Origin of the sequence: Polaromonas sp. UBA4122 (genome assembly GCA_002381615.1) — a bacterium.
Lineage (GTDB): Bacteria > Pseudomonadota > Gammaproteobacteria > Burkholderiales > Burkholderiaceae_C > Polaromonas.
Window position 1 is genome coordinate 1 of the sequence record DFWY01000160.1, and the last position, 57272, is coordinate 57272.

Annotated in this window: 55 protein-coding genes and 4 pseudogenes; 45 read left to right on the plus strand and 14 right to left on the minus strand. The window is 57.7% G+C overall.

Annotation, left to right across the window (positions count from 1 at the left end):
- Positions 1-55: 55 nt before the first annotated feature.
- From B3F77_RS18915 to B3F77_RS18940, 6 genes and pseudogenes are all read left to right on the plus strand, one after another.
- Positions 56-331, plus strand: a complete 276-nt coding sequence (locus tag B3F77_RS18915) for a hypothetical protein (protein ID WP_293606452.1) — start codon at positions 56-58, stop codon at positions 329-331.
- 258 nt (positions 332-589) lie between these two features.
- Positions 590-775, plus strand: a pseudogene (locus B3F77_RS18920) (amidohydrolase); the annotation flags it as partial.
- A gap of 169 nt (positions 776-944) precedes the next feature.
- Positions 945-1799, plus strand: a complete 855-nt coding sequence (locus tag B3F77_RS18925; RefSeq protein ID WP_293606453.1) for an NAD(P)-dependent oxidoreductase — start codon at positions 945-947, stop codon at positions 1797-1799.
- Between the two features lie 261 nt (positions 1800-2060).
- Positions 2061-2837 carry a hypothetical protein gene (locus tag B3F77_RS18930; protein ID WP_293606454.1) on the plus strand — a complete coding sequence of 259 codons (777 nt, stop codon included), beginning with the start codon at positions 2061-2063 and terminating at the stop codon, positions 2835-2837.
- 99 nt (positions 2838-2936) lie between these two features.
- Positions 2937-3440: a glutaredoxin family protein gene (locus tag B3F77_RS18935; RefSeq protein ID WP_293606455.1), complete on the plus strand. Its 504-nt coding sequence runs from the start codon at positions 2937-2939 to the stop codon at positions 3438-3440.
- A gap of 358 nt (positions 3441-3798) precedes the next feature.
- A pseudogene (locus tag B3F77_RS18940) lies at positions 3799-4776 on the plus strand (IS4 family transposase); the annotation flags it as partial.
- A gap of 200 nt (positions 4777-4976) precedes the next feature.
- Here the strand turns inward: B3F77_RS18940 and B3F77_RS18945 are convergent.
- The 8 genes from B3F77_RS18945 to B3F77_RS18980 form a co-directional block, all read right to left on the minus strand.
- Positions 4977-6077 (minus strand): M20 family metallopeptidase, encoded by a 1101-nt coding sequence (locus B3F77_RS18945; protein WP_293606456.1) that lies wholly within the window; start codon positions 6075-6077, stop codon positions 4977-4979.
- Between the two features lie 241 nt (positions 6078-6318).
- Positions 6319-6822, minus strand: coding sequence for an ureidoglycolate lyase (locus B3F77_RS18950; RefSeq protein ID WP_293606457.1), 504 nt, complete (start codon positions 6820-6822; stop codon positions 6319-6321).
- A complete protein-coding gene (locus B3F77_RS18955; protein ID WP_293606458.1) occupies positions 6822-7556 on the minus strand; it encodes an ABC transporter ATP-binding protein in 735 nt (244 codons plus the stop codon). The genes B3F77_RS18950 and B3F77_RS18955 overlap by 1 nt, the downstream gene beginning before the upstream one ends.
- Entirely contained in the window at positions 7549-8271 is a 723-nt protein-coding gene (locus tag B3F77_RS18960) for an ABC transporter ATP-binding protein (RefSeq protein ID WP_293606459.1), read from the minus strand. The genes B3F77_RS18955 and B3F77_RS18960 overlap by 8 nt, the downstream gene beginning before the upstream one ends.
- Complete coding sequence (locus tag B3F77_RS18965) at positions 8268-9242, minus strand: branched-chain amino acid ABC transporter permease (protein ID WP_293606460.1); 975 nt, start codon at positions 9240-9242, stop codon at positions 8268-8270. Before B3F77_RS18965 ends, B3F77_RS18960 begins: the two co-directional genes overlap by 4 nt.
- Positions 9239-10129, minus strand: coding sequence for a branched-chain amino acid ABC transporter permease (locus B3F77_RS18970; RefSeq protein WP_293606461.1), 891 nt, complete (start codon positions 10127-10129; stop codon positions 9239-9241). Before B3F77_RS18970 ends, B3F77_RS18965 begins: the two co-directional genes overlap by 4 nt.
- Positions 10116-11630: an amidase gene (locus B3F77_RS18975; protein WP_293606462.1), complete on the minus strand. Its 1515-nt coding sequence runs from the start codon at positions 11628-11630 to the stop codon at positions 10116-10118. Before B3F77_RS18975 ends, B3F77_RS18970 begins: the two co-directional genes overlap by 14 nt.
- 57 nt (positions 11631-11687) lie before the next feature.
- Positions 11688-12893 (minus strand): ABC transporter substrate-binding protein, encoded by a 1206-nt coding sequence (locus tag B3F77_RS18980; protein WP_293606463.1) that lies wholly within the window; start codon positions 12891-12893, stop codon positions 11688-11690.
- A 140-nt stretch (positions 12894-13033) separates the two neighbouring features.
- On the opposite strand from B3F77_RS18980, the gene B3F77_RS18985 reads away from it, so the two are divergent.
- Entirely contained in the window at positions 13034-13708 is a 675-nt protein-coding gene (locus B3F77_RS18985; protein ID WP_293606464.1) for a FadR/GntR family transcriptional regulator, read from the plus strand.
- Positions 13709-13787: 79 nt separating this feature from the next.
- Positions 13788-13892, plus strand: a pseudogene (locus tag B3F77_RS18990) (IS6 family transposase); the annotation flags it as partial.
- Positions 13893-14044: 152 nt separating this feature from the next.
- Here the strand turns inward: B3F77_RS18990 and B3F77_RS18995 are convergent.
- Positions 14045-14368, minus strand: a complete 324-nt coding sequence (locus tag B3F77_RS18995) for a MarR family transcriptional regulator (RefSeq protein WP_293606465.1) — start codon at positions 14366-14368, stop codon at positions 14045-14047.
- A 338-nt stretch (positions 14369-14706) separates the two neighbouring features.
- On the opposite strand from B3F77_RS18995, the gene B3F77_RS19000 reads away from it, so the two are divergent.
- The 15 genes from B3F77_RS19000 to B3F77_RS19070 all read left to right on the plus strand — a co-directional run bounded on the left by B3F77_RS19000 (position 14707) and on the right by B3F77_RS19070 (position 31909).
- Positions 14707-16290, plus strand: a complete 1584-nt coding sequence (locus B3F77_RS19000) for an ABC transporter substrate-binding protein (protein WP_349678428.1) — start codon at positions 14707-14709, stop codon at positions 16288-16290.
- A gap of 15 nt (positions 16291-16305) precedes the next feature.
- Positions 16306-17283 (plus strand): ABC transporter permease, encoded by a 978-nt coding sequence (locus B3F77_RS19005; protein WP_293606466.1) that lies wholly within the window; start codon positions 16306-16308, stop codon positions 17281-17283.
- 53 nt (positions 17284-17336) lie between these two features.
- Positions 17337-18203: an ABC transporter permease gene (locus B3F77_RS19010; RefSeq protein ID WP_293606467.1), complete on the plus strand. Its 867-nt coding sequence runs from the start codon at positions 17337-17339 to the stop codon at positions 18201-18203.
- Positions 18204-18219: 16 nt separating this feature from the next.
- Positions 18220-19212 carry an ABC transporter ATP-binding protein gene (locus B3F77_RS19015; RefSeq protein ID WP_293606507.1) on the plus strand — a complete coding sequence of 331 codons (993 nt, stop codon included), beginning with the start codon at positions 18220-18222 and terminating at the stop codon, positions 19210-19212.
- Positions 19209-20249 (plus strand): ABC transporter ATP-binding protein, encoded by a 1041-nt coding sequence (locus B3F77_RS19020; protein ID WP_293606468.1) that lies wholly within the window; start codon positions 19209-19211, stop codon positions 20247-20249. Before B3F77_RS19015 ends, B3F77_RS19020 begins: the two co-directional genes overlap by 4 nt.
- 76 nt (positions 20250-20325) lie before the next feature.
- A complete protein-coding gene (locus tag B3F77_RS19025; protein ID WP_293606469.1) occupies positions 20326-21189 on the plus strand; it encodes an N-formylglutamate amidohydrolase in 864 nt (287 codons plus the stop codon).
- 175 nt (positions 21190-21364) lie between these two features.
- Positions 21365-22561 carry a M20 aminoacylase family protein gene (locus tag B3F77_RS19030; protein ID WP_293606470.1) on the plus strand — a complete coding sequence of 399 codons (1197 nt, stop codon included), beginning with the start codon at positions 21365-21367 and terminating at the stop codon, positions 22559-22561.
- A gap of 219 nt (positions 22562-22780) precedes the next feature.
- The gene (locus B3F77_RS19035) at positions 22781-24193 is read left to right on the plus strand and encodes an amidase (RefSeq protein WP_293606471.1); all 1413 of its coding nucleotides are present in this window, start codon (positions 22781-22783) and stop codon (positions 24191-24193) included.
- Between the two features lie 177 nt (positions 24194-24370).
- Positions 24371-25612 carry an ABC transporter substrate-binding protein gene (locus B3F77_RS19040; RefSeq protein ID WP_293606472.1) on the plus strand — a complete coding sequence of 414 codons (1242 nt, stop codon included), beginning with the start codon at positions 24371-24373 and terminating at the stop codon, positions 25610-25612.
- Between the two features lie 81 nt (positions 25613-25693).
- On the plus strand, positions 25694-26563 hold the full coding sequence (locus tag B3F77_RS19045) for a branched-chain amino acid ABC transporter permease (protein WP_293606473.1): 870 nt from the start codon (positions 25694-25696) through the stop codon (positions 26561-26563).
- Positions 26560-27552: a branched-chain amino acid ABC transporter permease gene (locus tag B3F77_RS19050; RefSeq protein WP_293606474.1), complete on the plus strand. Its 993-nt coding sequence runs from the start codon at positions 26560-26562 to the stop codon at positions 27550-27552. Before B3F77_RS19045 ends, B3F77_RS19050 begins: the two co-directional genes overlap by 4 nt.
- Complete coding sequence (locus B3F77_RS19055; RefSeq protein WP_293606475.1) at positions 27552-28319, plus strand: ABC transporter ATP-binding protein; 768 nt, start codon at positions 27552-27554, stop codon at positions 28317-28319. Before B3F77_RS19050 ends, B3F77_RS19055 begins: the two co-directional genes overlap by 1 nt.
- Positions 28316-29020, plus strand: a complete 705-nt coding sequence (locus B3F77_RS19060) for an ABC transporter ATP-binding protein (protein ID WP_293606476.1) — start codon at positions 28316-28318, stop codon at positions 29018-29020. The genes B3F77_RS19055 and B3F77_RS19060 overlap by 4 nt, the downstream gene beginning before the upstream one ends.
- Positions 29021-29045: 25 nt before the next feature.
- The gene (locus B3F77_RS19065) at positions 29046-30317 is read left to right on the plus strand and encodes a Zn-dependent hydrolase (protein ID WP_293606477.1); all 1272 of its coding nucleotides are present in this window, start codon (positions 29046-29048) and stop codon (positions 30315-30317) included.
- 65 nt (positions 30318-30382) lie between these two features.
- Positions 30383-31909: a M81 family metallopeptidase gene (locus B3F77_RS19070; protein ID WP_293606478.1), complete on the plus strand. Its 1527-nt coding sequence runs from the start codon at positions 30383-30385 to the stop codon at positions 31907-31909.
- 150 nt (positions 31910-32059) lie between these two features.
- Here the strand turns inward: B3F77_RS19070 and B3F77_RS19075 are convergent, their stop codons facing one another.
- The 3 genes from B3F77_RS19075 to B3F77_RS19085 are packed head-to-tail and all read right to left on the minus strand — an operon-like array spanning position 32060 to position 34517.
- Positions 32060-32779 (minus strand): DUF1028 domain-containing protein, encoded by a 720-nt coding sequence (locus B3F77_RS19075; RefSeq protein ID WP_293606479.1) that lies wholly within the window; start codon positions 32777-32779, stop codon positions 32060-32062.
- A 2-nt stretch (positions 32780-32781) separates the two neighbouring features.
- Complete coding sequence (locus B3F77_RS19080; protein WP_293606480.1) at positions 32782-33489, minus strand: ABC transporter ATP-binding protein; 708 nt, start codon at positions 33487-33489, stop codon at positions 32782-32784.
- The gene (locus B3F77_RS19085) at positions 33486-34517 is read right to left on the minus strand and encodes an ATP-binding cassette domain-containing protein (RefSeq protein ID WP_293606481.1); all 1032 of its coding nucleotides are present in this window, start codon (positions 34515-34517) and stop codon (positions 33486-33488) included. Before B3F77_RS19085 ends, B3F77_RS19080 begins: the two co-directional genes overlap by 4 nt.
- 3 nt (positions 34518-34520) lie before the next feature.
- Here B3F77_RS19085 and B3F77_RS19090 point away from each other — a divergent pair, with 3 nt between their 5' ends.
- A complete protein-coding gene (locus tag B3F77_RS19090) occupies positions 34521-34799 on the plus strand; it encodes a hypothetical protein (protein ID WP_293606482.1) in 279 nt (92 codons plus the stop codon).
- A gap of 199 nt (positions 34800-34998) precedes the next feature.
- Here B3F77_RS19090 and B3F77_RS19095 read toward each other — a convergent pair whose 3' ends face one another.
- The gene (locus B3F77_RS19095; protein WP_293606483.1) at positions 34999-35364 is read right to left on the minus strand and encodes a histone protein; all 366 of its coding nucleotides are present in this window, start codon (positions 35362-35364) and stop codon (positions 34999-35001) included.
- Between the two features lie 523 nt (positions 35365-35887).
- Here B3F77_RS19095 and B3F77_RS19100 point away from each other — a divergent pair.
- A complete protein-coding gene (locus B3F77_RS19100) occupies positions 35888-36400 on the plus strand; it encodes a hypothetical protein (protein ID WP_293606509.1) in 513 nt (170 codons plus the stop codon).
- 107 nt (positions 36401-36507) lie between these two features.
- Here the strand turns inward: B3F77_RS19100 and B3F77_RS19105 are convergent.
- Positions 36508-36855: pseudogene (locus tag B3F77_RS19105) on the minus strand (IS21 family transposase); the annotation flags it as partial.
- A gap of 237 nt (positions 36856-37092) precedes the next feature.
- Here B3F77_RS19105 and B3F77_RS19110 point away from each other — a divergent pair.
- The 20 genes from B3F77_RS19110 (at position 37093) to B3F77_RS19205 (ending at position 56645) form a co-directional block, all read left to right on the plus strand.
- A complete protein-coding gene (locus tag B3F77_RS19110; RefSeq protein ID WP_293606484.1) occupies positions 37093-38274 on the plus strand; it encodes an ABC transporter substrate-binding protein in 1182 nt (393 codons plus the stop codon).
- Between the two features lie 27 nt (positions 38275-38301).
- Positions 38302-39162, plus strand: coding sequence for a branched-chain amino acid ABC transporter permease (locus B3F77_RS19115; protein ID WP_293606485.1), 861 nt, complete (start codon positions 38302-38304; stop codon positions 39160-39162).
- Positions 39159-40172 (plus strand): branched-chain amino acid ABC transporter permease, encoded by a 1014-nt coding sequence (locus B3F77_RS19120; RefSeq protein WP_293606486.1) that lies wholly within the window; start codon positions 39159-39161, stop codon positions 40170-40172. The genes B3F77_RS19115 and B3F77_RS19120 overlap by 4 nt, the downstream gene beginning before the upstream one ends.
- Positions 40169-41005 carry an ABC transporter ATP-binding protein gene (locus B3F77_RS19125; protein ID WP_293606487.1) on the plus strand — a complete coding sequence of 279 codons (837 nt, stop codon included), beginning with the start codon at positions 40169-40171 and terminating at the stop codon, positions 41003-41005. The genes B3F77_RS19120 and B3F77_RS19125 overlap by 4 nt, the downstream gene beginning before the upstream one ends.
- 9 nt (positions 41006-41014) lie before the next feature.
- Entirely contained in the window at positions 41015-41794 is a 780-nt protein-coding gene (locus B3F77_RS19130) for an ABC transporter ATP-binding protein (protein WP_293606488.1), read from the plus strand.
- Positions 41794-42849, plus strand: a complete 1056-nt coding sequence (locus tag B3F77_RS19135; protein ID WP_293606489.1) for a cyclase family protein — start codon at positions 41794-41796, stop codon at positions 42847-42849. Before B3F77_RS19130 ends, B3F77_RS19135 begins: the two co-directional genes overlap by 1 nt.
- An 8-nt stretch (positions 42850-42857) precedes the next feature.
- Positions 42858-43628, plus strand: a complete 771-nt coding sequence (locus B3F77_RS19140) for an IclR family transcriptional regulator (RefSeq protein WP_293606490.1) — start codon at positions 42858-42860, stop codon at positions 43626-43628.
- On the plus strand, positions 43625-44758 hold the full coding sequence (locus B3F77_RS19145; protein ID WP_293606491.1) for a thiolase family protein: 1134 nt from the start codon (positions 43625-43627) through the stop codon (positions 44756-44758). Before B3F77_RS19140 ends, B3F77_RS19145 begins: the two co-directional genes overlap by 4 nt.
- The gene (locus B3F77_RS19150; protein WP_293606492.1) at positions 44755-45141 is read left to right on the plus strand and encodes a Zn-ribbon domain-containing OB-fold protein; all 387 of its coding nucleotides are present in this window, start codon (positions 44755-44757) and stop codon (positions 45139-45141) included. Before B3F77_RS19145 ends, B3F77_RS19150 begins: the two co-directional genes overlap by 4 nt.
- Positions 45138-47267 (plus strand): acetate--CoA ligase family protein, encoded by a 2130-nt coding sequence (locus tag B3F77_RS19155; protein ID WP_293606493.1) that lies wholly within the window; start codon positions 45138-45140, stop codon positions 47265-47267. Before B3F77_RS19150 ends, B3F77_RS19155 begins: the two co-directional genes overlap by 4 nt.
- Complete coding sequence (locus B3F77_RS19160; protein ID WP_293606494.1) at positions 47264-48619, plus strand: acyclic terpene utilization AtuA family protein; 1356 nt, start codon at positions 47264-47266, stop codon at positions 48617-48619. The genes B3F77_RS19155 and B3F77_RS19160 overlap by 4 nt, the downstream gene beginning before the upstream one ends.
- Positions 48620-48621: 2 nt before the next feature.
- Entirely contained in the window at positions 48622-48984 is a 363-nt protein-coding gene (locus B3F77_RS19165; RefSeq protein WP_293606495.1) for an AtuA-related protein, read from the plus strand.
- A gap of 23 nt (positions 48985-49007) precedes the next feature.
- On the plus strand, positions 49008-50096 hold the full coding sequence (locus B3F77_RS19170; protein ID WP_293606496.1) for an SDR family oxidoreductase: 1089 nt from the start codon (positions 49008-49010) through the stop codon (positions 50094-50096).
- A gap of 34 nt (positions 50097-50130) precedes the next feature.
- Complete coding sequence (locus B3F77_RS19175; RefSeq protein WP_293606497.1) at positions 50131-51123, plus strand: Bug family tripartite tricarboxylate transporter substrate binding protein; 993 nt, start codon at positions 50131-50133, stop codon at positions 51121-51123.
- A 43-nt stretch (positions 51124-51166) separates the two neighbouring features.
- Positions 51167-52156 carry a tripartite tricarboxylate transporter substrate binding protein gene (locus B3F77_RS19180; protein ID WP_414703050.1) on the plus strand — a complete coding sequence of 330 codons (990 nt, stop codon included), beginning with the start codon at positions 51167-51169 and terminating at the stop codon, positions 52154-52156.
- Positions 52157-52304: 148 nt separating this feature from the next.
- Complete coding sequence (locus B3F77_RS19185; RefSeq protein ID WP_293606498.1) at positions 52305-53477, plus strand: acyl-CoA dehydrogenase family protein; 1173 nt, start codon at positions 52305-52307, stop codon at positions 53475-53477.
- The gene (locus tag B3F77_RS19190) at positions 53474-54250 is read left to right on the plus strand and encodes an SDR family NAD(P)-dependent oxidoreductase (RefSeq protein ID WP_293606499.1); all 777 of its coding nucleotides are present in this window, start codon (positions 53474-53476) and stop codon (positions 54248-54250) included. Before B3F77_RS19185 ends, B3F77_RS19190 begins: the two co-directional genes overlap by 4 nt.
- Complete coding sequence (locus B3F77_RS19195) at positions 54247-55275, plus strand: phosphotransferase (protein WP_293606500.1); 1029 nt, start codon at positions 54247-54249, stop codon at positions 55273-55275. The genes B3F77_RS19190 and B3F77_RS19195 overlap by 4 nt, the downstream gene beginning before the upstream one ends.
- Positions 55276-55296: 21 nt before the next feature.
- Complete coding sequence (locus B3F77_RS19200; protein WP_293606501.1) at positions 55297-56004, plus strand: CoA transferase subunit A; 708 nt, start codon at positions 55297-55299, stop codon at positions 56002-56004.
- A gap of 2 nt (positions 56005-56006) precedes the next feature.
- A complete protein-coding gene (locus B3F77_RS19205) occupies positions 56007-56645 on the plus strand; it encodes a 3-oxoacid CoA-transferase subunit B (protein ID WP_293606502.1) in 639 nt (212 codons plus the stop codon).
- Positions 56646-57272 lie beyond the last annotated feature (627 nt).

The window sequence follows — 57272 nt, forward strand, 5'->3', positions numbered from 1 at the left end:
TGTTGGGTGGCGATCAGATCGCCGGGGTGTAAAGCTGATCGGCTGGAGTTAAGGCTTGGCCAACACGTCTGTCATCACCGTGCTAGGCCGGATTGAAGACTGGAAACTGGAATGGGCGGGCCGAATCCGCTGCACCTTGTGCCTTTCAATTGGTGATTTGCATTTGACTGCAAACCGCGAGACCTTGCCGCTGGAGATTGAAAATGGCCATTGGGTGAGGGCGAGGGTGTTGCTGCGTCGCGGCACGCCAGAATCCACGCGTTTGCTCAGCGTCACCGTCGTGCAGGCCGAGGAGGTTCCGCCCACGTCGTGGACCCCTTGCCCGCCATAGGCAGTGGTTAGCGGCAACGCAAGCACTGCTTTCTGGCAGACCGACAATCCCAAGGCGCCGGGGCGGGAGTACGAGCGAGACCTTGCGGGAAAAGTGAATAGGTTTCTTTAGTCAACTGCCTATATCGACCAGGTGCACATTGCTGAGTGACCGTTATCGCTGGCTTTATCTGGGCTGTGGGGCAGGCAATGCCACCACCACAAACGAAAGCTTAAGGAGAACGGACATGACGATGCAGTGTGTCGGCAGCAGAATGGGGCCAAGCCTGGCGTCTACTGCTTTATCTCCAATGGCGACGGAGTACACCGCGAAACAGGCCATGGCGATGGTCCCTGCACGTTGCACAACCCCAGCTACGACTTTAACGACGATCTGATCCCACTGGGCGGTACCTATTGGGTGCAACTGGCCAGGCGCTGGCTGAACACGCCAGCCACGGCTTGAGCCCTGACTGTTGGCGCCGATTTGGCTGTGATCAGTGTTTTCTAAATCGTATCCCTGGTCAATTCCTGACTGGCCGCAACAGATAAGATCCTGAGTTGTAAGGTTGAATTTCCTATCCCTCGTTCGCATCCGTCTTTCCAAATAGCACAAACTCTCAAGGATCATACTTATGGCAAACATCGCTTTTCTCGGTACCGGCTTGCTCGGCGGCGCTTTCGCTGAAGCGGCGGCCAAACGCGGCGACACGGTCACCGCGTGGAACCGTTCGCCCGACAAAGTTCATGCGCTGGAGCAGTTTGGAGTGACCGCAGCAGCGAGCCCGGCCGAGGCGGTGCGCAACGCGGTGCGCGTTCACATCGTGCTCAAGGACGACGCCGTGGTCGAAGAGGTGCTGGCGGCAGCGCGCGCCGGGCTTTCACCCGATACGATCATCCTTGATCACACCACCACATTGCCGACAAGCACCGCAGCGCGTGCCGCACGTCTCAATGCCGAAGGGGTGAAGTACCTGCACTGCCCCGTCTTCATGGGCCCCCCAGCGGCGCGCAATGCGCAGGGTACGATGATGGTCGCCGGGCCCAAGGTGCTCTTCGAAACCGTCAAGGCTGAGCTGTCGAAAATGACGGGCCGGCTGGAGTACATGGGCGAACGCGCCGATCTGGCCGCCGTGAACAAACTGTTCGGCAACGCCATGATCATCGGCGTCGCGGCGGTGATGGCTGACGTATTCACCATGGCACAGGCGAGCAACGTCAGTGCAGAAGACGCCATTAAGCTGCTTGGTTTTATCGACTTAAATGCGATCGTGGCCGGGCGTGGCATGAATATGGCGAAAGGAATCTTCACACCGAGTTTTGAGTTGGCAATGGCACGCAAAGATGTGCGGCTGATGCTCGAGACCACGGGCGATCGGCCGATGGCGGCGCTGCCGTCGGTGGCGGCCCGCATGGATCAGCTCATCGAGGCCGGGCACGGCGCCGAAGACTGCAGCGTGCTCGGCATAGACACGGTACAGCGACGGTAGGCGTCAACACCCAACGCAGATGCTGGTCGAGCACGTCTGTTCCGATTGGCCTTACCCATACCACGTCGATATCCTCTGAGTAGCGAACTGCGGGCGCAAGGTGTGCAATCTGAGCTTGGTCTTGTCAAACCAGCCGACGGTAAAATGCGTGTCCTGAGATGGATGCCTTGCCTATTCGTTTCCGACCCAAACCGCGGTCGCGCACCAAGGTAAGCCGCACAATTCTCGTTTCCCAATTAGTTGTCAAAAAGGATCCGACCCATGCCACTCTCTAGCTCGACATTGTCAGCCATTCAAAAAGCCGGCGCCGCGGCATACACCGCAGATGCTAAGCTCAAAAACGCAGTTAAGGAATACGCCGATCGTGTCAATGCAGCTATTGGATCCAACCCGTATGGTTTGGGTAATGACGCTTTATTTGAGAACTGGAAGACGTTAGCGCGCCTCTCGCAGACGATTGCGGGGATCGAAGAAGAGATCAAAAAAGTGTTTCAAGTAGCCTCCGAAATGACAGCTGATGACCAGCCCAGCGTGGTGCAAGTTCCTGTTCTTGCCGCGCCGACACGTTCCGTTGGAAAGAGTGTGGTCAGTCAAGATGACCTGACACCTACGGCCGTGATGGTCAAAAAGAAGAAAAAGACATCGAAGCCTAATGCCCGTGTAGCTACTGCGCCGAAGGGTTCCGTTGAGCAGAGCGTGGAGAGTCGAAATGACCTGACGCCCACCGACGTGTTGGCTAAAGCCAAGAAAAAGACATCAATACCAGAAGCTAAAGTACGCTCGACCAAACTCGCTGGTGCTTCAGGAAAAACGCTTGAACTCAGCGGTAACCCAGCCAAGCTTCTGCAGTATTTGGAGCGCGTGCTTAATTCGAACGAATTCACTGAGGTTAGCCAAACGGTCATTGGGCAAGAGACCGGAATTCCCCTGGGCTCGATGACTGCAGCCATCAAGAAATTGATGGAGAGTGGTCGAATCATTGCTGGGCCGAATGGCAGTTTAAAACTAGCAAATTCTCAGCAGCAATTGGACGCTTAAAAAGGCGCAGACCCGAACTCAGTGCCAGTTCGGGGTCTGCGACGATGGTAAAGCTGCCGTTTTTGAGCTGATGAGCTCTGGAGCGAAGCGAGTTATGTAGTGTCTTCATCTCAACAGCGCCCGCTTTCCCGGAAACTGCTGGAGGAAGACCTTCATGAAATCCCTTGCGGACGCCGCGCGGCCTCCCTCTATCCATTCCCGGTATCCAGCATGAAATTTTTGGTCAGAATATTCTTCAAAATCCTGCGGTTCGTCCTCGGTCCCGTGATGCTGCTCTGGGAAGTTGCCAATCGACCGGCTGGACAGATACGTCAGCCTGCGGTGCAGGCGGGTGTTGATCAGCAGTGTCAGAACCTCGTTCTCTATCAATACAAGACCTGTCCCTTCTGCATCAAGGTAAGGCAGGAAATGCATCGCTTGTCACTCAAGATTGAACGCCGTGACGCGCAAAAAGACGCAAAGAACCGTGAGGATTTGGTGCGCGGATGCGGTCAGGCCAAGGTGCCCTGCTTGAAAATTACCGACCAGGCGGGTAACAGCCAGTGGATGACTGATTCCGGCGCGATTATCACGTATCTGCGTGGGCGTTTTGCCAATGGCTGAGGGTTGCCCGAATGCTTCCCCTGAGCGAATTACAGCGCACCTGCGAGGCCACGGGACAAGGGCGTGTTCCGACGTCGACTCAGGGGCACCTAGTCTATTGGAGGTGGATGACTTTGTGCGTGGCGCGCAGCGACCAGAACAGCTTTACCGAGCGCGTGAGGGATTCACTTTCATGGAGTGAGGTGAATGTCACGCGCAAGCAGTTCAAAGAGTTTTGGACTTTCAAGCTGTAACCCCAATCCACTGGCAGCAACAATAACTGGCTATAAAGGTTATAGGTTTCGAACCTATAAGATCGCAGGTGTACGCGAAAGATCTTTTCGACTTTTCATGTCTCTTGCGCCGAATTTCCCGCAGCCCCGATACCCCAGAAAACTAGGAGCGTTATCCCCAACCCAGCACCCAGCACCCAGCACCCAGCACCCAGCACCCAGGCGTGGGCTTTCCATTGGCCCGACTGGACATGGTGATTTGCTTGGCCACCGGCGCGGCGCTGGATGTGGCGATAGGGCCACACAGCGGCAAGGGCACGGGCGAACTCGGCCTGGTGCGCGGCCTGCTCGAAGGTTTCTGCCCAGGTGATGTGATGCTCGCCGATGCCCTGTACTGCAACTATTTCCTGATCGCCACCCTCATGGCCGCAGGCGTAGGCGTAGACGTAGACGTAGACGTATTGTTCGAGCAAAACGGATCGCGCATCACCGATTTTCGCCGTGGTAGGTCGGTTGGCACGCGTGATCACATCGTGCACTGGCCCAAGCCTGCGGCGCGTCCACAGTGGATGACGCCTGAGCAGTACGAGGCATTTCCCGATGAACTGACGGTGCGCGAAGCCAAGGTCGCACATCAGGTGTTGGTCACCACCTTTATGGATCACCGGCACGTCAGCGAGGACGATCTCTCCGCGCTTTATGCGCGTCGCTGGAACGTCGAACTCGATTTGCGCAACCTCAAGAGCACCATGGGTATGGACGTTCTGAACTGCCAGACGCCGCAGATGAACGAGAAACAACTGTGGATCCATCTACTGGCCTACAACGTGATCCGACTGCTCATGGCGCAGGCCGCCTGCAATGCCGGCGTAGACCCACGCGAGCTGAGCTTCAAGCACACCGTCCAATTGTGGACCGAGTGGGTCTCGCGAGGTCTGTCGGCCACGAAGGATTGCGGGCGGATGTTCACGTTGATCGCCCAATGTCGGGTTGGCAATCGACCCTCACGCATTGAGCCACGAATGCGAAAGCGACGACCCAAACCCTATCTATGGTTGAAGGTTCCGCGCGCTCAGGCTCGTCGAAAGATCAAGATCCATGGTCATGATTGGGAGCCAAAGTAAGTGCCATTCCGCTTAGGCCTTGATTGCCGTTCTCATGCTTGTCGTCCGGTACGGTTCACTTGCTACCTGATCGTTGACCACCGGTCAACATGGGTTGGTCGAATGCATACCCACCGCCGCATCGGTGGCGACATGGGTTCAGGTCTACTCCAACTGCCTTGCGACGGCGCTGGCATCCCGTTCCTTGAGCACGATCGAGTTCATCCAGTGCACCAGTCGAGGATGATGTGGCGGAATAGTTTTTCTGCTTCGGCTATCCGCGCGACGTAGCAGAATTCATCAGTCTGGTGCGCCATGTGGGGTTCTCCCGGTCCCAGAATCACGGTTGGCGGCTGCCCGAGCGGTCCGCGCAGGGCTGCCGCATCGGTGAAATAGGAAACGGTCTTGGGCTGCAAGGGCGTATCGAAATGGGTCTGGCAGCGCGCGATCACGCTGTGCATCCACGGATCTTCCGGCGCGGTGTAGACGCTGCTGACATCGAGCAGGGTTTGCAGGCCGATTCCCGTCCCCATGCGACTGCACAGGCAACCCCATATCTGCTTGTGGTCCTGACCGGCGACGGTGCGGATATCGATCGTCATCTCGGCTGCATCCGGCACCGAGTTGATGTTGAGGCCGCCGCGCACGGTCCCGATGTTGAGCGTTCCCTGCCCCATCAGTGCATGCGGTGCGGTACCGAAATCGAAGTTTTCCAACGCCAGTGCGGCGCGCGCGATCTTGTAAATGGCGTTGTCACCGCTCTCGGGCATCGAGCCGTGGGCGGTGACGCCGGTCGCGCTGGCTTTCAGCCAGAACGCGCCCTTGTGGCCCACCATCGGTTCGTTGCCGGTCGGCTCAGCCACCACCAGCGCCCCGGCCTTGCCAAGAATGTCGGCCACATCTTCCATGCCAACCAGATGGAACGCTCCTTCGCAGCCGATCTCCTCGCCGGCGGTAATGACCAAGGTCAAGCCAGCGCTATCCTTGATCTCGCTGGCCACCGCGATCGCGGCGATAGTGAAGGCGGCGACGCCGCTTTTCATGTCGCTGGAACCGCGACCATACAGCTTGTCGCCCACGATCTCTGCGCCGAACGGGTCATGTGACCATTTCGCTGAACCGAGCGGCACCACGTCGACATGGCCGGTGAAGCAGATCGGCGGCTTGTCAGGCCTGCCGCCGATGCGTGCGACGAGGGTGCTGCGGTGCGGTGCGAATTCAACCAGTCGGCAATCGTAGCCCGCCGCCGACAGCAGCTCTGCCAGATACCCGGTGCACTGGTCTTCATTGCCGGGCGGATTGATGGTGTTCAGCCGCAGCAAGGTCTGTGTCAGCGCTACCGCATCGTTGACCGCGTTACTTACTGAATTGTCAGACATTGAGGTCTCCATATTGTTGTTAGCCGAAATAGCGGCACGAATCGACCAGCCATGTACCGTATTCTGGGCGCTGAATTGCGCTAACCGGTGCTCTTAGGACAGGACGTAACCATCAAGGTCAAACGCCCGCGCCTGGCGGACATTCTCTTTCACCAGCAGTACAGTGATGCCGAACGAGTGTTCACTATGACGAAACGGGGCCATCAAGCCATAGTCCTACCTGCCCAATGTGTTCTTCTGTGTCCCCCCGGTAGTTTCTGCCCTCGATAACGGCGAACCGGTCCGCATCATTCAGGGCGACCAGACCATGATGCCAGGTTCCCCGATGCAAACTGATGCCCTGGCCAGGCGACGTCAGGAATGCCGTGACCTGTTCCCAATCGGGAGTTTCCCGGCCCGGCGCCACAACCACGACAAAGCGATGCATGCCCAGCGGAATAAAGACCTGACTGGCCTGCCGATGGCGTTCGAGCTTTGTAATTCTCAGTGGAAAGGTACGTGCATTTGCAAGGTAAATTCCTATCACCGGGCTGGCGGCCTGGACACCCGGATCGAACGAGGCCAGATCCGGGAATCGTTCTGTGGTGCCCTCGTTGATGAATTCTGGCGTAGCGCCCCTGGCGTCGATCACCAGTCCGAAGCGGAAAAAGTTTTCCGCCGTGACACTTTGGCATGCGATACGCCGCATCAAAAGTTCAGCCCCAACCACTGCTTCACCTGTTCATGCAGATCGCCTTGGAAGGCTTCCTTCTTGCCCGCCGCTGTAATACGGCCAAGGCTCAGCACATGGACGTGATCAGACATGCGCACGACGCGCCTGACGTTATGGTCGATCAATAAAATTCCCATGCCGGACTGGGTAAATTTTTCGATCCAGGAGAATACTTCTTCGGCCATGATCGGCGACAGCCCGATGCTCGGTTCGTCGATCAGGCACATTCGCGGCTGCTGCAGCCAGGCTTTCGCAAACTCTACCTGTTTCTGCTGGCCGCCAGACAAGTCGCCGGCTTGCGCCCGGCGCTTCTCGCGAACCGCAGGGAAGGCTACTAGCACTTCCTCAAAGCGCTGCGCAATGACACCGCCAAATTTTTTCCTGCGCCCCTGCAATGGCAGCAGGAGGTTTTCCTCAACCGTCAGATAAGGAAACAGGCTGGACTCTTGCGGGATGCAGCAGATGCCGAGATCAATCAGCTGGTGCGGAGCGACTCCCGAAATAGGTTTTCCCATAAAGCTGACTTGTCCGGCTTTCGGGCTTAAAAAGCCGCAGATTGTTTTGACGACCGTGGATTTTCCTGCGCCGTTCAAGCCTATCAATCCGCTGACTTTCCCAGCATGGACCTGAAGCGAAACATCGCGCAACACATCGATGTCCTGCGCATAGCCTGCCGTCACATTCTCGACGTTTAACAGCAATTCAGACATGGCTGGAACTTCCAAGGTAAGCCTCGATCACCGGCGTGCTTTCCAGTACGCTTCGGGTCGATCCCACCGCAATGACCTTGCCAGCATTCATGCACACCGAGCGCTGGCATAACTCGACGACGATAGGCATGTCGTGGCTGACCAGAACAAAGGTCTGGCCCATCGCATGTCGGCGCCGGATGAAGTTGGCCATGGTTTCCCGCATCACTGGATGGACGGCCGCGAAGGGTTCATCGAGCAGCGCCATTCTTGGCGGCTTGATGAAGCACATGCCAAACTCAAGAAGCTTGCGCTGGCCTCCCGATAACTGACCCGCATCGAGATACTGGACATGCGTCATGGCTAGTTCTTCGAGCAACACCTGGGCGCGCTGGTTGGTCTCTTTTTCGGTCAACCCCATCGCCATTCCCGCCACCAGCATATTGTCGAGTGTCGTAATGCGTCCGAAAACCCGCGTCATCTGGAACATACGCAGCAATCCGCGCCGAGCCAGCTCAACCGTCGTTAGGCGGGTCACATTCTCTCCTGCAAAAATGACTTCGCCGGCATCGGGCTGGAGAAATCCAGAAAGCATGTTGAGCACCGTTGTCTTGCCCGATCCGTTGGGTCCGATCAAACCGAGGATTTCGCCTTCCTCGACGGCAAAGCTGACATCGTCCACCGCCGCGACGCCACCGAAATGTATGGAAAGGCCCCTTGTCATGAGCAGGCTCATGTCGGCTCCTTCGCTGCATCGGGCGCGCTCTTCAGGCGCGGGCGCCAGCTAGTAACCAGGCCCCAGAGTCCGGTGCGGAAAAAACGCGCGAAGATAATCACCAGCGCAGAAAAAACAATCAGCTGTATGCCACCAATTTCCCGCAGCCATTCCGACGAAAGATAGACCAGCAGCGCACCGAGGATCGGGCCTGTCAGGGTGCCGATACCGCCTATGACTACCATCGAAATAACCAGCCCGGTTTGCAGCAACAGGCCGAGTTCAGGACTGACGAGCTGGCTGAATGTGCCGTAGAGCGCACCGGCAAAGCCGCAGATCGCGCACGACAGTCCAAAGGCCAGGGTTTTATAGCGCACCACATCAATGCCGCGGGTCTCGGCACCGATGGAATCGTCCCGAATCGCAAGCCAGAAACGCCCTACCTTTGAGCGCATGAGCAGATAAAGTCCGACCAACGTCAATGCCAGAACCGCGAGAAAAAGATAGTAGTAGCCGACCCTGCTCTGCATTAAGGTTGGCACGTTCAGGCCCTGGTCACCACGCGTAAATTCATGAGAATTGCTGATGACGACCCGTGCGATCTCGGCAAACGACAACGTCGTCAGGGATAAATAGGGGCCACGCAAGCGAAGGATAAGCCGTCCCAGTGCCCATCCCACCAGCGCCGTGCCGAGCACTGCGGCCGGAAGGCCAAGCGCAAGCGGTGCCTGCCAATGATAATTAAGCAGCCCCGTGGTATAGGCCCCGAGCATGGCGAAAGCTGCTGGCGCAAGCGAGAACTGACCGGTGAACCCGGCCAGTAGGTTCCATCCCATCGCCAGCATCGCGAAATACATGCTGACGATGACGATGCCGAGCGAATACGGCGAGGTCACGAAGAAAGGAATACATGCCAGCACTGCCAGCAAGCCTAGCGCCGCTCGAAAATCCGTGCGTAGCCGGTTGGCCCAGAGATTGCGCGGGGTGCTCATACCTCACGTCCTTTCTCTCCGAACAAACCTTGCGGTCGGAATATCAGGACCAGGATCAGCAGCAGCAGGCCGAATGCGTCGCGATAGGCATAGGACACATAGACAGCGAAGAAGGCCTCGAACACCCCCAGGAACAGGGCGGCGATCATCGCACCCCAAATCGAACCCATCCCGCCAAGCACGACGATGACATAGGATTTGATGGCAGGGAAGGCCCCCACGTCCGGGGAAGGATTAATGACTGGCGCGAGCAGGGCGCCTGACAATGCTGCGAGCAAACCGGCGATGGCAAAGATCATGCTGGTGGTGCGCGTGGCGTCAATGCCGGCCAGCGAAGCACCCAGCCGGTTTTGTGCAACCGCCTGTATTTGCCGGCCCCACAGTGACTTCTTGATGAACAAGGCAAGGCCGAGCAGTATCGCCAGCGAGATGCCTGCCGCAATCAGCTTTTGACCGTTGAGCATGATGGGTCCGATCGCGAAACGGGTGGTTTCGATCAGCTCCGGACCGCGAATCGGATAAGGGCCGACGATCTTGTCCACCAGGTTGATGAGCAGCAGCGAAAGACCAAACGTGACGACGACTGCGTATTCATCCTTCATGATGCTCCAGCTTGCGTAACCGCTGTACAGAGGCCGCATCAACGTGCGTTCGACCAGCCATCCGAGCGCTGCGCCTGCGGCCGCCGCGACTGGCAACGCGATCCACGGCGACACGCCCAGTTTCAGCGAAATGAGCACATACGCATAAGAACCCACCATGTAGAACTCACCATGGGCAAAGTTCACCACTTTCAATACGCCAAAAATCATGGCCAGTCCAACCGCCATAAGCGCGTAGAACAAGCCGAAGATCAAGCCGTTAACGAGCAGGTCAATTGCCAGCATGGCGATTCTTTTTACTGTTAGCGGCCGTTTGCCGTTTGCTCCATGGAGACAGGTGTTCAAGCCGCTCGGCTATGGCCAGCACCTGCCAGTCCGCGCTACGTCTGCCGATGATCTGCAGGGCGAGCGGCACGCCGTCCTGCGTATGGCTCCATGGAATGGAAATGGCCGGGTGTCCGGTCAAGTTGAACGGCATCGTCAGTTGCGTCACTGCGGTATGCAGTGCATAAGAACGTCCCTCGATCTCGACTCGGACTGCACCGATGGGTGGCGCCGGCGCGCGCATCGTCGGGCAAATCAGGAAGTCGGCCTGGTCGAACGCGGCGTCCATGTGATCAGCCAGCTGGCGCCGCATCTTCTGGGCTTTGACATACCAGTGTCCGGGCAGGAAATTTCCGATCTCGAGCCGCACCCGAACATCTTCGCCGAGCGCTTCACCGCGCTGCTGCAGGCGCTCGTTGTGGGTAGCGCTGGCTTCGGCGCAAATCGTGTTTAACTGGATAGCAGCCGCAGCTTCCATGCCATCGATCTGGGTAACCGAGCAGGCTGCGCCATCCTCCGCGAGCGCCCGCATGGCTTCGGCCAGGGCGTCTCGTAAGCACGGGTCGAGCGGCTGATCGAAGTAGCCAGCCAGCCGGGCAATCCTGCGCCCCGCCAGGCCGGTATAGCGCCAGGCCGGCATTGACGGCAAGTCCAGCATGGCGGCAAACAGTGCCGCGGTATCGGCCACGGTTCGTCCCAATGGACCGACATGATCCAGCGAGGGCGCGAGATCCATTACGCCATCCCTGGGCAAAACATCGTAGCTCGGCTTGAAACCGACGATGCCGCAACAGGCGGCCGGCACCCGGATCGAACCCGCAGTGTCGGTTCCGAGTCCAGCATGGACGATGCCGGCGGCAATGGCGGCGGAGGTGCCGCCGCTCGATCCGCCGGGAATCCGGTCCGGCACGGCAGGATTGATCACCCGTCCGAAACGCGGGTTGTCGCTGGTGATGCCGTACGCCAGTTCATGCAGATTGGTAGCGCCAATAAACACAGCACCTGCTCGCCGCAGCCTTGCAATCACTTCGGCATCGCGCAGCGCCGTCGTGTCTGCCACTGCGGCACTGCCACCGCTCAGAGGAGTGCCTGCGATGGCCATCAAATCTTTTACGGCCACAGGCATCCCCCCCAAAAAACCGGGCTCATGCCGCGGCGTTTGGTCGGACAACCAAGTGAACATATTCCAGCCTGCCAAATCCCTGGCACGCGCGATGGCATCAAGGACTTCGGCATGCGGCGTCACTGCAATATGCTGCGCTAGATTTGGCGCTCCGTCGGGAACCGGCATCGGCGCTGGCAATGCGACATAAGCCGGACAGGAGGGAAGCGGCTGCGCGCGGAAATAATCCAATTCCGGTCGATTGATTTCCAGCCGCTGAACCCAGGCCTCAGCCCTTTCACCGTGCCCGTAGCCAAGCCAAGCGGCATAGCCGACCAGCGATTCACGCAAGTTATTCACTGGAAACCCAATCAGATTAGACGGCCCAGCCCGAGGGGGCTGAGCCGGGATGAATTTCTATTTGACGGGCTTTTGCAGCTTGCCGACATTGAGCGGCTGACCCGGTCCCTGGATCAGGTTAGTTTTCGAAACCGGTTGGTTGACTTCGGTGAGCTGGTAATTCACATACGGAATATCGACCCACTGCTGATAAGTGAACCCCGGCTGCTGGGAAAATTGGAAGGACCCGCGAACACCTTCAAACTTCATCGTCTGGAGTGTCTTGATGATCTTGTCGGGATCGGTACTCTTGCCTTGCCTGATCGCATCCACAATCAGGAGCAGCGAATCGGCTGCCTGGAAAATCAAGCGGTTGGGTTCGCCCTTGGTGCGCTTGGTATATTCCGCAGAAACCTCCTGCCCTACTTTCGGCATCGGCATTTGCGGATGATAGAGACCGAACGACAGCATGTATTTGCCGGCATTTTTCACGTTTTGCCAGAAATCGGGGTAGTCGGCCAGACCGGCGCCGTCATACATCCAGGTCTTGGGACTCGGTGCGACGCCCTGTTCGTAGAGCTGGTTCATCAGGATATAAGCGGCCGGCGGCAACATGACATTGACCACCATGTCGGGCGGATTCGCTCGCAGGGCGAGGATAGCGGGCGTGAAATCCTTGCCAGCCCGGTCCAGCGTCTCGTATTTGTACTCGACCTGGGGTGCCTTGGCCTTGATCAGCTCCCCCATCAATTTGGCTTGGCCGATGCCGTAATCGGTATTCTCGGCAAAGGCGACCACGCGCTTGACGCCCATGGCGCCAATCGTTTCGGCCATTGCGGTGGATACGCGGGTGTTGTAATTTCCCGGATTGAAGACTTGGGAATAGCCCTTTTTTCGGACATCGTCAGACCAGCAATTAGTGTTGACGTAAGGAACGTTATAGCGATGCGCTACTTCGATTTCCGCCAAGCATACGGAGCTTTGATGTCCGCCAGTGACCGCAACAACCTTGTCCTTGACGATCAGCTTTTCCGTTGCGGACCTCCCTTTTTCGGGGATTCCCTGGTTGTCTTCATAGATCAGTTTGATCGGCCGGCCAAGCACGCCACCTTTTGCATTGATCATGTCTTTGATGATCTCAACACCGTCTTTTACCTGTACGCCCTGCACGACCGAACCCGGCGGGGATTGCGCGATACTGATGCCAATGGCGATGGGCTCCTGGGCGTAGGCAGCCCCGCCGAAAAATGCCAGAAGCAGGGGGGCCAAGATAATCCGTTGCATTGTCGTCCTCCTAAGGTGAAAATGGTGCTGTATCAGCCGTTCTGTTTTCTCGACTGGTCTTACTGGTCTGACCAGTAAGACCCGCCAATATAACCACATTTTTTCCTGCGTGCAACACAAATAGAAAGACGGCGAAGGTAATGAAAAAAAGTGCACCTCAACATGCCGCCGAAATCATCCAGCAGCGCATTCGTAGCGGCAAGTATCCCGTGGGAAAACCCTTACTTGGCCAGCGGTTGCTCGCAGAAGAACTTGGCGTTGGAAGGCCGGCGATTCGCGAGGCAATTTCAGCACTGGAAGGGCTTGGATTACTTCAGGTCGAGCCGGGGAGGGGGGTGTTCGTGCGTGACCCCAAAGCTGTTCGGTCCGCACGCTGGCGTTTCGCTGCGCAATATTCGCTGGAAAATGTGTACACGGTAAGGGCGTCACTGGAATCCCTATCAGTCCTTCTCGCAACACAGCGCGCGACACTCGCGGAGGTGAAGATGCTGGAGCGCTTGACAGACAAGCTCGCAGCAGCGGTTAAATCCGCAGATCTGCTGGCCATGTCGGCTGCCGATCGCGAGTTCCATCGCAAGCTCGCAGAAATGTCAGGCAATCCGCTGCTCCTGGAGATGCTGGATGCATTTGATGTCGTAATAACCGAATGCAGGAACCTGGCGTTCCAGGATGCGAGCACCAAACATCGTACGGCCCCTGTTCTTGAACACCTTCAGATCATCAAAGCAATCAAGTCAGGTGATGCAAATGTGGCCAGCAGAAACATGAAGACCCATATTCTTCACGCGCAAGCTCGCGCCGGATTGGGGGGCTAAGCAAAGGTTTTGTCGCGTTAACGGTCAATCAGCCCGTTCGTCTATGCTGAGCGCTTTAACTGAAAAGGCTTGAAACGAGATGTTGGCGACCAAAGGGATGCGTTTCCCGATCGATGTCATTCTGGTGTGCATCCGTTGGTACGCGGCTTATCTGTTGAGCTATCGCCATCTTGAAGAAATGATGCAGGGCTGCGCCGAGATGTCGGTTGCCGACCAGTTTTATGCGCTGGCAGGGCAAATCCGTCCAGTCCCAGTCTGAGGGACTGGCATTCGTCACCGACAGAATCACGTCCATCCGCGGCTAACGTGACAAAACCGTATTGGGTAGCCGATTACTCAGTGTATGCGGTCGGTCACGATCTTCTGAACTTGGTGCGTAATGTGCACCATCATGATGCGCCGATCGGTTTCGTGCGCGAATCGTTCCAAAGTGGACTTGGCTTCCATGCGATCCAGGAGGCGAGTCACCGTTGGCTGCTTGGCAATCGAAACCTGGGCCAGCCCCTCCAATGTTCCTGCCCTCGCTGGCCGAGAGCCTAGCGAGTATCTACCGTTCTGTGGGGGGAAACCGTTGGCCTGCATGACGGCATCGACTTCTATGGAAATCAGCGCGCTGGCCTGGGCCAGCAAAGCGGCTAAGTATTCGTAGACGAAGGGCATTCAGAGGTGCGAGGCATGATGCTTTTCTTCATACTGGCGATGATTTAATTTATTGGCATAGACCTTGCATAACAGTACAAGCATCTGTATTGCTTGTGTGAACCGCAGATGTTGATACAGGACAGCTAATGCAACAGAACCGTTCAAGGTAGGAGCGTCCATCCCATTGCTTACGTCCATTGCGCTATACGAAGTTTTATAGCATGGCCGTTGGGCCAGCGACGCGCATAGGGGAAACACTGAACTTTTATCGTCGTTCGATGGCTACACTAACTCAGTAGCATTGCTTAGCTTGAATGGCCTTTTTAGGCTCGTTTTTTATAAAAAGTAGCATGACCATGAAGTTAATTCACAAAACAATCCTGTTGTCAGCGATGGCTGTCAGTTTTCTAAGCGTGGGTGGCATGGCGCAAGCGCGTGATTTGACGATCGCGCTGAGTTCCGAACCTAGCTCGATGGATCCTCAATTCCATTCACTCACACCCAATATACAGTTATCGGAAACCATATTCGATCCACTGGTGCGCACCGACTCCACGGGTAAGCCGATCCCGTCTCTGGCCGAGTCTTGGACGGTCGACGGCAATGTGTGGCTGTTCAAATTGCACCCTAACGTGAAGTTCTCGGATGGCTCACCTTTTACCGCTGACGATGTGCTCTTCACCTATGCCCGCGTACCCAAGGTTCCGAATAGCCCATCCTCTTACACCCTTTATTTAGGCTCTGTTGACAAGGTCGAGGCTGTCGATCCTCTAACGGTCAAAATCACCACCAAGGGCCCGTCGCCCGTCTTGCTGGCCAATTTGTCCTTGCTGCCCATCATGTCCAAAAAAGCGGCATCCGGACCGGCCCCAGAAGGCAAGACTACAGTTGAATTGAATCGCGGCGATGGCCTGATCGGAACCGGCCCGTACAAATTCGTATCCTGGAAGCGCGGCGCCGAGATCGTGCTTGATCGCAACCCGAATTATTGGGGCAACAAACCGGCTTGGGATAAGGTTACATATCGCCCTATCTCGAATCCGGCGGCACGGGTAGCGGCCTTGCTGGCAGGCGACGTTGATGTGATTGAAAATCCCCCGACTGATGACCTGCCCAAGCTCAACAAAGATAAGAAGCTGCACATCCAGGAAACCACCTCGGTACGCGTGATTTACGTGGCTTTGAACCAGTCAAAGGAAGTGCCTCCCGGCATGTCAGGCACCGAAGGCAAGAACCCCCTGACCGACAAGCGGGTACGTGAGGCCTTGTCACTGGCGATAGACCGAAACGCCATCGTCGAACGCATCATGGACGGGGTCGCTCAGCCGGCCGCTAATTTGCTGGCCTACCCGGCTTTTGGCGCATCCAAAAAATATTCGACGGTGCCTGCCGCCAATGCGGCCAAGGCCAAAGAACTGCTGGCTGTCGCTGGATACCCCAAGGGCTTCTCGCTATCCATGGGCTCGCCCGCCGGTCGCTATACCAACGACCAGCGTATCGCGCAGGCCGTGGCATCCATGTGGGCACAAATAGGGATCAAGACCGATGTCGAAACCATGGCGCCACCGGTGTTCTTCAAAAAGCGCGACAGCTATTCGTTCAGCACCTACCTGGCGGGTTGGGCGGCAGTCACTGGCGAGATGATCCACCCGCTCACGGCACTCGTCGTCAGTCATGTTCCCAAGCAGGGCCTGGGCACGACCAACTGGAGCCATTATTCCAACCCCGAACTCGACCGCCTGGTCATCGATGCGTCCAGAACACAGGACGATGGCAAGCGCTCCGAAATGCTGCAGCGCGCGGCGGATATGGCGATGAAAGATTACGCTATTTTGCCCTTGCAATTCGAACTATCTGTCTGGGCCATGAAGAAGGACGTGCGCTACGGCGGTCGCTCGGATCAACTGACTCTTGCTCAAGACATGGCTCTAGCCAAGTAAAGTGCAGTTGACAGGGTGTTGTCCAGCATAATTCGCCGACTACTCCAGACCATTGGAGTGGTTCTGGTCATGTCGGCGCTGGTGTTTGCTGGGATTTATCTGGTTGGAGACCCTGTTTCCATGCTTGCCAGCCCCGAAGCGACTGAGGTCGAGCGCGAGCTCATACGCCAGTCGCTGGGCTTGAATCTACCCTTGTGGCACCAATACTTCATTTTTTTGGGTAAGGCAGCGGTTCATCTTGACTTTGGCAACAGCTTTTTAACTGGCGAGCCCGCCATGCGCCTGATCCTTGAACGCATGCCGGCCACGCTGGAATTGGCCACGGTGGCCATGTTGTTCTCGGTGCTGATTGGTGTGCCGCTGGGCATCTACGCGGGCCTTAACCCCGAAAGCTTCGGGGCACGCTCCATCATGACGAGTTCGGTGCTGGGTTTCTCTCTACCTAACTTCTGGGTGGGCCTGATGCTCATCATGGTGTTTGCCGTATTGTTGGGCTGGTTGCCGGCGGGCGGGCGTGGGCCGGTCGAGGCATTCGGGCCAATTCAGCTTAGTATTTTTAGCTGGGCGGGCTGGCAACGCCTGATTCTTCCGGTTACCACCATCGCCGCCGCTAAATGCGCCTTGATCATACGTGTAACGCGAGCGGCCACCCGCGAATGTCTGCCCCTTGATTACATCAAGTTTGCACGCGCCAAAGGTTTGTCCGAAAAGCGCGTGCTGGGTGTGCATTTGCTGAAGAACATTTTGATTCCCATCGTCACAATAGGGGGGCTGGAGTATGGCCAGGTCTTTGCATTTGCCGTGGTGACGGAAACTGTTTTTTCCTGGCCTGGCATGGGTAAGCTGCTGATCGATTCGATTATTACACTTGATCGGCCGGTGGTGGTCGCCTATCTGATGTTAACGGTTGTGTTTCTGGCGCTTCTTAATTTAGTGGTCGATATTATCTACACCATACTGGATCCGCGCGTGCGATTGGAGGCGCGCGCGTGACAACAACGAATACGACCCTTGAATCCCGAACTGTGCTGGCAAAGCGCGAAAGCATGCTGCGATTATTTGCCGAGCAGTTTTTTGCCAGTAAGCTGGCGGTGCTGGGACTGATCCTGCTGGTGCTCTTCTTGTGTCTGGCGATTTTTGCGCACTGGATCGCGCCGCAAAATCCGTTTGATATCGCCACGCTCGCTATTATGGATTCCAAGCTGCCACCCGGGGCGGTCAGCAGCAGCGGTGCCATGACATACTGGCTGGGCACTGACGGCCAAGCGCGAGATGTGTTTTCCGCCATTTTGTATGGCTTGCGTATCAGCCTTATTGTGGGCTTTGTGTCGGTGTCGGTGGCTTTCGTGATTGGGGTGACGGTAGGACTGATTTCGGCGTATTTTGGTGGCCGCATTGATGCGCTGCTGATGCGTATCGTCGATATCCAACTGTCATTTCCAGCGATACTGGTGGCCCTTATTTTGCTGGCGGTGCTGGGAAAAGGGGTCGACAAGGTGATTTATGCGTTGGTGGCGGTACAGTGGGCGTATTTTGCCCGCGCCGCCCGCGGGGCGGCCATTGTCGAACGCAACAAGGAGTATGTCGAGGCGGCGCGTTGTATGTCGTTGTCGTGGCAGCGCATTCTGTGGCGCCACTTATTTCCCAATTGCATTCCGCCGCTCATGGTGATTGCCACCATCGATCTGGCCCATGCGATAGCGCTTGAAGCCACGCTGTCCTTTCTGGGCGTTGGTGTGCCCGTTACCGAGCCCTCACTGGGCATGCTGATTGCCAACGGTTTCGAATTCATGATGTCGGGCACCTACTGGATTGCATTCTTTCCAGGCATCGCGCTAGCGCTGGTGGTGGTGGCTATCAACCTGGTGGGTGATCATTTGCGCGATATTCTCAATCCCCGCAACGAGATTTAGGCAGGAGCATTTTTTGCTGACACATGCGGCGTCCTCTTCCAGCCAATGGCTACTTGATGTCCAGGGGCTAAAAACCTGGTTCTACACGCGCGGCGGCGTGGTCAAGGCCGTCGATGGCGTCTCTTTTCAGCTAAAGCAAGGGGAAATCCTGGGGCTGGTGGGCGAGTCGGGCTCGGGCAAGAGCATGACTGGTTTTTCTCTCATGAACCTGGTCGATAAGCCTGGCAGGGTGCAGGCAGATCGTCTTTTTTTTGATGGCCGCGACTTGCAGACCTTATCGCCGAAGGAACATCGCGCGTTGCGTGGCAATGATATGGCGATGATATTTCAGGATCCGATGATGACCCTGAATCCTACCTTGCGCGTCGATACGCAAATGATCGAGACGGTGCAGGCGCACGAGTCGGTTTCCCGGGCGGCGGCGCGCGCGCGTTCCATCGACGTGCTGGGCAAGGTGGGAATTACGGCTCCCGAAGAACGCATGCGTGTCTATCCTCATCATTTATCGGGAGGTATGCGCCAGCGCATTGCGATCGCCATTGCCTTGTTGAATTCCCCTAAACTGATTATTGCTGACGAGCCCACGACGGCGCTGGATGTGACGATACAAGGGCAAATTCTGTACGAAGTGCAGAAGCTGTGCCGTGAGATGGGCACGGCGCTGATGTGGATTACGCATGACCTAGCGATAGTGTCAGGACTGGCCGATCGTCTGGCGGTGATGTACGCCGGCCGCATTGTGGAGATGGGCCCCACCGCCGACATCATACGTGCCGCGCAACATCCGTACACGCATGGCCTGATGGCCTCGATTCCCACTTTCGACACGCGGGGAGAGGACCTGTTCCAGATCCCCGGTTCGACACCGTCCCCGCTGAATATGCCCGAGGGCTGCCCTTTCAGGACACGCTGTAATCGCGCCACGCCAAAGTGTGCTCAGGAACCGGTATTCGAGGAAGTAGCACCCTCGCATAGCGTGAGTTGTTGGCATCGCGGGGTAGAGACATGAGCGGGGATAATAATGACGTAATTCTCAGTCTACGCCAGGTTGAGCGGCATTATGTGCAGCCGCAAGATATGGTGGACAGGCTTGGGCGCCTGTTGAAGGGGCGTTCTGCACCCAAGCCCGTGCGGGCGGTGGCGGGCGTCGACCTAGATATTATCGCCGGCGAGGTCATAGGCATAGTGGGCGAGTCGGGTTGCGGTAAATCCACATTAGGACGCATGCTGGCGGGGATTTTGGCGCCTACGCGTGGCGAAATCCTGTACAAGGGTCGTTCGATCGCCACGCTCGATACTGTCGGGCGGCGCGAATATGAGCTAAGTGTGCAGATGATTTTCCAGGATCCTTTTTCTTCGCTCAACCCACGCATGCGGGTGATCGACATCATTGGCGAGGCACCGCTGGCGCATGGCATGATTGCCCGAGCTGCCAAAGAATCCTACGTGTGCGAGCTGATGCAGAAGGTGGGCCTGGATCCGGCCTACCGCTTTCGTTACCCGCACCAGTTTTCGGGCGGGCAGCGTCAGCGCGTTGGTGTGGCGCGCGCCCTGGCCTTGAAGCCGTCGGTCATCGTCTGTGACGAGGCAGTGGCGGCGCTTGACGTGTCCATCCAGGCCCAGGTCTTGAATTTGTTCATTGACCTGCGCAAGGAATTCGCGCTGACGTATTTCTTCATTAGCCACAATCTGGGTGTAGTCAGCCATATTTCGGATCGCGTGGCCATCATGTACTTGGGGCGGATTGTTGAAATCGCGCCGACCGAAACCATTTTCAAGGCCGCCAATCATCCTTATACGCAGGCACTGATTAAAGATTTACCCAGATTACAGGCAGAGCGGCGTCAGTTCGACCCGATCAAGGGTGAGCTGCCTTCGCCCAGCGATCCACCGGCAGGCTGCCCATTTCATCCGCGCTGCCCGCACGTCATGCCGCGCTGCCGCGAAGAGCGTCCGGTGCTTAACTTGGTGGAGCATGACATGGATGGGGCCACACCTATAAGGTTCAACCACATGAGCGCTTGTCATTTAAATGATGTCGTGTGAATGCAGGCAGATAATGCCGGCCGATATTTTGGATTTATTACCTTGACTTATGGCTCGATTATTAAGGAACCGCGAAATGAAATTTGCTGATTCAGACTTTGATCCGTTTGTGTTGTCGATGCCCACCGATAGCGTGATCCCGCTGGTCTGCGACTCGCCACATAGCGGCGTCATCTATCCCCGGGATTTCGGAAGTTGCCTGCCCGCGTCGATCCTGCGCTCGGGTGAAGATACGTATGTGGACGAACTTTGGCGGGCTATTCCTGGTGTGGGGGGCTGTTTGTTAGCGGCCAATTTCCCTCGCACGTATATCGACCCTAACCGCGAGATCACCGATATTGACGGCAACATGCTCGCTGAACCTTGGGCGACTGAATTACATCCTACCGAGAAAACGCGTCTTGGCAACGGTCTGATATGGCGACTTGCGCGTCACCAAGCCATTTACGATCGCAAGCTGTGGGTGGCCGAAATCGAAAATCGCATCCAGAGCTTTCATCAACCCTATCATGCCGCATTAAGCCAGCAGATAGAGGCGGCCCACAAGAAATTTGGCGGCATCTGGCATCTGAACCTGCACTCGATGCCGTCCAATTCATACGAGGTGCTTGAAATTGATACCGACAAGCAGTTGGCCGACTTTGTGCTTGGAGATCGCGATGGGGTCACTTGTGATCCGGAACTGGTCGAGACGATTGAAACATTTCTAATTGGGCGTGGCTATACGGTGGCGCGCAATGATCCGTTCAAAGGCGTGGCGCTGATCGCCCGTATAGGGCGCCCTGCAGAGAATCGCCATAGTTTGCAAATCGAGGTCAATCGCAGCCTCTATATGGATGAAGCTACCTACGAAAAATCGCAAGGCTTCGACGCTTTGCAGCAGTCCTTAAGTTTGTTGGCGGTGCATCTGGCTAAATTTGTAAAGACGCAATTGGCATAGCCTGGTGACGATCGGGATTATTTTATCAGGGCGACCACAACTACGAGGCGGGTCAGATACCTGTCGGCCCATCAGCAACTCGTCGGCTTAGGCCCTTGACCTTAACCCGAAGATTAAATTGGTTTATCGTACTTATAACGTGCCCGAAAACGGCGCTTTTCAAGAGACAAGAATCATGAACTTATTAGCCGACATAGTACGAAATCACGAAGAACTTATCGCTATCCGCCGCGATATTCATGCCCATCCAGAATTGGCGTTTCAAGAGCAGCGAACCTCGGCCCTGGTGGCAAAACGCTTGACTGAGCTGGGCCTGGAAGTGCATACAGGCCTGGGCAAGACGGGTGTCGTGGGGGTGTTGCGATCGGGGGTGAGCACGCGGTCCATCGGTTTGCGCGCCGACATGGACGCCTTGCCTATGCCAGAGAACAATCGTTTCGCGCATTGCTCAAAGAATCCCGGGAAAATGCATGGCTGTGGCCACGATGGCCATATCACCATGCTGTTAGGGGCGGCCCAGTACCTGGCCGAGCATAAAAATTTCGATGGTGTGGTCAATTTTATTTTCCAGCCAGCCGAAGAAGGGGGCAACGCTGGCGCCAAAGCCATGATCGACGACGGCTTGTTTGAACGCTTCCCCTGCGATGTGGTGTACGGCATGCACAATATGCCCGGCATGGCTACCGGGGTCTTTGGCTTTCGTTCCGGGCCAACCATGGCGTCGAGCAACCGCTTCGATATCGTGATCAATGGCGTGGGCGGCCATGCGGCACAGCCGCACAATTCCGTAGATCCCATCATGATCGCCACAGAAATGGTGCAGGCCTTGCAGAGCCTTATCACGCGTAATAAAAATCCGATTGACACGGCCGTGTTGTCGATTACCCAGATACATGCGGGTGACGCCTACAACGTCATTCCGGCGCAGGCCGTGATTCGCGGAACGGTCAGAACCTACAGTGTCGAGGTGCTTGATCTTATGGAACACAATATGCGCCGCATTGTGACCAAGCTTTGTGAAGCTTATGGGGCCACTGGCGAGCTGGATTTTGTGCGCTGTTATCCAGCACTGATCAACTGGCCCAAGGAAACCGGGTTCGCTGCGGATCTGGCCGAAAAGATCTTCGGCACCGATCATGTCGACCGCACGATTCCACCATTTACCGGGTCCGAAGACTTTTCCTTTTACTTGGAAAAAGTGCCCGGCACTTATTTGTTCATCGGCAATGGCGATGGCAATCATCGCATCGATACATATCACGGCATGGGGCCATGCCAGCTGCACAACTCCAACTACGACTTCAACGATGCCTTGCTACCCGTCGGCGCCACATACTGGTCCAAGCTGGTCGAGGCTACGCTGACTGCGTAGGTCGGATTACACCTTCGGCTAATTCGACGTTCGACGTTCGGCTGTTGCCGCCGACCACGCATTGACCATCCAAAGCTGTTTATGCCGCCAAAAAAATGACTAGCGATGTCACCCGGATAACAATGGTCAAAATTAAATCGGCACGGCTGGTCAATAGTGAAACGGCGCCACCCCCCATATGACTTTCCTGAGTAACCTTCATTTTGTGAGAATGCAAGCATGACGAAAAATCAGCAGATCGCTTTTTCGAGCCTGGCCAACATGGCTCGTGGTTTACAGGAAAAAGAATACTCTTCGGTAGAGTTGACGCGGGTCTTTCTCGACCGGATTGCGCGGCTCAACGAAAAGGTGCACGCTTATACAAGCGTGTATGAAGAATCAGCGCTGCTACAGGCACAAGCCGCCGATTTGCAGAGGCAGAGCGGATTGCCATTGCCGCCGCTGCATGGTCTTCCGATCGCGGTGAAAGATCTATGCGAGATCAGCGGACAGATCACCACTGCGGGATCGCTAGCCTGGAAAGCGCGGCGTAGTTCGATTACCAGCACCGTGGTGGAACGCTTGCAGGCGGCCGGGATGGTGATGCTTGGTAAAACGCATATGGTGGAATTCGCTTTCGGCGCATGGGGAACCAACCCACTGATGGGCACGCCGCGTAATCCCTGGGATATGACCGACCATCATCGTGCTCCGGGCGGTTCGAGCAGCGGTTCCGGGGTAGCGGTTGCGGCCGGCTTGGCGCCAGCCGCGATCGGTTCGGACACTGGGGGATCGATCCGCGCTCCCGCCGCATTCAACGGCCTGACCGGGCTGAAGACGACGCATGGCCTCATCAGCCTGTACGGGACAGTACCCCTGTCGGCGAGCCTCGATACGATCGGGCCGCTGACCCACACGGCTGAAGACGCTGCGCTTTTGACGCAGGTACTGGCAGGCCCCGACTGGCGCGACCCCAATACGCTGCATCGACCGATTTTTGCATTCAAACGCAATGAACCCGTGTCCGCCCGTCATTTGAGAATTGCCGTCATGCAGCCGGAGCAATATCCATGGCCCGTAGCCGATGATGTTCATGCTGCCACCCAGGAGGCAATGCGCGCGTTTCAGTCACTCGGCGCCACCATTGAGCATGTCAATGTCCCATTCGACTTTGCCGAGTTGATGCGCAACAACGGCGCGCTCATCGCGGCTGAAGCGTACCACGTGCATGCAGACTATATTGAGGACGCGAACCTGCCGATCGGTCCTTGGGTGCGCAAACGCATCCTAAGCGGCAGGGCGGTCGATGCGAACGCTTATCTTGCCATCATGGCGCACCGCCAAGAAGCGATTGCAAGGTTCAATAACTGGATGCAGGCTTATGATTTGTTGCTGACGCCGACGCTGCCGTTCGTCGCTTGCCCGCTGGAAGAAATCGACGAAGAAATCACGCCTCTGGGCGCCTTCAATCGCGCGATCAATTATCTGGATACTTGCGCAATCAGCCTCCCGGCCGGATTTTCCGAACGCGGTCTGCCCATCGGCATCCAACTCGTATCAAAACCATGGCAGGAAAGTTTGCTGTTGCAAACGGGACAAGCATTCCAAAATGTAACGGATTGGCATCGCCGCAAACCCCCGGGTCTGCAATGAATCGCTTGATTGACGCCTTCAATGCTGTTGGTGGATCACGTCCGAGAAAGGCAGACACTCAGATGTCGCCAAAAAAACCGGCGGATTACTGGAAATCACCAATGTGTTTTGGGCGGTTTGACCGTTTACTGGAGTTTCAGGTTTTTTAGGTGTTTTTTTAATTTTTAGGAGACAACAATGCATAGTTCATCTTCAAGAGCAGTAACCACAGGTGGAGTGAGCACGGCTAGCCGACGTGATTTTTTGAAATACTCTGCATCTGTACCAATGCTTGGCTATCTGGGCAGTGCTGCGGCACAAGTGGATGCCATTCAATTCGGGTGTGCCGTTCCCTTGTCCGGGCCGTTTGCTGCAAATGGAAAATATGCTGATACGGGCATGAAACTCGCTATCGAAAAATACGGGAAAGTGCTCGGAAGAGCGGTGGCCTACACGGCTATTGATACCGAAGGCAAACCAGCCACGGCAATCCGCAAGGTGCAAGATGCAATTCAACAAAAAGGAACCCGCTTCTTTCTAGGGGGTTTCCTGTCTTCCGAGGCACTCGCGATCGGCAAGGAAGTCGATAAAGCGGGAGGCGTCTCTATCACCACTGCCGGCGCCGATGAACTGACCGGCAGCGAATGCAATCGTTCGACGTTCCGCTGGTCAGTACCTACTTATGGCGCAATCGAGCAAACGGTCCGTCCGTTGATCGAAAAAATGCCGAAGGCGAAACGCTGGTACACGATCACGCCGCAGTATGTGTTCGGGGAAGGGCTTTTGAGCGCGGCCAAGGCAGTGTTCAAGGAAAAAGGGATCGAGCACGTCGGCAACAGCTACCATTCGCTGGACGAGAAAGAATTCAGCGGCTATCTGACCAACGCCATGGCGGCCAAGCCTGATGTGCTGCTACTGCTCAACTTCAGTATCCAAAGCTCCGATACATTGCGCCAAGCGGTTAGCTTCGGTATGAAAAAGAACATGACGATCGTGATGGCTTGGGCTTCCGGTTTGGAACAGTTCGAATCGCTGGGGGCAGATCTTTGCCAAGATGTGTATTTTGGTGCCCAGTACTGGCACGCGATCAATTCGCCTTTCAACAAGGAATTCGTCAAGCTCGTCAACACTACCCTGAATGAGGACCCGAACTACAGTCTGGCGGGATCCTACGTCTGCACAAAGATTGTGCTCGATGCGATTGCAAAGGCCAACAGCGTCGATCCCAAGGCAGTCATCGCGGCAATGGAGGGCATGAAGTACGAAGGGCTCACTGGTGTGGAGGAAATTCGCAAGGGTGACCATCAAGTCATCAAGAACTACTATCTGCTCAAGGGTAAGGGCAAGGCAGTCATGCGCAACAAGAATGACTATGCCGACATCGTCTCATCGGGTAAATCGTTTCTTCCGCTGGAAAAGACGCTGTGCAAGATGGCTTGACCAATCCAACGCGATAGTAGTTAACCTCGCCTGCAACCGCGCACCGCGCGGTTGCCATTTCACATTCAAGGTCGGCGCGGCATGAGTATATATCTGCTACAGATTATCAACGGTATCGGTATCGGTATGCTTTACTTCCTGATGGCAGTAGGTCTAAGCATCGTTTTCGGATTGCTCGGTTTCGTCAATTTCGCGCACGGCGCTTTTTTCCTGTTGGGCGCGTATTTCTGCTTTCAGTTTGGCGAACTGGGCCTGGACTTCTGGTGGACGCTTCTCCTCGCGCCTCTGAGTGTCGGTGCTTTCGCCTGGTTGGCGGAAAAAATATTGTTGCGCCACATTTACCAGTTGCCGCACGAATTTCATATCGTATTCACCGTCGGCGTTGCATTGGTGTTGCAGGAGGCCGTCATTTTGCAGTGGGGTGTGCTTGGCCACAACATCGCGATGCCGGCCCTGCTGCAGGGCATTGTCATTCTCGGCGATTTCGTCTATCCGATATACCGTCTGTTCGTGATTGGCTTTACGGCTGCCATGGCGCTGCTATTATGGTGGCTGCTGGACGGCACGCGCCTGGGTGCGATCGTGCGCGCAGGAAGCGAATCGACCGAGATGGTCTCGCTGTTGGGCGTCAATATCAACCGTATTTTCAGCCTGGTGTTTGCGCTTGGCGCAGTGACGGCCGGGATGGCAGGCGTCCTCGCCGCGCCGATACGCGGTGTGGAGCCTTTTATGGGGATTGAAGCGCTCGGGATCGCTTTCGTGGTCGTCGTCATCGGGGGCATGGGCAGCTTTTGGGGCGCACTCGCCGGAGGCTTGTTGGTGGGCATAGTACAAAGCCTGATGAGTACGATCTGGCCAGAAGGCGCGCACCTGATGATTTATATCGCGATGGCGGCTGTCATGTTGCTGCGTCCCAATGGCCTGTTCGGGCGCAGCGGAAAGAACGAATGAACGTATTGAAGCGTTACCGCTATCTCCTCCTGTCGATTGTGACCGTACTGCTGCTACCCGCGATGCTGAGCTCGGCTTCTCTGGCGACGGAAGTGCTGATATTTGCGCTGGCCGCATTGGGATGCAATCTGCTGCTTGGCTACACAGGGCTGATGTCGTTCGGTCAAGGTATTTTTCTAGGGCTGGGCAGCTATGCCGCCGGGCTTGCCCTGTTGTATATGCGGGTGCCGCTACTAGCTGCGCTGCTGGCTGCGATGGTCGTCGGTGCGGTCGCGGCCCTGGTCGTCGGCTGGTTTTCGATCCGCCAGCGCGGCGTTTATTTCGTGATGCTGACCCTAGCGTTCGCGCAGATGTTTTACTTTTTGGCTTATACGCTCAAGGATATTACCGGCGGCGACAACGGCCTGTTAAACATTCCTCGCCCGCCGCTTTCCTTGTTCGGTGTTACCCTGATTCCCACTTCGACGCCGTGGCAATACTACAGCGCCGTCGCGGTTATTTTCGTTATTGCGTTTGCGCTGCTGCAGCGTGTAGCCGATTCTGTGCTCGGCCGTACCCTGCTGGCGATCCGCGACAACGAGACGCGTGCCGCGGCAATCGGTTACGACATCAAGTCGTTCAAGCTGATCGCCTTCATGATATCGGGCGCCGTCACCGGGTTGGCCGGGGCACTGTACACAATGCTGACCGGGATCGCACCGCTGTCTAACATCGAATACCACGCCAGCGAATCGATCTTGATCATGACGGTCATTGGCGGTACCGGAAATCTTTTCGCGTCGGTGCTGGGTGCAGCGTTTTATGTACTGGTGGGAGACTGGCTTTCCACGCTGTGGCCGCGATGGTTGATGCTGCTCGGGATCTTGCTGATTGCCGTCAGCCTCTACATGCAGAAAGGGCTATGGGGTCTCGGCGTGCAACTTGTCCAGCGCCTGAAGCCGCATCGCGTTCCCAGAGATTCATCCGGCGTCAAGCAGGAGAAGAATTGATGACTGTCCCGATTCTGCAGGCAGTCAATGTGGTGAAACGCTACGGCAAGTTCACTGCAGTCAATGGCGTCACGCTCAATGTGATGCCACGCACCGTGCACTCGGTCATCGGCCCCAACGGCGCCGGTAAAACGACGCTGTTTAACACGATGACCGGTACTGTGCCGATCAGCGAAGGAAGCATCATCGTTGACGGCGAGGAGGTGTCGCATCTTCCGGGATACAAAAGGGTCCTCAAAGGGTTGACACGCTCATTCCAGGTAACCAGCCTCTTTCCGAACCTGAGCGTGCATGAAAATCTTCGCTTGGCGGCGAAAGGCCGCAATCCGGCGCAGGCTTTTCATTTGTGGCGTTCGGCGGAGTCGTTTACTGCAGCTGCTGAGACAGTGGACGTCTTGCTTAAGCGTCTTAACCTCGGCGCCGTCGCCACCCGCGCGGCAGGAGAACTCTCGCACGGGCAACAGCGCCGTCTCGAAGTGGGTATGGCGATGGCCGGGCAGCCAAAAGTGATTTTTCTGGATGAACCGACCTCGGGCATGGGAATCGATGACATTGGCGCCATGAAACGTCTGATCCGCGGTTTGCGCGAGGAGTACACGGTGGTTTTAATCGAGCACAACATGGATATCGTGATGGATATTTCAGATACCGTCACCGTCATGCAACTGGGGCAGGTGCTGGTCGAGGGCACGCCCGACGAGATCCGGAATGATGAGCGCGTACGCCACGCATATCTGGGCAGCATGATTACCGGGGGCGGCGCATGATACTGGAAACGCAGGACATTCACGGTTATTACGGCAAGAGTCATATCATTCAGGGCATCTCGATTGCCGTTGAGGAAGGTGAGGTCATCACGCTTCTCGGCCGCAATGGCGCGGGCAAAACGACGACACTGAAAACCATTGTTGGCGTGGTGCCACCGCGGCAGGGGAATATCTGGTTCATGGGCAACAATGTCGCAGGATTGCCGACCCATCGCATTGCCGCACTCGGGGTATGCCTGGTTCCTGAGCATCGCGGTATTTTCAAACTGTTGAGCGTCGAAGAAAATCTCAAAATGGCTGCTCGCAAAGACTCTCCATGGCAACTGGCGGATATTTATACGATTTTCCCGAGACTGAAAGAGCGTCGCAAAAACAGCGGGGCGCAGTTATCCGGAGGGGAGCAACAAATGCTCGCGATTGGACGCGCGTTGACGACGCACCCCAAGGTTTTAATGCTGGATGAACCAGTCGAAGGCCTGGCTCCCGTGATCGTCGATGAAATCGTGGCGCAGCTTAAGCAGATCAAGGCGGCGGGCATGCCCATCATCCTGGTCGAACAAAATCTGCAAGTCTGCACACAGCTCGCCGATCGGCACTACATCATCGAGCAGGGACGCATTGTTTACGAGGCAACCAACGCCGAGTTTTTGGCGGACGGCAGCGTCAAAGACCGTTATCTCGGTGTCAGCATTGCCCTATGACACTCAAGCCGCAATCACAAACACTATGAAAACCGAGCTCTCTCTGGATACCTTGCGCATCAATGGACCGCGCTTGTGGCAAGCCTTGATGGACCTGGCGCAGATCGGCGCAACGCCTAAAGGCGGGGTGTGCCGGCTCGCGCTCTCCGACCTCGACCGGCAGGCACGCGATCTGGTATCCGGTTGGGCGCGCGCCGAAGGCATGACCGTCACGATCGATCAGATCGGCAATATTTTCATGCGCCGCCCCGGGCACGACAACACGCGGCCGCCTGTTGTGACCGGGTCGCATATCGACACCCAGCCGACCGGCGGTAAATTCGACGGCAACTACGGCGTCCTCGCAGGCCTGGAAGTCATTCGAACGTTGAATGAACACGGCATTCAGACCGAAGCGCCGCTCGAAGTGGTGGTTTGGACCAATGAGGAAGGCTCGCGCTTTGTTCCGGTGATGATGGGTTCCGGTGTCTTTTGCGGCGCATTCTCTCTGGAGCATGCGTATGCCGCAACCGATATCGCTGGCAAATTGGTACAGGAAGAGCTGGCGCGCATCGGCTATGTCGGGACCGAGGTGCCGGGACAACATCCTATCGGCGCCTATTTCGAGACCCACATCGAACAAGGTCCGGTGCTGGAAAACGCCGGCTGCGTGATAGGCGTGGTGCCCGCTGTGCTGGGACTGACCTGGTATGACTGCGTGGTGACCGGATTCGAGTCGCATGCCGGCCCGACGCCGATGGCGATTCGCAAGGATGCGCTGCAGGTCGCGACCCGTATCATGCAAGAGGTCGTTGCAATCGCTAATCGCTATCCGCCATACGGGCGCGGTACGGTTGGCATGGTGCAGGTCATGCCCAATAGCCGCAATGTAATCCCCGGCCAGGTGAAATTCTCGATCGATCTTCGCAATGTGTCCGAGGACCTGCTGGCCCGCATGAATCAGGATCTGCACGATTATGTTGCGCGTACCGGCAGCGAGAGCGGGCTTGGCATCGCGCTTGAGCAGGTGTCCCATTTTGCGCCGTGTCCGTTTCATTCCGATTGCGTCGGCGCGGTGAGGGACGCGGTCGCCACGCTCGGTTACTCGACGATGGACGTGGTATCGGGTGCGGGCCATGACGCGATCTACGCCGCGCGGGTCGCTCCATCCGGCATGATTTTCGTGCCATGCAAAGAGGGCATTAGCCACAACGAGATCGAAGATGCAGATCCGGCGCACCTGGAGGCTGGCGCCAACGTGCTGCTGCTGGCGATGCTGTCGGCGACCCGCGCGACCCGCGCGACCCGCGTGGCCTGACGGCACGCAGCTGTCTCGCTCAATCGCAACCCGCCTCATCCTTAGCCTCAGCAGGAGCCAACACCATGCCACGCAAGATTGTCATCGCCCGCTTCAACCATGAGACCAATACCTTTTCGCCCATCGAGACACCTCTTTCGGCCTTTGCTCCGATGTGGAACGAGGACGCGTACCGCGACCAGAAAGGCGCTCGCACCGCAATGGGCGCGTTTTTGGATATTGCAGAATCCGTTCTGGGGGCCACGGTCGTCACACCGGTGGCTGCAATGGCCAACCCCAGCGGCACGGTCGCTGCCGAAGCCTACGAGGCGATATGCGAGTCCATTCTCGCCGCCGTCGCGGAAGGTTGTGACGCCATCATGCTGGATTTGCATGGTGCGATGGTCGCGGAACAGGCCGGGGACGGGGAGGGCAACCTGCTGGAAAAAATCCGTCGTATCGCGCCTGCCGTACCGATGTGCGTCGCCCTTGACTTGCATGGCAACCTGACGCAAAAGATGGTCGACAATTGCGACATCATTGTCGGCTTCAAGACCTACCCGCATATCGATATGTATGAAACCGGAGCGCATGCGGGGCGCTTGCTGGTCGATATGATCGAGCAGCGCATCGTGCCCGTGATCGGATGGCGACAATTGCCTCTGTTGTCGCATACCCTCATGAGCAATACCTCGGCCGCTGCGATGCAGCGCGCGGTCGACGCGGCGCTCGCGGCCGAAGCTGAACCCGGCATTCTGGCGGTGTCGATCATGGCTGGTTTTTCGCTCGCTGATTTTGAAGGTGCCGGCATGTCGGTAGTGGTCGTGGCAGACCGAAATTCCGATCGCGCCGATGCGGTCGCGGCCCGCATTTCGCATCAGATGTGGAACGACCGCGAGGGATTCATCTATGCCAGCGAGCCGCTTGCACGATCGGTGCAGCGCGCGCAGGAACTTGCGGGTGGCGCCGGGCCCGGGCCAGTGCTGTTGCTCGATCATAGTGACAATGTCATGTCGGGTGGCAGCTGCGACACAATGGATGTGCTGGAGGCTGTGCTGCAAGCGGGCCTGACCGATATCGCCGTCGGGCCTGTATGCGATGCAGAGGCGGTGGCCCGATTGGTGGCGGCTGGTATCGGCGCCACGGTCACGGTTGCGCTCGGCAACAAGACCATCCTGAAGGCGCAAGGACTGGCCAAGACGCCGACCGTATTGACCGGCGTTGTGCGGGCCACTAGCGCGGGCGAGTTTTGCGTGAGCGGGCCAATCTACACCGGATCGACTGTCAGAATGGGGCGCACCGTACTGTTCGATATCGGTGCCGCCCAGATCGTCGTTACCGAAGAGCGGGTTGAACCGTATGATCTCGGAATCTATACCAGCGTCGGTATCAGTCCAGCAGAAAAAACCTACCTACTATTGAAGTCCCGTATGTATTGTCGCCCGGTGTTCGGGCCCCTCAGCAAGGGAATCGTGGAGTGCGATTCTGACTCTGGCGGCCCTACGAGTTCGAACTATTCATTGTTTCCGTTCAAGAAAATTCGCCGACCAATTTATCCGCTTGATCCAGCCGTCGATTTTCGGAAACTTCGCGACTTCCCTGATAGACCATGATAAGCCAAGCTACCACCCATATTATGGATTGGAACTTCTATTGACGGCTACGCCATGGATGTCTGAATGAGCACTGGTTTAATAACATCTGCAGCTGACAGTAAAGGGCTTCGTATACTTTATGCTGGGGCAGGGGTAGAAGGTCACTGATTAGCGACGGTCTGTGGGAGAGTGCAGTAGCATTCGCGTAACTTCCTCTGGCAGGGTACGAGACGCCCCTTCTCTCCTCGGCATGCCTTCGATAAATGGGAATAGCTGCACTTTAGCTATATTCAGCACGCGGCGAAGCTCAGCTACAGGCTCAGTGTGCTCATCGACACGCAGATCGACACTTGGGTACCACTCCTTGTCCATGATCTTCAATGCGGCAGACTGCTTGCCCCTAAAGTCACCCCCCGCGCGGTCACCCGCTTCAAGCGTGCGCATCAGACGCTCTCCGAGATCAGATTCGGCGTTGCTTTTCCAGGCGGCGCGCATCGCCAGAAGGGTTGCCTCACCAAGCAACATATTCCCCTGGATAGCAAAGTCGCTTCCGGTAAAATGCGCCTGCCAAGCAGTACAGCTCGAGCCTGACCACGCTACCCCATCTCCCTCCCTTCCAATAATTCCAATTTGCCGCAATGCTGCATCGTCATCTTTAGACAACACCTGATCCAGGGCATCTCGCGCAGATGCACCAAGCTGCATCAACTTGAGCGCGTCAATTGCAAGATTCGGATTGACCCATGATTGTGTGGAGATTGCACCAACGCCGGGTATAACGTATGGGCACATAGACCCGACTGCTGGCACCGCGCTACTAACAGCCACGCCCAACTGTCCTGTTCGCTCACATCGCGCAACGATCGAAAAGGTGTTGAGTTCCAGCACCTTCACACTCCCAGCTCAGCGATGATGCGTGCATAGGCATCTGGCATGTTAGTGGGACCATGCTCGCCAAGTTCACCACGCTCAAGCACGGCAAAACGATCCGCTGTACTGAGTGCAAATTTGACATTTTGCTCAACGATCAGCATCGCGATGGATGAGGCGTTACGCTCAGCCTGTAAAACACCTGAGATTCTCTCGATGACAGAAGGTTGTAATCCCTCTGTTATTTCATCGATAAGTAACAGTCGTAGCTGAGCCATTAGCGCTCGCCCCAAGATCATCATCTTCTGCTCACCACCAGACAAGGTTCCGGCCTTTTGGCGCAGCCGCTGCGGAATAAATGGAAAGTAACCAGCTATGCGCTCAAGTCCAATACGAAAACGACGAGGGTCAGACACGGCGATACGTAAGTTATCTTCGACGCTGAGATCCTGAAAAACCGCTTTTTCTTGAGGCGCGTAGGCTATCCCGCGGGCGGCTAACGTGTGGGGCTGTCCGGCGACTAATGTATCTCCGCCGAATGCTATAGATCCGGCCTGTCGAGGCAAGAAACCCATAATTCCCTTGAGAAGGGTTGACTTGCCCATACCGTTTTTTCCGAGCAACGCCACCGCTTCCCCTCGCATGATCTTGAGGCTAACGCCATGAATGACGGTAGCCTGACCGTAGCCGCAACGCAGGGCTTCCAGTGCCAAAACTATTTCACTCATGACACACTTCCTTCAGCGGAGGTTAACTCCGGCGTCGGTGCAGCCACCCCGGCATAGATGTCTCTGACAAGTTCTGAATGAACCACTTCTTCCACTGATCCATCAAGAACAATTTCTCCTTGATGAAGAACAATTACCCTTGAACTGATGTCGCAAACAAAATCAAGATCATGCTCGATAAGTACTACGCAGATTTGATGTTCATTGGCCAGGCTCTTCAACGTGTCTCCAATTGCGGTACGTTCAGGCTTTGTTAGCCCCGCAGTTGGCTCGTCCAGAAGAATGATATTGGGTTCCAATGCAAGCACCATCGATAATTCAAGGGCTTGCTTTTGACCATGCGATAGTAAACGACATGGCGTTTCAAGGAGACGAGCTAGTCCGGTTGTCTGCACGATACTCCAAGCTGCGGGCGGTAGCTCGACGGTCTGAGTACGTCGCCACATCTTTAAGTGAACCAGCCGTGTACGTGCAACCGCCAAGGCATCAAGGACTGTTAAGTCATCAAACACGTTGGCAGTCTGGAATTTGCGTCCGAGCCCTAGTCGTACGCATTCAAAGGGCGGCAACTTGGCGATTGAATAATCGTTAACCGTAATGTCACCACTCGAACGCTCTCGTCCGTCACTGATGCACCGCATCAATGTCGTTTTACCAGCACCGTTAGGGCCGACAAGTGAAAGTAGTTCGCCATGACGTGCGTCAAAGCTAACATTATTTAAGACGTTCAGACTACCGAAATGCTTGGCAACCGCCTGAATTTTTAGCGCGAGCTTGCCACGACTGGACAAGCCAAAAAGGGGTTGTCCCTCACTTGGAACGATCCGTCCAGATATCTTGGGCTGGGTAAAAGCCCTACCACGTCGCATCAGCCCAGCCAGTGCGGGTAGCAGCCCCTGAGCGCCAAATGTGTGCGGGACATCTCGCTGCTCTTCGAATTCGATGCCAGCCAGGTCACGTGGATTGCTACGGCCAACAATGCGCTCATCCTGGACCAGCCCTTGCGCAGCCGGTTCAGGGAGTTCCACATCATGACGCCCACGGCATCCGAGTGCCTGGTGCTGGCGGCGGAAGTGATGCAAGCTGCCATCAAATCCATCGCAGTCAAAGGCTTCAAACTGGATGTGTCCTTGCGTCGCCATCTGGCGCATCTACCAGCCCGGCAAATCTCGCAGCTGACCCTGGAGGCGGTAGCAAACGCGGTCGCAGCCGGCAGAAAGGAGCTGAGACTGGACGACTTCCCGCGATGGCTGTTCGACGATGATGACGCGGCCGGTGAAAGCAACTCCACGCCCAACTACCTCCACTGAATGGAAGGTGATCATGACCATGCTTCACGAGCGAACTCGCGCTTTACGCTACCCGCAAGGTGCCAAGAAAAGGCATCTAGTTTCAAAGTCTAACTGTGGCGGAGTTTTATAAGCGGCTGCATGAATGGCAATTGGTTTGGGAAAAAGGAAAAGACCCCGAAGGGTCTTTTCTGCAAAGCAACAGTGTCGCTAAAGAATATTATTTCTTAGCAGCAGGCTTTACCGCCTTCTTTGGCGCTGCACCTTTAGGGGCAGCCTTTGCCTTTTGAGCTACAGGCGCAGGGGTCACTGGAACAACTTTCAGCGCAGCACGTTGATCACGCAAGGCTTTGATTTCCGCATTGATTTTGTCTTTGCGTTCGGTCAGCTTCGCAATGCTTGCGCTAAGTTTTGTAATGGCCTTGGCTGTTTTGGAAACAGGAGCCGTTACCTTCTTTGGAGTTGCCGCAGCCTTTGGGGCCATTTTTTTCGCAGTTGCCATTTTCAAATTTCCTTTTTTATTTAACTGGTTTAGATATTTCACCAGTACCGCATTGTCTCCAATATTTTCGTTCGTCACCCACATCGGCATTCAAACGTCAGGAAACTTGCCAGTAAATTGTCATTGAGTCACTGACGATTCACGCTTGAGCGGCAGTCCCGCTGCATTGCCGTCGTTCAAGCGGAAAAAACGACGAGCCCCATGCCAATGACGGCTGAAGACTGGTACCGGCCTTTCGCCGAAACCCCAAGAAATCCAACGGATTGTCGAAAGCCGACCTTCAACTTTGCCGGAAGCAGGCATTCGCCGCCGATGCCAAAAACTCGGAAGCTGTCATCCAACTTCGACAATCAATTTTTCCGATTGGTCGTCGGCAGCGCAGCGGAAGCAGTCAGCCACTTGGAACTCAGGAGTACCGGTCAAACCTCAAGCAGACTTCTTCGGACATGCAGGAGTGCGCAATGGTCTCGCGGCAAGTCTGCGCCGTCAGGATGACGGTGAGCAACAGGCTGTGGACGAAACTGTGGCCGCAGTGCAGAGCAGCTCGCGACTCCTGGACCGTGTCGCCGTCGCAATGGCGACGTCACCAAATTTGGCCGCTGAGCTCTTGAAAATCGAAGAAGATGAGCGTGTTGATACGCATCCTGCGCGGCGCTTCATATATCGGAAGCAAGAAGATTTCATTGTGGAGGTGGAAGATGAGGAGATTCCATTCAACGCACATGTAGTCAGGGTTGCCGTTGTTGACCACGATCCAGTCAATGTGGTTATGACGCCAGTAGAGTCCCGTTCCGAAAGCACGGTTGTGCGCGGGCTCATCAATGTCACTCAAGGAAAAGGCGGGTCTGACGTTATCCAGTTGGGAGGAATTCACGAGTTCCGATTCATCGGTCTGGAAGGCTGGAAGAAGGCCGTACTCGAAGCTGCGCGTTGGCTTAAGCTTCCAATTTGTCTGGTGGCAGTGGAGACAGTCAGCACCTGCACCCTACTGCATCGACCGTCTGACGTTCTCCAAGTCCATAATTGGCACGACCTTCTAGCGAATACATTGGTGGCGCTGCTGAGTATCCGAGACGCACAGAGCGGCGGGCGTGTGCAGGAACTGCGCGATGTGGCATGAGCGGGTGAGGACTGGAGCACGTGATTGCAGCGACATGGGGGTGACCAGCGAATAGGCCGCGACAGGCTGAAGTTGTCTTGACTGTTGACCCAATGGTCATACTTTGCGCCTTTCAACGACAGGGCAACCAGCCAGAAGGCCCGACTGGCGCACAGTGTCAAATGCGCCACTTGCAGCTTGTACAACACGCCGCCCACCAGCAGACCTTCATCGCTCCAGTCAAACTGGAAGGCTTCACCCAGCTAGAAGCTCAAGGGCACGAACGCTTTCGTGCTGGATTTACCAGACAGCTCGCGCCAGGCGCGGGTGAAGTCAGTCACTGCGCTGTAGCCACCCCGGTACTCCTGCGCCTGGATTTGAACAAACAGCGCTTTGGCTGTGCGCCTGCCGTGCTTGGCTCGATTGGAGTCGGCCGTAAGGGCCTGCTCCAGCGTTGCTTCAAAGGCGGTGAGCTTGGCAGTGCAAATCCGTCTAGTTTGAGGGACTGGCACGCACCCAGTCCGACGTACGTTCAACTGCGGTTAACGCGACAGAACCCACTTGAACCATACAGACAAAGTGTTTTGTCTGTCAAACCAATGCTAGGGTTTTCATGATTGGTTAAGCAGTAGGACGGATGTTTAATTAATCTTGGCAATGCCTAACAAAGATCCTCACAAGAGGCTTGGTTCAAAGCACATTTTGGAGACATCATGAAATTTTGTTTAACAAAACTTGTAAATCGACTGATCATACTGACCTGCTTGGCGGCAGTGAGTAGTGGCGTTTTCGCGCAGACGGTAAAGATTGGGTGGCTTTCTTCTCTCACTGGACCACTGTCGTCCGCAGCGGTGGCCGAAAATCAAGGCGTCCAACTTGCCGTCGAAGAGATCAACAAGGCCGGGGGTATTCTCGGAAAGCAAATCGAACTGTTGACTCGTGATACTGCCGGCGATCCGACAAAAGCCGTCAATTTCGCGCAGCAACTCGCCTTCAGCGACAAGGTCCAGTTCGTAATAGGCCCGGTCAACTCAGGCGAGGGCCTCGCAACCACACCTATCCTGGCGCGCGCCGGGGTGCCAAACATCGTGATCGGCTCAATCGACGAGCTGACCGATGCAACAAAGTACCCGCGCGCCTTTCGCGCCATCAACACAAACCGGCAATGGATCTCGACGGCAAATAACTACGCCTTGGACACACTGAAGAAGACTAAAGTCGCGATCATTGCCGACACTTCCGGCTATGGCACCGCAAGCGCCAAGACCGCGCAAGAGTTGCTTGAAAAAGTGGGCATCAAGCCGGTCTATAAGGTCTTGGTAGATCCTAACAAGACAGATCTCTCCGACGAGATGTCCAAGGCCCGTGCAGCCGGTGCTGATGTGGTGATGCCGTGGTCGGCCGCCACCGGTCTACTCGCAAGGCTGCTCAATGCCCGTGGCGACATGGGCTGGAATGTGCCGGTCGTTGGTCACCCTGCGTTAATGGCCTCGCAAATCCGACAATTGCTCAATAAGCCTCAATATTGGGAGAACACGTTTGCCTCCGGCTACCTGAGTACTACCTACGGCACCGACGGCAAGTTGCCTGAGCTCACCCAAGCCCTGGCCGACAAGATGCGACCGAGGCTGGGCGGCGGCGAGATCGATGTCCTTTTCTGGTGGGTTGCGATGGGCTATGACACCGTCAAGATCATCGAGCATGCTGCCAAGACCGCCGGCTCCACTGAACCTGCTGCAATCCAAAAGGCACTCGAAAACACTAAGGACTTCCACGGCGTCTACGCCAACTATACCTGGAGTCCGACCCAGCGTAATGGATTTCCGGACAGCAATATGGTGACCAACGCGGCCAATACATTCAAGGATGGCAGCTTCAGGCTCGCCCCGCGCTGAAACTCGGCTGAGCGAGACACCTTCATTATGCTCACTGTCATCATCTCTGGCCTTGCAATCGGCATGTTGTATGCGGCCACTGCGCTGGTCTACAACGTGATGTACTCAACCTCCAAAGTCCTGTCGATTACGACTGGCCATATCGCGATGTTGGGCGGTGTCTTTGGCGCATGGTTTGTGGCCACGCTGCATCTGCCATGGGTGCTCGGCTTGATGGGCGGCATGACAGTCGGTGCGGCTTTTGGATGGGCAACCGAAGTGCTCGCGATTCGCCGAGTGCTGAACCGCGGCGATGAGCATCTATGGCTGCTTAGCACACTGGCGCTGGCAACGATGGTTCAGCAAGGCGTGGCCCTTTGGTGGGGCACAGAGCCAAAGCCCTTTCCGCGACTGTTCACACAAGATTTTGGCGATGGCGTGCTGGACCAAAAATACTGGCTTCCGATCGGCATTGCGGCAATGATGGCAATCGGGCTTGAGATCTTCTACCGCCGAACTATGTACGGAAAGCTTTTTCTTGCGATGTCGGAAGATGCGTTTGCGGCGCGGGCCCGCGGCGTCTCTACAGATCGAATTCGGGTGATGTCGTACATGCTCTCTGGCGCGCTTGGTGGTCTGGCCGGCTTCGCGGCCGGACAACTAACCTTCGCCTATTTCGCGCTCGGCATGACCCTGACGTTGAACGGCTTTATCGCGCTGGCAGTTGGCGGCTTGGGCAGTAACATCGGTGCATTGATCGGTGGCGCTGCGCTCGGCCTGCTGAACGGCTTCGCGAGTTACTGGTTCGGTGGAGAATATCAGCAGACCATCGCGGTCGGTCTGCTCATGGTCGTGTTGCTGCTAAAGCCCGAAGGTCTGCTTGGTTCGAAGAACGTGAGGCCTGTATGAACAATACTTCTTTCGTGTTCAGCAACAAGAACATCGCGCTAGCATTGGGCGCCGTGCTTGCCGTAACGCTGCCTTCGTGGGTCGGTGACCAATATCAGCTGCACTTGGCGGCGTTGATCTGCGTCTACTGGATACTCATCGCTGGCCTTAACTTGGTGGTCGGCTATACCGGCCAGCTATCGATCGGACACGTCGGTTTGCTTTCCGTCGGTGCCTACGCGTTTGCAATCTTAACGGGCAAGATGGGCTGGCATCCAGCGGCTGCGGTGATCGCGGCAGGCGCTCTAGGCGGCCTGTGTGGCTTTGCGCTCGGCCTGCCCTCGCTGCGCTTGCCTGGTTTCTATTTTGCGATGACAACGATGGCGTTTGCGCTGATCGTCAACGAACTGGTGCTTGCACAGGTCGATGTGACCGGCGGTGGCATTGGTCTGGCAGGGCCAGTATTTCCGGCGCCATTTGATAGTCCAAAAGGCTTTTATTACTTAGCTGCAGCGTTGGCGCTGGTCGTTACGTTGCTTAGCTGGAACATCGCGCGTCGCATGTGGGGGCGCGGTTTGATGTCGATCCGCGACAACCCAGTGGCAGCACAAGCGGTCGGCGTACCATTGTTCCGCGTCAAACTGGTGGTGTTCGTGTTCAGTGGGGTCACTGCCGGTGTGGCCGGGGCGATGTTCGCAAGCCTACAGAGCTATATCACGCCCGACACTTTCGTCTTTGAATTGAGCCTGTTTTTCTTTGTTTGCATCGTGATCGGCGGGCGCGGCAGCATTCTCGGGCCCTTTCTCGGCACCGTGATACTGACGGTTATGCCCGAACTAGTCGCACCGCTTGCGAAGCTCGGCAATTTCTTCTACGGCTTGATCCTTTTGGCCGTGGTGCTGATCGTGCCAGAAGGCATCGGCCGCGTGTTCGAGCTGATCGCCGAGCGGTTTCGGCCACGCCGTGAGAAGCACGAAGCCATCACACCCGATCTGCCGCGCCTGGTCCGAGCAATCGGAGGCCGTCGATGAACCGAACCGTCGCGATACAGGCATTACCAATTCAGGAAGCGCCACCGGCAATCTCGTCGGCAGCAGTCACTTCGGCCCGAACCGCGCTGGAAGCGGTGGATATTAGCAAAGAATTCGGCGGCATTAGCGCACTCGCCCACGTCTCGCTTGCGCTGCAGCCCGGTGAAGTGCATGGCCTTATCGGCCCCAACGGCAGTGGAAAGACGACGCTGCTCAATTTGCTGTCGGGTTACTACCAACCATCATCGGGATCCATCCGCCATGGCGGGGAAGAACTCGCGGGTTCCACCGTGCAGCGTCGCGCCCACGTCGGCGTTGCGCGCACGTTCCAGAAGCCACGGCTTTTGCCCACCCTTTCAGTCCTTGACAACGCGGTGCTGGGGGCTTGGCCGCACGCCCAGGCTGGTTTCTTGGCAACTGCCCTTGGCATGCCGCGGGTGGCGCGCGAAGACAAAGCCCTGCGTGAGCACGCGGCCGAGCTACTACACGGCATAGGGCTCGGCCATGTCATTGGGCGACGCGCCAACTTGCTCGATCATGCCGAGCAGCGTTTCCTTGAGATAGCCCGTGGCCTCGCGATGCGCCCGCGCTTCATCCTGCTGGATGAACCAGCCGGCGGACTGACCGAGAAGGAGATCGAACACCTGAGTGCTGTGATCTGCACGCTTCGCGGCGCTGGTATCGGCGTGCTGCTGGTCGAACACCACACCGACTTCGTTTTTCGCATCTGCGACCGTGTGACCACGCTCAACGTGGGCAAGATGATCAAACAGGGCACGCCGGACGAAGTGCGCGCCGATGCGGAAGTCATCCGCGTATATCTCGGAGCCTGAGAAATGACCATGACCGCGATTCCAAGCCAGCGTCCAGCGCAAACGTTGCTCGAAGTGCGTGACCTGCACATCGCTTATGGCAAAGCCGAAGTTGTGCACGGCATTTCGATGGACGTACGCGCTGGCGAATTTGTAGTCATATTGGGCCGCAATGGCGCTGGAAAGAGCACACTGATGCACGCAATATCCGGGCTCGTACCCAAGCGTTCTGGTAGCGTGCATTTTGACGGTCGTGACTTGAGCGATGCGGGTCCACGCGACATCGTCAAAGCCGGCATTGTGCAAGTCCTAGAAGGGCACCGCGTGTTCCACACGTTGTCGGTCGAAGACAACCTCCTGATCGGAACTTACGCTGTCACGCCGCGCGGCGATCGCAGCAAGCTCGATCGCATCTACACCATGTTTCCCGAACTGGCTGACCGCCGCCATCAGATGGCGTCGCGCCTTTCAGGTGGGCAGCAGCAGATTCTCGCGGTCGGCCAAGGCGTTATTGGTGAGCCTCGACTGCTGATACTGGACGAGCCATCGGGTGGCCTTGCGCCAATTGTGATTGACCGAATCCTCGCGGTGGCATCCTCGTTGTGCCAGAGCGGCTTGGCAATCCTGCTGGTCGAACAGTTGGTCGAGAAGGCATTGCGCAATGCGCACTACGGCTACGTGGTCGAAACGGGGAGGGTTGTCGCGGCAGCCTTCTCTGGTGAATTGCGCGAGGGCGATTTGCTGCAGCGGGTTTATCTAGGCGGTGCCGCTTCGGTGCCGCTGGCAACTTCACTTGAGGAGCAGGTCTAATGGCAGTTGAACTCCGCTGGAAACAGCGACCGCCCGGCTCGAACTGGGGCGACTTCGGTCCTAATGACCAATGTGGACGACTCAATTTACTGACTTCGCAAAAAGTTCAGCAGGGTATCGCTGAGGTGGAAGAAGGTTTGACCTTCTGCCTCAGTCTTCCCTTGGATTACCCTGGCGGAAACGTACTGAATCCGCGCCGCCATCCGCCGGTACTTCGTCCCACGCTGCGCAATGGTCGGCCAAATATGAACTATCGGCTGTTCACCGACAACATCATGGAGACTGACGTTCTCAGCGATGATTTGGTCGTGCTACACCTGCAGTATTCGACCCAGTGGGACAGCTTTGCGCATGTGGGGCAGATGTTCGACGCGGATGGCGATGGCGTGCCCGAACCAGTCTACTACAACGGTTTTCGGGCCGGATTCGACGTTGTCGGGCCAGAGGATTCTACCGACGCTGGCGTGCCTGCGCCTGGCTCCATGCGCTCTACATCCAAAGCGCATGCACTCGGAATAGAAAATATGGCTGAGCGTTGCGTGCAGGGTCGCGGAGTCATGATCGATCTCCATGCGCATCTGGGCAACGGCCGACAGGCGGTTGGCTACGACGCACTGATGCGCGTGCTGGAAACCGACCAGGTCAAAGTCGAAGCCGGAGACATGGTGTGTCTTCACACCGGCTTTGCGCAAACGCTTCTGGCAATGGGCGGACAGCCTGACCCGGTACGGCTGGACCAGACTGGCGCGGTACTCGATGGCCGAGACGACAGATTGCTGCAGTGGATTACTGACAGCGGGCTTGCGGTGCTGATCGCAGACAACTATGCCGTCGAAGCCCACCCCGCCAGACGGCGCATGGATTGTTGCGCCACCTTGCCGTTGCACGAGCATTGCCTTTTTAAACTTGGAATTCACCTAGGCGAACTCTGGCACCTGACGCCACTGGCGCAATGGCTGCGCAGTCGAGGCCGCAGCAGGTTCCTGCTGACAGCCCCTCCGCTGCGCTTGCCCGGCGCGGTAGGGTCGCCCGTCACACCCGTGGCGACTGTTTAAGAAATATCATGCACCAGATTTCTGACACTAATTCGGCGCAGAAGGTCTGCCGCATCCTTCGTGTGCTCTCGACACCGAAGCCGCTGCGCCTTGCGGATATTTCAGACGGATCCGGACTCAACAAGGCGACCACGTTGCGCCTGATCGAGACCCTGATGTCCGAAGGGTTCATACACCGCGACCCCACGACAAAATGCTATTCGCTTGGCGATGAAGCGCTGGTGCTCGGCATGGCGATGCAAGGTCGCGACCATATCCGCGACCGCGTCCGACCTTTTTTGGTGCAGCTGGCTGCGATGTCGGGCGACACGCTACTTTTGTCGACTCGTCATGGGCTCGAATCGGTGTGCGTGGACCGGGAATTTGGCACATTTCCGATACGTGCAAACTACCTCGACATAGGAAGTCGACGGCCACTTGGCGCAGGCGCCGGCAGTCTGGCGATCTTGGCATGGCTTCCAGACGAGGAGGTCGAAACCGTGCTCAACCTTCTGGAGCCGGTTTTCAAGAAGCGTTATCCACGCATCACATGCGAACTGTTGAAAGCAGAAATCGCGTTGGCGCGCGAGCGAGGCTATGCGATGTTGCTGGATGTGGTGATCGACCAGATGGGCGGAATCAGCGTGCCAATTCTCGGCAGCGACGGAAAACCGATCGGCGCTATCAGCGTGGCGGCCCTTTCCCAACGTATATCGACACGCCTGTCTTTGCTGGTCCCCGCTTTGAAGAATGCGGGACTCCAGCTCTCGGCGAATTACGCACAACGGGAGGCTGCATGAGTTTTATTACGGGCAGCGGTCTGACGCGATATGGCCGCCACGATGGTCGCAGCACGCTCGATTTGATGAGCGATGCAGTCGACCTCGCGCTGGTCGATGCCGGTTTGGTGCGCGCTGACATCGACGGCCTGATCTGCGGCTATTCGACGACGCTGCCGCACCTCATGCTCTCGACCGTGTTTGCTGAGCACTACGGCCTGAGGCCGAGATACGCGCACGCGATTCAGTTGGGCGGTGCAACCGGTTTTGCGCTGGTTATGCTGGCGCACCTGCTGGTCACCTCGGGCGCGGCAAAGCGTGTGCTGGTTGTCGGCGGTGAAAACCGGATGAGTGGGCAGAGTCGCGATTCGGCCATCCAAGTGCTTGCGCAGGTCGGTCACCCCGTTTACGAGGTGCCGCTGGGAGCCACCATTCCTGCCTACTACGGGCTTGTGGCCTCACGCTACATGCACGAGTTCGGTTGCACAGAGGCCGACTTCGCCGAAATGGCGGTGCTGATGCGCCGGCATGCGGCGTTACACGACGGTGCTCAGTTTCGTAGCCCGATCAGCGTCGCCGATGTAATGGCCTCGCGCCCTATTGCGTCGCCTTTGAAGATGCTCGACTGCTGCCCGGTATCGGACGGCGGCTGCGCGTTCGTAGTGTCGGCCCAGGCCGAGGGGGCGAACCCGGTACGAATCAGCGCAGCGGCCCAAGTTCACAACGCGCAGCATGTCAGCGCCGCGGTGAGCTTGACCGATTTCGGTGCGGGCGCTTGTGCTGCTCGGGCATTGGAGGGTGCTGGGCGTGCGCTCGCCGAAGTTGAATATGCTGCTATCTACGATAGCTTCACGATCACGCTGACGATGCTGCTCGAAGAGATCGGCCTCTCACCGCGCGGCCGCGCTGGCGTGTTGGCGCGGGAGGGGCATTTCGATGCCGATGGCGCCATGCCTCTGAATCTGCATGGTGGACTCCTCTCGTATGGCCATTGCGGGGTGGCTGGCGCCATGGCGCACTTAGCCGAAACCCATCTGCAAATGACCGGCCGCGCGGGCGACCGCCAGGCACGCCGGGCAGGGGTGTCGCTGTTGCATGGTGACGGCGGGGTCTTGTCGTCACATGTCAGTTTAGTGATGGAAGCAGTATGAACCCCAATGCAGCTTCGGTCGAAATGACGCCATCATCCAGCTGGACGCACGGGGGGGACCGCATAGTCTTCCAGCGGTGCGACGACTGCCAACACACCTGGTATTTCCACCGCGACTTCTGTCCGGCCTGCGGCCACGAAGCGCCAGCCACATCAACTTCCGCCGGACTCGGCGTCGTGCACGCCAGTACGCTTGTGCAGCGCGCTCCGAGCGACGAGTTTCGAGCCATTGCTCCTTACCGTATCGTGCTGGTCGACGTCGCCGAGGGCTTTCGCATGATGGCACACGGGGATGAGTCGCTGGCCATTGGAGACCGGGTGCGGTGCGATGTGCAAAAAGTAGCTGGCCGACTACTACCTTTTTTCAACAGGGAACCCTCATGATTCTTGACCCGCGCGACGCACTGCGCCTAGCACTGGCGCCGCGATCCATCGCCGTGATCGGCGCCTCTGACAATCCCAACAAGATTGGAGGCCGGCCGCTGGCTTATTTGGCCCGTTTCGGCTTTCGCGGCGTAGTCTATCCGATCAATCCGACCCGCAACGAAGTGCAAGGCCTTCGCTGCTTCCCGAGTCTGCAGGCGCTGCCAGAGGTGCCCGACGTGGTCGTCGTTGCGGTGGCTGGCGAACTGGCCGTAGCGGCTGTCGACGAATGCGGCGAGGCTGGCGTGGCGCTGTGCATCTTGATGAGTTCGGGCTTCGGCGAAAGCAACCCTGAAGGCAAGGTGCGCGAGCAGGGGATGGCGGCGCGCGCGCGGGCCCGCGGCATGCGCATCGTCGGGCCCAACTCGCAGGGCATGGCGAACTTCGGCAACGGCGCGGTGCTCAGCTTTTCGACCATGTTCACTGAGGTCGCACCAGCCGATGGACCGGTCGGCATCATCAGTCAGAGCGGCGCGATGAGCGTGATTCCGTACGGGTTGCTGCGCGCGCGCGGTGTTGGCGTGCGTCACTCGCACGCCACTGGCAACGACTGCGACGTGACGGTGTGCGAACTCGCGTCTGTGGTTGCCGAAGACCCGGGTCTCAAGCTGCTGTTGCTGTACCTCGAAGGCATTCCCGATCCATGGAACCTGGCCGAAACGGCCCGTGTTGCACGCGCGCGCAATTTGCCTATCGTCGCGCTGAAGTCGGGCCGCTCAGCAGCCGGCCAAGAGGCGGCCAAGTCACATACTGGGGCACTCGCCAGTGAAGACCGAATGGTCGATGCCTTCCTCGCGGATCACGGCATCTGGCGCGCACAAAGCATGGTCGATCTGGTCGATACCGCCCAGCTTTATCTCAAGGGCTGGAAGCCAAAAGGGCGGCGGCTGGTGGCTATTAGCAATTCTGGTGCGGTGTGCGTGCTGACGGCCGACGCTGCTAGCGCTGCAAATATGCCGCTCGAGCCGCTTTCGCCCGCTACGCAGGCTGAACTGAAGACCATTCTTCCCGGTTTTGCGACCACCACCAATCCGGTCGACATCACCGCTGCGTTGCTCACCAACAGCCGACTGTTCGGTGCGATCTTGCCGCCGATCGCGCGTGACCCGGCGGCTGATGCCTTCGTCATCGGCATAGCAGTCGCTGGGGCCGGTTACGACGTCGATGCATTCGCGAGCGATACGGCGCGCTTTGCCGCCGAAACCGGCAAGCCGTTGGTCGTTGCCGCGCCGCAGCAAAGTATCTCCGATCGTTTCAAGGCGCTGGAACTGGAGGTTTACCCGACCGAAGGCGAAGCGGTGCGCGCCCTGGGGCAGTTTCTGTCGCACGCCGAACTCCAGCAAGCCGCCAAATTTCGCAATGCATCGGTGCCGAACAGGCCGCGCACCGTCGGAGCGTCGACGATGCTAGATGAGGCCGCCAGTTTGACGCTGCTTGCCGCGTGCGGCGTGGCGGTGGCCCGACATACCCTGTGCCTCTCCGAGGCAGAAGCGCGTGCAGCGTTCGAAGTGCTCGGTGGCGCGCCCGTGGTCGTCAAGGGCTGCACCGCCGATGCGTCTCACAAATCTGAACTGGGTCTGGTGCGGATCGGCATTCCCGATGCAGCGAGCGTTGCTGCGGCTTACCGTGAGATGGTGGGTGCGGCCCGCGCCGCCGAAATCACGCTCAGCGGGGTGATCGTCGCCGAGTTGGTGCGCGGGCGGCGTGAGCTGATGATCGGCGCACGGCTCGACCCGGTGTTCGGCCCGGTGGTGCTGGTTGGCGACGGCGGCAAGTACGTCGAGGCAATGCCCGACGCGCAAGTGTTGCTGCAACCGTTCGACGTCGGTCAGGTCGAACGCGCGCTCCGCCGACTGCGCATCGCACCGCTGTTAGACGGCGTGCGCGGCGAGCCGGCTCTCGATGTGGCTGCGTTTTGCCGAAACGTCGTTGCCGTTGGTGAGCTGATGTGCGATGACGCGGCCGGCATTACCCAGCTCGACATCAATCCCGTAATCGTTGGCGCGCGCGGAGAAGGCTGCATCGCGGTTGATGCCGTGGTCTACCGCGAATCCAATCCGGCAACTTTATCAAAGGAAATCAGATGACTAAAACGATACGGATCGGCGCTGGCGCCGCTTGGTGGGGCGACCGAGTCGAGCCAGCTGCCCTGAGCGCCGAACGCGGCAAACTCGATTACCTGTGCTTCGAGACCATGGCAGAGGCCACCGTCTCTGCCGCCCAAGTGCGAGCGCGCCGCGACCCGAGCTTTGAAGGTTACGACACCTACCTCGACGACCGGATGCGCGCCGTGCTGCCAGCTTGCATGCGGCAAGGTACGCGCATCATCAGCAATCAAGGCTGGATTAATCCGGACGCCGCAGCCAAACGCATCGTGCACTGGCTGCGGGAACTTGGCCACTCCGGCGTGAAAGTTGCTTCTGTCAACGGTAGCCTAATCACGGACCGCGTGCTGAAACTCACCGACAGCATCCTAGAAAACGGCAAGCCAACCTCGACGCTGAAGCCGACATTGATCTCCGCCGAGGCCTACCTCGGCGCCGAGCCGATCGTTGAGGCCTTGAAGGCCGGCGCACAGATCGTCGTCACGGGCCGGGTCGCTGATCCGTCGATCTTCATGGCACCGATGATGTTTGAGTTCGGCTGGGACCCGCTGGACCACGTGAAGCTTGGCCAGGGCGTGGGTATCGGACACCTATTGGAGTGCGGCGCCCAGGTGACAGGCGGCTACTTCTCGGACCCAGGCTTCAAGGACGTGCCTGAGCCGTGGAATTTCGGTTTCCCGATCGCCGAGGTGGATGAAGACGGCAGCGCCGTCATCACCAAGGTGGCAGGCACTGGCGGAGCGGTCACGCTGCAGACCGTCAAGGAGCAGATGCTCTACGAAGTGCACGACCCGGCCAACTACCTGACGCCGGATGTGGTGGTCGACTTCACCCAGGCCCGCATCGAGCAGATCGGGCCCGACCGGGTGCGCGTTTCAAACATCGGTGGCAAGCCGCGCACGCCGACCTTGAAGGTGTCGATCGGCTGCACCGAGGGATTCATCGGCGAGGACATGTTCTTCTATGCCGGACCGGGGGCGCTGCGGCGTGCACAGTTGGCGAAGAAGATCCTAGAAGAGCGCTTCCGCATCGTCGGCCTACAGGCTGAGGAATATCGTGTCGACTTTCTCGGTATCAACGCCATCCACGGCGCGGCAACGCCAGCCGACGCGCCCGAGCCCTACGAGATCGCAGTGCGCGTGGCGGCACGCACTGCGACCCGAGAAGAGGCTGTGAAGGTCGGGCGCGAGGTCGACGGCATGGCCGTATCCGGCATCGCCCACACCGGCAAACGTGTACCGCATGCGGACCGTACGCGTGAGGTTATCGGCGTGTGGTCCGCCCTGGTGCCGCGCGAGCAGGTGCCGGCGTCCATCAATTACTTTGAAAGCTGATCATGAAAGTCAAACTTCAGCATATAGCCCACACTCGTTCGGGCGACAAGGGCGACACCTCGAACATCGCCGTCTTCGCCTATACGCCCGAGTTCTACCCGCTACTCAAGGCACAGCTTACGGCCGAACGGTTCAAGGCGTTTTACGCTGGCGCGATCAAGGGAGATGTGATTCGCTACGAGGTCGACAACCTCGACGCGATGAACTTTGTTTGCCACGGTGCACTCGGCGGAGGCGTGTCGCGCAGCCTTTGCCTCGACAACTATGGGAAGGCGCTGTCTGCGGCCATTCTCGGATTCGAGATCGAGGTGCCCGACGCCTTGCGGCCACAGTTGCGTGGTTCACACCTGCTGGCCGAGGCTTGAGCAGATGCCCTCGGAGCAAACTGATGATTCACAAAAAACATACGATCCTGATCGCTGGCGCAAGTGGCGTGGTTGGAGCGGCAGCAGTCGAACACTTCGCCTCGCTTCCCGATTGGGAGGTGCTGGCGTTGTCGCGCCGGCCGTCACCATTGCCCGAGGGCGTGCGCCATGTGGCGATCGACCTGACCGACCCGGCTGCTTGCGTCTCGGCTGCTCAGAGCCTCACCCACGTGACCCACGTGATGTTCGCCGCACTATACGAGTTACCAGAACTCGTAGCCGGGTGGCGCGACCCAAAGCAGATGGCGGTCAACGAGGCTATGCTTCGCAATCTTCTCGACGCCTTGCAGCCAGCCGCGAAGGGCCTGCGCCACATCACGCTGATGCAGGGAACCAAAGCTTATGGCGGGCACATAAAGCCCGCGCCGGGGCCGGCCAAGGAGCGGGCGCCGCGTCACCGGCACGACAACTTCTACTGGCTGCAGGAAGACCTTCTGCGTGAACGTCAACCACACGCGGGCTGGACCTTCACGGTGCTGCGACCGCAACTAATCTTCGGCTATGCAATCGGCAGTCCGATGAATATCGTCGCCGCTATTGGCGCCTATACCGCGGTACAGCGCGAACTTGGGCGGTCGTGCACGTTTCCCGGTGGCGGGCGCTACATCAACGCCGCCAGCGACAGCCGGTTGATCGCGCGGGCGGCTGAGTTTGCCGGCACCCATGAGATATCTGCCAACGAAACCTACAACGTGGTTAACGGCGACGCGCTCGTGTGGCAGGACATCTGGGGTTCAATCGCGCAGCGCTTTGGTATGGAAACCAGCGCGGCCGAGTCGCTGGAACTGACGAAGGCTATGCCGGCGTATGAAACCACCTGGGCACGCATCGTCTCGAAGTACGGGCTGCGGTCGCTCAGCCTGGAAAAAATGATAGGCAGTTCGTGGCAGTTCACAGACCGTGCGCTCGCGCATGGCTTGGCGAATCCGGCCGACTCGGTGCTGAGTCCGATCAAGCTGCGCCAACACGGCTTTCCCGGCTGCGAAGACACCGAAGACTCGCTGCATTACTGGCTTGAGCGGATGCAAGCGGAACGTTTGCTTCCGCGATGAGCACCGCGTTCATACTCTTTACGGAAACCAAAATATGATTTCAAATCGTCGACATTGGCTTGCGTCCGTGTGTGCAGGCACTGCCTTCCTGGTGCTGACGGTAGCGGTAGCCTTGCCAGCGCTGGCCGATTTCCCAGACCGCGCGATTAGGATCGTCGTGCCCTATCCACCCGGTGGCACAACCGACCTGCTTGCACGTGCCATCGCGCCGCGCTTGGCCGAGCGACTACACCAGACGGTGGTAATCGATAACCGCGCCGGTGCGGGCGGCGTGATCGGTGCGAAATTGGTAGCCAAGTCAACTCCCGATGGCTATACGCTGTTGTTCGGTACCATCGCGACCCACGGCATTCTGCCCGTGCTGCTGAAGCCCGCGCCGTACGACGCATTGAAGGATTTTGCGCCGATCACCTTGGTAGCAAGCACCCCCAACGTCCTGGTCGCCAGTCCTGCGGCGCCTTTTCGCAACGTCGGCGAGTTTCTCGCGTTGGCGCGAGCCAACCCCGGGACCATCAACTTCGGTTCGACTAGCCTCGGCGGCTCGCCGCACATGAGTGGCGAGCTGTTGAAGACAATGGCGAAGGTCGACCTCGTGCATGTGCCGTACAAGGGCGGCGGGCCGATGCTGATCGATTTGATTGGAGGACAGATCCAGACGGGATTCGATAACCTGCCTTCGTCAATCAACCATATCCGCGCCGGCAAGATCCGAGCACTCGCCGTGACAACGGCGAAGCGCTGGCCCGGCGCGCCGGAGATACCGACTCTTGCTGAGGCTGGTGTGCCAGGCTATGAAGCCTCGGCATGGTTCGGCCTGCTTGCGCCGGCCGGCACGCCCCAGCCTGTCATTGACCAACTGCAACATCATGTCGCGGCAATCCTAGCCTTGCCCGAGGTCGAAAAGTTGTTCTTCGAACAGGGTGCCGAACCCTCTGGCAACACGCCAGGAGAATTTCGGAGCCTGATCGCAACCGAACTGCAGAAGTGGACCAAGGTGGTTGCGGCCACAGGCGTCAAGCTTGAGTGATCCGCAACGCTATGCGCAACCTGCGCTGCCTTATGGAGACATAATGACGAAATTCAACGCACTGATTACTGGCATTGCGGTCGCCATGATGACGCTTACAGCCAGAGCCCAGCCGGCGGGCCAAACCGCGGCGTCGACCTACCCGAACAAGCCGGTTAAGGTGGTGGTACCCTACCCACCGGGGGGGCCGACCGACATCGTCGCTCGGGTAGTGTTCCAGCAAGTCTCCGAAGCAACCGGTCAACAGTTCGTCATTGACAACCGTGCCGGTGCTGGCGGCAACATCGGCGCCGAAGCAGTGGCACACGCGCCCGCGGACGGATATACGCTGCTGGTCGCGACAACCGCGCACGCAATCAACATGTCATTGTTCAGTGGCCTGCGCTACGACGTGGTCAAAGATTTCGCGCCGGTGTCACTGCTGACTCAGGGCCCGCTAGTACTGGTGGCTACACCCAGTTTCCCGGCGAACAATGTACGCGAACTGATCGCGCTGGCCAAGGCCAAGCCAGACACATTGAACTTTGCATCTTCGGGCAACGGACAGTCCACACACCTGTCGGGCGAGCTTTTTAACTCGATGTCGGGGGTGAAGCTTTTGCACGTCCCGTACAAGGGCAGTGCCCCGGCACTGACAGATGTTGTATCGGGCCAGGTGCCCTTGATGTTCGACACGATGCTATCGGCGATGCCGTTCGTCAATTCCGGCAAGCTCAAGGCGCTGGCCGTCACCAGTTCGCGGCGCTCACCAGTGGCACCCAATGTGCCGACGATTGCTGAATCAGGGCTGCCCGGTTACGAGGTTTTTGCTTGGAACGGACTATTGGCACCAGCTGGGACGCCAAAGGCCGTGGTTGCCCGACTAAGCGAGGAATTGAAGAAGGCGATGCAGTTGCCGCAGGTCAAGGAGAAGTTCAGCGCACAAGGTTTTACGGCCACTTGGGATACGCCCGACTATTTTGGAAGGTTCTTGCAGGAAGAAGTGGAAAAGTGGACGAAAACCGTCAAGGCATCTAAGGCAAAGGTTGATTAAATATGGGCTGGATTCAAAGCATTGCTCCCGATGAGCCGGGGAAGGGACCTTGGCAGTTGACGCTTTGGTCGAATATGCGCAAGGCCCGGTTTCCATAGCTGGCGGCGCAAAGGAATTAATTTACGCCAGTATTGGAATAGGACACGCTATGAACTTCGACTTACCGGGTGAAATCTGCGAACTGGGCGAGCGAACCCGTCGCTTCATTGCTGAGCAAGTGATTCCCCTCGAGAACGATGAACGCCAGACTTCGCATGGCCCCAGCGGGGAGCTGCGTCAAGAGCTTGTTGCAAGGGCGCGTGCTGCTGGATTGTTGACGCCCCATGCGTCGCGAGAGATGGGGGGACTGGGACTGAGTCATGTGGCTAAAGCGGTGGTGTTTGAAGAAGCCGGGTATTCGTGGCTTGGCCCCACAGCGCTCAATATTCACGCCCCCGACGAAGGCAACATTCATCTGATGGAAGAGGTCGCCAGCGCGGCGCAGAAAGAGCGCTGGCTGCGCCCGCAGGTAGAGGGCCGCACGCGTTCGTGCTTTGCGATGACAGAGCCGGAACCCGGTGCGGGTGCAGATCCCTCGATGATGGCCACCACCGCAATGCGCGACGGTGACGATTACGTTATCAACGGCCTGAAATGTTTTATCACCGGCGCAGACGGTGCTGACTACGTCATCGTGATGGCTCGCATGGAAGATGGTTCTGCAACCATGTTCCTGACGGACATGGGCGGCGCCGGCATCACGCTGGAGCGAAACATGGATGCCATGGACCACTGCTTCACGGGTGGTCATGGCGTGCTGAGTTTCAAAAATGTTCGTGTACCGGCCACGGATGTCTTGGGCGAGGTGGGGAAAGGTTTCCGTTATGCACAGGTTCGGTTGGCGCCGGCACGATTGACGCACTGCATGCGCTGGCTCGGCCAGGCACGCCGCGCACACGATTTGGCAGTGAGCTACGCGCGCAGGCGGCAGGCCTTCGGCAAGTCGCTGGCTGAGCACGAAGGCGTGGGCTTTATGCTTGCTGACAACGACATGGACCTGCATACCTCGCGCCTGCACATCTGGCACACTGCCTGGCTGCTCGACCAGGGGCAAAAGTGCAATTTCGAGTCCAGCCGAGCCAAGGTCGTGTGCTCCGAAGCGCAATGGCGAGTCGTCGACCGTTGCGTGCAGATTCTGGGCGGCCAGGGCGTCACGGCCGAAACCCCGGTGATGCGCATCTTCACCGACATGCGCGCCTTTCGCATCTATGACGGCCCAAGCGAGGTTCACCGCTGGAGCATGGCGCGCAAGATAGTCCAGGCGGCGGAGAATGTGGCATGAGCAGCAGCCCATTCGACCGTTTCCGCCTCGATGGGCGAATTGCGCTGGTGACGGGGGCGTCCAGCGGCCTCGGCACCCATTTCGCGCTGTTGCTCGCCAGCGCTGGCGCGCGTGTGGCGGTGGCAGCGCGCCGGATGGACAAGCTGCAGTCGGTGGTGGATACCATCACGCAGGCTGGCGGTGAAGCGCGTGCGCTGTCGCTTGACGTGACCGATGGTGCCAGCGTGCGCGGCTGCTTCGACGAACTCGCCAGCTGGGGCGCACCCGATGTGCTGGTGAACAACGCTGGCGTGACCGTGACCCGTCCCGTGCTCGAACAGACCGAAGCCGACTTCGACAGCGTGATCAACACCAACCTCAAGGGCTGCTGGATGGTGGCCACGGAGGCTGCACGGCGCATGGTGGCAGCCGAATGCGGCGGCAGTATCATCAATATCGCTTCCATTTTGGGCGAGCGTGTGGCCGGCGGCATCGCGCCGTATGCCATCTCCAAGGCGGGCGTCATACAGACCACCAAGGCCATGGCACTGGAGCTGGCGCGCTACCGCATCCGCGTCAACGCACTGCTGCCGGGCTATGTTGTGACCGATCTGAACCGGGAATTCCTCTCCAGCGAGGCCGGGCAAAAGCTGCGCGCCCGCATCCCGAGCCGCCGCTTCGGAGAAATGACCGACCTGGATGGCCCGCTGCTGCTGATCGCCTCGGATGCGGGCGCAGCCATGTCCGGCACCACAGTGGCGGTCGATGGTGCACACCTGGTGAGCTCGCTATGAGTGTGCTGCTTCCTCTCGGGGCCCTTGCCCAGTACCTGCGCGCCCAGGGCCTGTGTGGCAGCGAAGCCATCGCCATTTCTGCGCTCTCCGGCGGGCAGTCCAACCCGACCTTCCGCATCACGGCCGGTACGCGCAGCTATGTGCTGCGCAAGAAGCCGCCAGGGCAGCTCCTGGCCTCCGCACATGCCATTGACCGCGAATACCGCGTCATGAGCGCCCTGCAAGGCAGCGACGTTCCGGTGCCCCGGATGCTCACCTATTGCCAGGATGAACAGATCATTGGCACCCCCTTTTACCTGATGGAGTTTCTGGACGGGCGCGTGCTCGTGGACCAGTCGCTGCCTGGCATGGAGCCCGCCGAACGCGGCGAGATCTACCGCGAAATGAACCGTGTCATCGCTGCCTTGCACAGCGTGGACTACCAAGCCGTCGGACTGCAAAGCTACGGCAAGCCCGGCAACTACTTCGCACGCCAGATCGCACGTTGGACCCGCCAGTGCCGCGAGTCAACGCTACCGGTCAACGACGCCATGCAGCGGCTCATAGGCTGGCTGCCTGAGCACATTCCGGCCGGCGATGAGACGACACTGGTGCATGGTGACTACCGGCTCGACAACCTGGTATTTCACCCCACTGAGCCGCGCGTGATCGGTGTGCTGGACTGGGAGCTGTCGACGCTCGGGCACCCTCTGGCCGATTTCTCCTACCAGAGCATGAGTTGGCACATTCCGCCGTCCCTCTGGCGCGGAATCAATGGGCTGAACCTGGTCTCGCTCGGAATTCCCTGCGAGGCCGAGTACATCGCCCAGTATGCTCAGGCTACCGGTCGCGATCCAGCTGAGCACTTGGACTTCTATCTCGCCTACAACCTGTTTCGCATGGCCGCCATCCTGCACGGAATTGCTCAGCGTGCGGCGGACGGCAATGCCGCCGCCGTCGATGCGGTGGAAACCGGTCGCAAGGCCGGTCCGCTGGCCGAACTGGGCTGGCAATGTGCACTGCGGCATGACGCTGCTCGAAGCTGAATCAATCCCTGGAAAGTTTGCATGAAAAAGATTTATCCCAGCGCCGAAGAGGCGCTTTCCGGACTCGTGAGCGACGGGCAGTTGCTTGCTGTAGGCGGGTTCGGTCTGTGTGGCATTCCGGAGGCGCTGATTGATGCGCTCATTCACTCGGGAGTGAAGAACCTGACCGTCATTTCGAACAATGCCGGTGTGGACGGTTTCGGCCTTGGTAAGCTGCTGCAAACGAGGCAAATCCGCAAGATGATCTCCAGTTACGTCGGCGAGAACAAAGAGTTTGAACGCCAGTACTTGGCCGGCGAACTGGAACTGGAGTTCACTCCCCAAGGCACGCTGGCCGAAAAGCTGCGTGCCGGAGGGGCGGGCATCCCAGCATTCTTCACGAGTACCGGAGTGGGCACCATCGTCGCAGATGGCAAGGAGATGCACGACTTCGACGGCAAGACCTATGTGATGGAACGCTCGCTGGTTCCCCAAGTATCCTTGGTCAAAGCGTGGAAGGCTGATCGGGCCGGTAATTTGGTCTTCCGGCGCACCGCGCGAAATTTCAACCCGGCGGTCGCAATGGCCGGAAAGACAACGGTGGTGGAAGTCGAGGAGATCGTTGACACCGGCAGTCTCGACCCTGACGCCATCCACCTGCCGGGCATTTATGTCCACCGCATCGTGCTTAACGCCAACCCGGAAAAGCGCATCGAGCGCCGTACCGTCACCAATCCAACTGGAGCCTGACCATGGCCTGGACCCACAACCAGATGGCTGCTCGCGCGGCCCGAGAACTGCAGGATGGCTACTACGTCAACCTTGGCATCGGCCTGCCAACCGGCGTAGCCAACTTCGTCAACCCCGACATAGAGGTCTGGCTGCAAAGCGAGAACGGCATGTTGGGGATTGGTCCGTATCCCACAGAAGACCAGGTCGACCCCGACATCATCAACGCGGGTAAGGAAACCGTCACCATGATCCCCGGCACCAGTATCGTCGGATCGCATGACAGCTTTGCGATGGTCCGTGGAGGCAAAATCGACTTGTCGATCCTGGGCGCGCTTCAGGTCAGCGAAAAAGGTGACCTGGCCAACTGGATGATTCCTGGAAAAATGGTCAAGGGCATGGGCGGTGCGATGGATTTGGTGGCTGGCGTACGCACCGTTATTGTGCTGATGGAGCATGTGGCGCGCAGAAAGGATGGCGGCTGGGACCTGAAGATCCTTCCACAATGCACCTTGCCGCTGACCGGCGTAGGGGTGGTTGATCGCATCATCACGGATCTCGCCGTGATGGAAGTGACACCTCATGGCCTAAAGCTTGTGGAACTGGCCGACGGCGTGAGTCGTGAGGAGGTCCAGGGCAAGACTGGCGTGGCACTGCTTTAACTTGCTGCCCAAAAGTTGACGATTCCCCCTACCTGCTCGCATGGCAATCAAGGGATCTTCATTGGGAGCAGCCGTAAAAAGATCTGTGACTTCCATTCGTTGTGTAAACGAAGCGCTGTGCGGCGGAGTGGGCAAATGGGGTGAGGACGGCAGTGACAGGCATGAGTACCAGTTGGCTGACCCGTGCGCTTGCATGTGGCTTTAGACCCTGTAGCGGGCGGGATATTTTGCATTTGACCAATCCGACGGCCAATACTGGCATACCGTCACCATGCCATTTCGCAGCAAATGGAATCTGACCAAGAGCATGAGCTTGACTGTTGACCCAATGGTCATACTTTGCGCCTTTCAACGACAGGGCACGCAAAGCTTCGAGAGGGGTCAGGTGGCTTGGAGCGTGCTGAATCGGCATCCCGTCAGTCGACCGGAAATTCTAGAAAACATAGACCCGACAACGACTTAGCCCTTTTTTGCGGAAACAACGACGCTGTAGTACATGGTTGTTGAAAAGTTCTCATAACCGGTCGTAAGTTCAAATCTTGCCCGCGCAACCAACATCCAAGCGGTCTAGGCTGGTAGCAAACGCCCACTTCATGTGGGCGTTTTGCTTTTTGGCCCAAATTTGGC

What these genes read in the sequence shown, in the direction of transcription:
- B3F77_RS18925 (WP_293606453.1), top strand. Translation starts at nt 945, where the DNA reads ATGGCAAACATCGCTTTTCTCGGTACCGGCTTGCTCGGCGGCGCTTTC.
- B3F77_RS18930 (WP_293606454.1), top strand. Translation starts at nt 2,061, where the DNA reads ATGCCACTCTCTAGCTCGACATTGTCAGCCATTCAAAAAGCCGGCGCC.
- B3F77_RS18950 (WP_293606457.1), bottom strand. Translation starts at nt 6,822, where the DNA reads ATGCGGCGTATCGCATGCCAAAGTGTCACGGCGGAAAACTTTTTCCGC.
- B3F77_RS18955 (WP_293606458.1), bottom strand. Translation starts at nt 7,556, where the DNA reads ATGTCTGAATTGCTGTTAAACGTCGAGAATGTGACGGCAGGCTATGCG.
- B3F77_RS18960 (WP_293606459.1), bottom strand. Translation starts at nt 8,271, where the DNA reads ATGAGCCTGCTCATGACAAGGGGCCTTTCCATACATTTCGGTGGCGTC.
- B3F77_RS18965 (WP_293606460.1), bottom strand. Translation starts at nt 9,242, where the DNA reads ATGAGCACCCCGCGCAATCTCTGGGCCAACCGGCTACGCACGGATTTT.
- B3F77_RS18970 (WP_293606461.1), bottom strand. Translation starts at nt 10,129, where the DNA reads ATGCTGGCAATTGACCTGCTCGTTAACGGCTTGATCTTCGGCTTGTTC.
- B3F77_RS18980 (WP_293606463.1), bottom strand. Translation starts at nt 12,893, where the DNA reads ATGCAACGGATTATCTTGGCCCCCCTGCTTCTGGCATTTTTCGGCGGG.
- B3F77_RS18985 (WP_293606464.1), top strand. Translation starts at nt 13,034, where the DNA reads ATGAAAAAAAGTGCACCTCAACATGCCGCCGAAATCATCCAGCAGCGC.
- B3F77_RS18995 (WP_293606465.1), bottom strand. Translation starts at nt 14,368, where the DNA reads ATGCCCTTCGTCTACGAATACTTAGCCGCTTTGCTGGCCCAGGCCAGC.
- B3F77_RS19000 (WP_349678428.1), top strand. Translation starts at nt 14,707, where the DNA reads ATGAAGTTAATTCACAAAACAATCCTGTTGTCAGCGATGGCTGTCAGT.
- B3F77_RS19010 (WP_293606467.1), top strand. Translation starts at nt 17,337, where the DNA reads ATGCTGCGATTATTTGCCGAGCAGTTTTTTGCCAGTAAGCTGGCGGTG.
- B3F77_RS19020 (WP_293606468.1), top strand. Translation starts at nt 19,209, where the DNA reads ATGAGCGGGGATAATAATGACGTAATTCTCAGTCTACGCCAGGTTGAG.
- B3F77_RS19025 (WP_293606469.1), top strand. Translation starts at nt 20,326, where the DNA reads ATGAAATTTGCTGATTCAGACTTTGATCCGTTTGTGTTGTCGATGCCC.
- B3F77_RS19030 (WP_293606470.1), top strand. Translation starts at nt 21,365, where the DNA reads ATGAACTTATTAGCCGACATAGTACGAAATCACGAAGAACTTATCGCT.
- B3F77_RS19035 (WP_293606471.1), top strand. Translation starts at nt 22,781, where the DNA reads ATGACGAAAAATCAGCAGATCGCTTTTTCGAGCCTGGCCAACATGGCT.
- B3F77_RS19040 (WP_293606472.1), top strand. Translation starts at nt 24,371, where the DNA reads ATGCATAGTTCATCTTCAAGAGCAGTAACCACAGGTGGAGTGAGCACG.
- B3F77_RS19045 (WP_293606473.1), top strand. Translation starts at nt 25,694, where the DNA reads ATGAGTATATATCTGCTACAGATTATCAACGGTATCGGTATCGGTATG.
- B3F77_RS19050 (WP_293606474.1), top strand. Translation starts at nt 26,560, where the DNA reads ATGAACGTATTGAAGCGTTACCGCTATCTCCTCCTGTCGATTGTGACC.
- B3F77_RS19055 (WP_293606475.1), top strand. Translation starts at nt 27,552, where the DNA reads ATGACTGTCCCGATTCTGCAGGCAGTCAATGTGGTGAAACGCTACGGC.
- B3F77_RS19060 (WP_293606476.1), top strand. Translation starts at nt 28,316, where the DNA reads ATGATACTGGAAACGCAGGACATTCACGGTTATTACGGCAAGAGTCAT.
- B3F77_RS19065 (WP_293606477.1), top strand. Translation starts at nt 29,046, where the DNA reads ATGAAAACCGAGCTCTCTCTGGATACCTTGCGCATCAATGGACCGCGC.
- B3F77_RS19070 (WP_293606478.1), top strand. Translation starts at nt 30,383, where the DNA reads ATGCCACGCAAGATTGTCATCGCCCGCTTCAACCATGAGACCAATACC.
- B3F77_RS19080 (WP_293606480.1), bottom strand. Translation starts at nt 33,489, where the DNA reads ATGAGTGAAATAGTTTTGGCACTGGAAGCCCTGCGTTGCGGCTACGGT.
- B3F77_RS19090 (WP_293606482.1), top strand. Translation starts at nt 34,521, where the DNA reads ATGACGCCCACGGCATCCGAGTGCCTGGTGCTGGCGGCGGAAGTGATG.
- B3F77_RS19095 (WP_293606483.1), bottom strand. Translation starts at nt 35,364, where the DNA reads ATGTGGGTGACGAACGAAAATATTGGAGACAATGCGGTACTGGTGAAA.
- B3F77_RS19110 (WP_293606484.1), top strand. Translation starts at nt 37,093, where the DNA reads ATGAAATTTTGTTTAACAAAACTTGTAAATCGACTGATCATACTGACC.
- B3F77_RS19115 (WP_293606485.1), top strand. Translation starts at nt 38,302, where the DNA reads ATGCTCACTGTCATCATCTCTGGCCTTGCAATCGGCATGTTGTATGCG.
- B3F77_RS19120 (WP_293606486.1), top strand. Translation starts at nt 39,159, where the DNA reads ATGAACAATACTTCTTTCGTGTTCAGCAACAAGAACATCGCGCTAGCA.
- B3F77_RS19125 (WP_293606487.1), top strand. Translation starts at nt 40,169, where the DNA reads ATGAACCGAACCGTCGCGATACAGGCATTACCAATTCAGGAAGCGCCA.
- B3F77_RS19130 (WP_293606488.1), top strand. Translation starts at nt 41,015, where the DNA reads ATGACCGCGATTCCAAGCCAGCGTCCAGCGCAAACGTTGCTCGAAGTG.
- B3F77_RS19135 (WP_293606489.1), top strand. Translation starts at nt 41,794, where the DNA reads ATGGCAGTTGAACTCCGCTGGAAACAGCGACCGCCCGGCTCGAACTGG.
- B3F77_RS19140 (WP_293606490.1), top strand. Translation starts at nt 42,858, where the DNA reads ATGCACCAGATTTCTGACACTAATTCGGCGCAGAAGGTCTGCCGCATC.
- B3F77_RS19145 (WP_293606491.1), top strand. Translation starts at nt 43,625, where the DNA reads ATGAGTTTTATTACGGGCAGCGGTCTGACGCGATATGGCCGCCACGAT.
- B3F77_RS19150 (WP_293606492.1), top strand. Translation starts at nt 44,755, where the DNA reads ATGAACCCCAATGCAGCTTCGGTCGAAATGACGCCATCATCCAGCTGG.
- B3F77_RS19155 (WP_293606493.1), top strand. Translation starts at nt 45,138, where the DNA reads ATGATTCTTGACCCGCGCGACGCACTGCGCCTAGCACTGGCGCCGCGA.
- B3F77_RS19160 (WP_293606494.1), top strand. Translation starts at nt 47,264, where the DNA reads ATGACTAAAACGATACGGATCGGCGCTGGCGCCGCTTGGTGGGGCGAC.
- B3F77_RS19165 (WP_293606495.1), top strand. Translation starts at nt 48,622, where the DNA reads ATGAAAGTCAAACTTCAGCATATAGCCCACACTCGTTCGGGCGACAAG.
- B3F77_RS19170 (WP_293606496.1), top strand. Translation starts at nt 49,008, where the DNA reads ATGATTCACAAAAAACATACGATCCTGATCGCTGGCGCAAGTGGCGTG.
- B3F77_RS19175 (WP_293606497.1), top strand. Translation starts at nt 50,131, where the DNA reads ATGATTTCAAATCGTCGACATTGGCTTGCGTCCGTGTGTGCAGGCACT.
- B3F77_RS19180 (WP_414703050.1), top strand. Translation starts at nt 51,167, where the DNA reads ATGACGAAATTCAACGCACTGATTACTGGCATTGCGGTCGCCATGATG.
- B3F77_RS19185 (WP_293606498.1), top strand. Translation starts at nt 52,305, where the DNA reads ATGAACTTCGACTTACCGGGTGAAATCTGCGAACTGGGCGAGCGAACC.
- B3F77_RS19190 (WP_293606499.1), top strand. Translation starts at nt 53,474, where the DNA reads ATGAGCAGCAGCCCATTCGACCGTTTCCGCCTCGATGGGCGAATTGCG.
- B3F77_RS19195 (WP_293606500.1), top strand. Translation starts at nt 54,247, where the DNA reads ATGAGTGTGCTGCTTCCTCTCGGGGCCCTTGCCCAGTACCTGCGCGCC.
- B3F77_RS19200 (WP_293606501.1), top strand. Translation starts at nt 55,297, where the DNA reads ATGAAAAAGATTTATCCCAGCGCCGAAGAGGCGCTTTCCGGACTCGTG.
- B3F77_RS19205 (WP_293606502.1), top strand. Translation starts at nt 56,007, where the DNA reads ATGGCCTGGACCCACAACCAGATGGCTGCTCGCGCGGCCCGAGAACTG.